At 62.3% G+C, this 55182-nt stretch carries 52 protein-coding genes, 1 tRNA gene and 6 pseudogenes (1 of these 59 only partly in view); 38 read left to right on the plus strand and 21 right to left on the minus strand.

Annotated features, from left to right (window positions below):
- The 3 genes from X726_RS162320 to X726_RS162310 all read left to right on the plus strand — a co-directional run.
- A protein-coding gene (locus X726_RS162320) for a protease modulator HflC (RefSeq protein ID WP_023668332.1) crosses the window boundary here: on the plus strand, nucleotides 1-456 show its end. 522 nt of this gene lie to the left of the window's left edge; only the last 456 of its 978 coding nucleotides appear in the window; its start codon lies off the left edge, out of view; its stop codon occupies nucleotides 454-456.
- Nucleotides 457-460: 4 nt separating this feature from the next.
- Nucleotides 461-646, plus strand: a complete 186-nt coding sequence (locus X726_RS162315) for a DUF2065 family protein (protein WP_023668333.1) — start codon at nucleotides 461-463, stop codon at nucleotides 644-646.
- A 238-nt stretch (nucleotides 647-884) separates the two neighbouring features.
- Nucleotides 885-2402: a DegQ family serine endoprotease gene (locus X726_RS162310; RefSeq protein ID WP_023668334.1), complete on the plus strand. Its 1518-nt coding sequence runs from the start codon at nucleotides 885-887 to the stop codon at nucleotides 2400-2402.
- A 46-nt stretch (nucleotides 2403-2448) separates the two neighbouring features.
- Here X726_RS162310 and X726_RS162305 read toward each other — a convergent pair whose 3' ends face one another.
- The gene (locus X726_RS162305; RefSeq protein WP_023668335.1) at nucleotides 2449-3021 is read right to left on the minus strand and encodes a GNAT family N-acetyltransferase; all 573 of its coding nucleotides are present in this window, start codon (nucleotides 3019-3021) and stop codon (nucleotides 2449-2451) included.
- The gene (serB, locus tag X726_RS162300; RefSeq protein ID WP_023668386.1) at nucleotides 3018-3905 is read right to left on the minus strand and encodes a phosphoserine phosphatase SerB; all 888 of its coding nucleotides are present in this window, start codon (nucleotides 3903-3905) and stop codon (nucleotides 3018-3020) included. Before serB ends, X726_RS162305 begins: the two co-directional genes overlap by 4 nt.
- On the opposite strand from serB, the gene miaA reads away from it, so the two are divergent.
- Entirely contained in the window at nucleotides 3895-4878 is a 984-nt protein-coding gene (miaA, locus tag X726_RS162295; protein ID WP_023668336.1) for a tRNA (adenosine(37)-N6)-dimethylallyltransferase MiaA, read from the plus strand. The two genes, serB and miaA, sit on opposite strands and share 11 nt — an antisense overlap.
- A gap of 130 nt (nucleotides 4879-5008) precedes the next feature.
- Complete coding sequence (locus X726_RS162290; RefSeq protein ID WP_023668337.1) at nucleotides 5009-5800, plus strand: GGDEF domain-containing protein; 792 nt, start codon at nucleotides 5009-5011, stop codon at nucleotides 5798-5800.
- A 288-nt stretch (nucleotides 5801-6088) separates the two neighbouring features.
- Here X726_RS162290 and X726_RS162285 read toward each other — a convergent pair whose 3' ends face one another.
- A complete protein-coding gene (locus X726_RS162285; RefSeq protein ID WP_023668338.1) occupies nucleotides 6089-7921 on the minus strand; it encodes an ATP-binding protein in 1833 nt (610 codons plus the stop codon).
- Between the two features lie 152 nt (nucleotides 7922-8073).
- Between X726_RS162285 and X726_RS162280 the strand changes: the two genes are divergently transcribed.
- The 3 genes from X726_RS162280 to X726_RS162270 are packed head-to-tail and all read left to right on the plus strand — an operon-like array spanning nucleotide 8074 to nucleotide 9490.
- A complete protein-coding gene (locus tag X726_RS162280) occupies nucleotides 8074-8640 on the plus strand; it encodes an XRE family transcriptional regulator (protein WP_023668339.1) in 567 nt (188 codons plus the stop codon).
- Nucleotides 8641-8644: 4 nt separating this feature from the next.
- Entirely contained in the window at nucleotides 8645-8953 is a 309-nt protein-coding gene (locus tag X726_RS162275; RefSeq protein ID WP_023668340.1) for a hypothetical protein, read from the plus strand.
- 15 nt (nucleotides 8954-8968) lie between these two features.
- Nucleotides 8969-9490 (plus strand): GNAT family N-acetyltransferase, encoded by a 522-nt coding sequence (locus X726_RS162270; protein ID WP_023668341.1) that lies wholly within the window; start codon nucleotides 8969-8971, stop codon nucleotides 9488-9490.
- Here the strand turns inward: X726_RS162270 and X726_RS162265 are convergent.
- Nucleotides 9487-11289: an NAD(P)/FAD-dependent oxidoreductase gene (locus X726_RS162265; RefSeq protein WP_023668342.1), complete on the minus strand. Its 1803-nt coding sequence runs from the start codon at nucleotides 11287-11289 to the stop codon at nucleotides 9487-9489. The genes X726_RS162270 and X726_RS162265 overlap by 4 nt on opposite strands.
- Before the next feature lie 138 nt (nucleotides 11290-11427).
- A complete protein-coding gene (locus X726_RS162260) occupies nucleotides 11428-12318 on the minus strand; it encodes a LysR family transcriptional regulator (protein ID WP_023668343.1) in 891 nt (296 codons plus the stop codon).
- A 121-nt stretch (nucleotides 12319-12439) separates the two neighbouring features.
- Between X726_RS162260 and X726_RS162255 the strand changes: the two genes are divergently transcribed.
- From X726_RS162255 to X726_RS162245, 3 genes are all read left to right on the plus strand, one after another.
- The gene (locus X726_RS162255) at nucleotides 12440-13591 is read left to right on the plus strand and encodes a gamma-butyrobetaine dioxygenase (RefSeq protein WP_023668344.1); all 1152 of its coding nucleotides are present in this window, start codon (nucleotides 12440-12442) and stop codon (nucleotides 13589-13591) included.
- Entirely contained in the window at nucleotides 13588-14172 is a 585-nt protein-coding gene (locus X726_RS162250) for an HD domain-containing protein (RefSeq protein WP_023668345.1), read from the plus strand. The genes X726_RS162255 and X726_RS162250 overlap by 4 nt, the downstream gene beginning before the upstream one ends.
- A gap of 393 nt (nucleotides 14173-14565) precedes the next feature.
- Nucleotides 14566-14994: a hypothetical protein gene (locus X726_RS162245; RefSeq protein WP_050485889.1), complete on the plus strand. Its 429-nt coding sequence runs from the start codon at nucleotides 14566-14568 to the stop codon at nucleotides 14992-14994.
- A 49-nt stretch (nucleotides 14995-15043) separates the two neighbouring features.
- On the opposite strand, the gene X726_RS162240 is transcribed toward X726_RS162245, so the two are convergent.
- The 3 genes from X726_RS162240 to X726_RS162230 all read right to left on the minus strand — a co-directional run bounded on the left by X726_RS162240 (nucleotide 15044) and on the right by X726_RS162230 (nucleotide 17536).
- On the minus strand, nucleotides 15044-15691 hold the full coding sequence (locus tag X726_RS162240) for a response regulator transcription factor (protein ID WP_023668347.1): 648 nt from the start codon (nucleotides 15689-15691) through the stop codon (nucleotides 15044-15046).
- Nucleotides 15688-17079 carry a sensor histidine kinase gene (locus tag X726_RS162235; protein WP_023668348.1) on the minus strand — a complete coding sequence of 464 codons (1392 nt, stop codon included), beginning with the start codon at nucleotides 17077-17079 and terminating at the stop codon, nucleotides 15688-15690. Before X726_RS162235 ends, X726_RS162240 begins: the two co-directional genes overlap by 4 nt.
- A gap of 163 nt (nucleotides 17080-17242) precedes the next feature.
- Nucleotides 17243-17536 carry a DUF1236 domain-containing protein gene (locus X726_RS162230; RefSeq protein ID WP_023668349.1) on the minus strand — a complete coding sequence of 98 codons (294 nt, stop codon included), beginning with the start codon at nucleotides 17534-17536 and terminating at the stop codon, nucleotides 17243-17245.
- Between the two features lie 601 nt (nucleotides 17537-18137).
- Here X726_RS162230 and X726_RS162225 point away from each other — a divergent pair.
- The 3 genes from X726_RS162225 to ilvN all read left to right on the plus strand — a co-directional run bounded on the left by X726_RS162225 (nucleotide 18138) and on the right by ilvN (nucleotide 21882).
- Nucleotides 18138-19100: a DUF1236 domain-containing protein gene (locus X726_RS162225; RefSeq protein ID WP_023668350.1), complete on the plus strand. Its 963-nt coding sequence runs from the start codon at nucleotides 18138-18140 to the stop codon at nucleotides 19098-19100.
- Between the two features lie 331 nt (nucleotides 19101-19431).
- Complete coding sequence (locus X726_RS162220) at nucleotides 19432-21228, plus strand: acetolactate synthase 3 large subunit (protein ID WP_023668351.1); 1797 nt, start codon at nucleotides 19432-19434, stop codon at nucleotides 21226-21228.
- Between the two features lie 81 nt (nucleotides 21229-21309).
- On the plus strand, nucleotides 21310-21882 hold the full coding sequence (gene ilvN / locus X726_RS162215) for an acetolactate synthase small subunit (protein ID WP_023668352.1): 573 nt from the start codon (nucleotides 21310-21312) through the stop codon (nucleotides 21880-21882).
- A gap of 11 nt (nucleotides 21883-21893) precedes the next feature.
- Here ilvN and X726_RS0134580 read toward each other — a convergent pair whose 3' ends face one another.
- On the minus strand, nucleotides 21894-22274 hold the full coding sequence (locus X726_RS0134580) for a metalloregulator ArsR/SmtB family transcription factor (RefSeq protein ID WP_023702997.1): 381 nt from the start codon (nucleotides 22272-22274) through the stop codon (nucleotides 21894-21896).
- Between the two features lie 156 nt (nucleotides 22275-22430).
- On the opposite strand from X726_RS0134580, the pseudogene X726_RS01000000166645 reads away from it, so the two are divergent.
- The 7 genes and pseudogenes from X726_RS01000000166645 to X726_RS162185 all read left to right on the plus strand — a co-directional run bounded on the left by X726_RS01000000166645 (nucleotide 22431) and on the right by X726_RS162185 (nucleotide 30491).
- Nucleotides 22431-23384 (plus strand): annotated as a pseudogene (locus tag X726_RS01000000166645) (acyl-CoA desaturase).
- A 123-nt stretch (nucleotides 23385-23507) separates the two neighbouring features.
- Entirely contained in the window at nucleotides 23508-24104 is a 597-nt protein-coding gene (locus tag X726_RS162210) for a LysE family translocator (RefSeq protein ID WP_023668354.1), read from the plus strand.
- A 225-nt stretch (nucleotides 24105-24329) separates the two neighbouring features.
- The gene (locus X726_RS162205; RefSeq protein WP_023668355.1) at nucleotides 24330-25625 is read left to right on the plus strand and encodes an efflux RND transporter periplasmic adaptor subunit; all 1296 of its coding nucleotides are present in this window, start codon (nucleotides 24330-24332) and stop codon (nucleotides 25623-25625) included.
- Nucleotides 25622-28783 (plus strand): efflux RND transporter permease subunit, encoded by a 3162-nt coding sequence (locus X726_RS162200; RefSeq protein ID WP_023668356.1) that lies wholly within the window; start codon nucleotides 25622-25624, stop codon nucleotides 28781-28783. Before X726_RS162205 ends, X726_RS162200 begins: the two co-directional genes overlap by 4 nt.
- A 64-nt stretch (nucleotides 28784-28847) precedes the next feature.
- The gene (nthA, locus tag X726_RS162195; RefSeq protein WP_023668357.1) at nucleotides 28848-29471 is read left to right on the plus strand and encodes a nitrile hydratase subunit alpha; all 624 of its coding nucleotides are present in this window, start codon (nucleotides 28848-28850) and stop codon (nucleotides 29469-29471) included.
- Nucleotides 29468-30127: a nitrile hydratase subunit beta gene (gene nthB, locus X726_RS162190; protein WP_023668358.1), complete on the plus strand. Its 660-nt coding sequence runs from the start codon at nucleotides 29468-29470 to the stop codon at nucleotides 30125-30127. The genes nthA and nthB overlap by 4 nt, the downstream gene beginning before the upstream one ends.
- Nucleotides 30114-30491 (plus strand): nitrile hydratase accessory protein, encoded by a 378-nt coding sequence (locus X726_RS162185; RefSeq protein ID WP_023668359.1) that lies wholly within the window; start codon nucleotides 30114-30116, stop codon nucleotides 30489-30491. The genes nthB and X726_RS162185 overlap by 14 nt, the downstream gene beginning before the upstream one ends.
- Before the next feature lie 41 nt (nucleotides 30492-30532).
- Here X726_RS162185 and X726_RS162180 read toward each other — a convergent pair whose 3' ends face one another.
- Nucleotides 30533-30835: a hypothetical protein gene (locus tag X726_RS162180; protein ID WP_023668360.1), complete on the minus strand. Its 303-nt coding sequence runs from the start codon at nucleotides 30833-30835 to the stop codon at nucleotides 30533-30535.
- A 242-nt stretch (nucleotides 30836-31077) separates the two neighbouring features.
- On the opposite strand from X726_RS162180, the gene X726_RS162175 reads away from it, so the two are divergent.
- Nucleotides 31078-32205: an ATP-dependent RecD-like DNA helicase gene (locus X726_RS162175; RefSeq protein WP_023668361.1), complete on the plus strand. Its 1128-nt coding sequence runs from the start codon at nucleotides 31078-31080 to the stop codon at nucleotides 32203-32205.
- A gap of 19 nt (nucleotides 32206-32224) precedes the next feature.
- Here X726_RS162175 and X726_RS162170 read toward each other — a convergent pair whose 3' ends face one another.
- Nucleotides 32225-32644 (minus strand): STAS/SEC14 domain-containing protein, encoded by a 420-nt coding sequence (locus X726_RS162170; protein ID WP_023668362.1) that lies wholly within the window; start codon nucleotides 32642-32644, stop codon nucleotides 32225-32227.
- 112 nt (nucleotides 32645-32756) lie between these two features.
- Between X726_RS162170 and X726_RS162165 the strand changes: the two genes are divergently transcribed.
- The 5 genes and pseudogenes from X726_RS162165 (at nucleotide 32757) to X726_RS162160 (ending at nucleotide 38725) form a co-directional block, all read left to right on the plus strand.
- A complete protein-coding gene (locus X726_RS162165) occupies nucleotides 32757-33497 on the plus strand; it encodes a pyridoxine 5'-phosphate synthase (protein WP_023668363.1) in 741 nt (246 codons plus the stop codon).
- Between the two features lie 164 nt (nucleotides 33498-33661).
- Complete coding sequence (locus tag X726_RS0134590) at nucleotides 33662-35590, plus strand: potassium transporter Kup (RefSeq protein ID WP_156940615.1); 1929 nt, start codon at nucleotides 33662-33664, stop codon at nucleotides 35588-35590.
- 141 nt (nucleotides 35591-35731) lie between these two features.
- Nucleotides 35732-37157 (plus strand): annotated as a pseudogene (locus X726_RS01000000166650) (KUP/HAK/KT family potassium transporter); the annotation flags it as partial.
- A gap of 1 nt (nucleotide 37158) precedes the next feature.
- Nucleotides 37159-37648: pseudogene (locus tag X726_RS1000000168520) on the plus strand (KUP/HAK/KT family potassium transporter); the annotation flags it as partial.
- 36 nt (nucleotides 37649-37684) lie between these two features.
- Nucleotides 37685-38725: an aldehyde reductase gene (locus X726_RS162160; RefSeq protein ID WP_023668370.1), complete on the plus strand. Its 1041-nt coding sequence runs from the start codon at nucleotides 37685-37687 to the stop codon at nucleotides 38723-38725.
- A 50-nt stretch (nucleotides 38726-38775) separates the two neighbouring features.
- On the opposite strand, the gene X726_RS162155 is transcribed toward X726_RS162160, so the two are convergent.
- Nucleotides 38776-39666 (minus strand): SDR family oxidoreductase, encoded by an 891-nt coding sequence (locus X726_RS162155; protein WP_023668371.1) that lies wholly within the window; start codon nucleotides 39664-39666, stop codon nucleotides 38776-38778.
- Nucleotides 39667-39804: 138 nt separating this feature from the next.
- Between X726_RS162155 and X726_RS162150 the strand changes: the two genes are divergently transcribed.
- Nucleotides 39805-40212 (plus strand): helix-turn-helix domain-containing protein, encoded by a 408-nt coding sequence (locus tag X726_RS162150; RefSeq protein ID WP_023668372.1) that lies wholly within the window; start codon nucleotides 39805-39807, stop codon nucleotides 40210-40212.
- A gap of 75 nt (nucleotides 40213-40287) precedes the next feature.
- Nucleotides 40288-41520, plus strand: a pseudogene (locus X726_RS162145) (NAD(P)/FAD-dependent oxidoreductase); the annotation flags it as partial.
- Here X726_RS162145 and X726_RS1000000168525 read toward each other — a convergent pair.
- Together X726_RS1000000168525 and X726_RS162140 are read right to left on the minus strand one after the other, a co-directional pair.
- Nucleotides 41486-42226: a glutathione S-transferase family protein gene (locus X726_RS1000000168525; RefSeq protein WP_084630617.1), complete on the minus strand. Its 741-nt coding sequence runs from the start codon at nucleotides 42224-42226 to the stop codon at nucleotides 41486-41488. The pseudogene X726_RS162145 and the gene X726_RS1000000168525 overlap by 35 nt on opposite strands.
- Before the next feature lies 1 nt (nucleotide 42227).
- Nucleotides 42228-42533 carry a Rieske (2Fe-2S) protein gene (locus X726_RS162140; RefSeq protein ID WP_023668375.1) on the minus strand — a complete coding sequence of 102 codons (306 nt, stop codon included), beginning with the start codon at nucleotides 42531-42533 and terminating at the stop codon, nucleotides 42228-42230.
- 95 nt (nucleotides 42534-42628) lie between these two features.
- Between X726_RS162140 and X726_RS162135 the strand changes: the two genes are divergently transcribed.
- The 3 genes and pseudogenes from X726_RS162135 to ilvC all read left to right on the plus strand — a co-directional run bounded on the left by X726_RS162135 (nucleotide 42629) and on the right by ilvC (nucleotide 44946).
- Complete coding sequence (locus X726_RS162135) at nucleotides 42629-43087, plus strand: MarR family transcriptional regulator (RefSeq protein ID WP_023668376.1); 459 nt, start codon at nucleotides 42629-42631, stop codon at nucleotides 43085-43087.
- A 143-nt stretch (nucleotides 43088-43230) separates the two neighbouring features.
- Nucleotides 43231-43903, plus strand: a pseudogene (locus tag X726_RS01000000166655) (TetR/AcrR family transcriptional regulator).
- Between the two features lie 23 nt (nucleotides 43904-43926).
- Entirely contained in the window at nucleotides 43927-44946 is a 1020-nt protein-coding gene (gene ilvC / locus X726_RS162130) for a ketol-acid reductoisomerase (RefSeq protein ID WP_013531065.1), read from the plus strand.
- Between the two features lie 64 nt (nucleotides 44947-45010).
- Here the strand turns inward: ilvC and X726_RS162125 are convergent, their stop codons facing one another.
- Nucleotides 45011-45295: a PilZ domain-containing protein gene (locus X726_RS162125; protein ID WP_023685169.1), complete on the minus strand. Its 285-nt coding sequence runs from the start codon at nucleotides 45293-45295 to the stop codon at nucleotides 45011-45013.
- A 167-nt stretch (nucleotides 45296-45462) separates the two neighbouring features.
- On the minus strand, nucleotides 45463-46056 hold the full coding sequence (locus X726_RS162120; protein ID WP_023668378.1) for a BA14K family protein: 594 nt from the start codon (nucleotides 46054-46056) through the stop codon (nucleotides 45463-45465).
- A gap of 157 nt (nucleotides 46057-46213) precedes the next feature.
- Between X726_RS162120 and X726_RS162115 the strand changes: the two genes are divergently transcribed.
- Together X726_RS162115 and X726_RS162110 are read left to right on the plus strand one after the other, a co-directional pair.
- Nucleotides 46214-47326 (plus strand): endonuclease/exonuclease/phosphatase family protein, encoded by a 1113-nt coding sequence (locus X726_RS162115; RefSeq protein ID WP_023668379.1) that lies wholly within the window; start codon nucleotides 46214-46216, stop codon nucleotides 47324-47326.
- A gap of 5 nt (nucleotides 47327-47331) precedes the next feature.
- Nucleotides 47332-48051 carry a hypothetical protein gene (locus tag X726_RS162110; RefSeq protein ID WP_023668380.1) on the plus strand — a complete coding sequence of 240 codons (720 nt, stop codon included), beginning with the start codon at nucleotides 47332-47334 and terminating at the stop codon, nucleotides 48049-48051.
- Here X726_RS162110 and X726_RS162105 read toward each other — a convergent pair.
- The 4 genes and pseudogenes from X726_RS162105 to X726_RS162095 all read right to left on the minus strand — a co-directional run bounded on the left by X726_RS162105 (nucleotide 48048) and on the right by X726_RS162095 (nucleotide 51681).
- Nucleotides 48048-48290 carry a hypothetical protein gene (locus tag X726_RS162105; protein WP_023668381.1) on the minus strand — a complete coding sequence of 81 codons (243 nt, stop codon included), beginning with the start codon at nucleotides 48288-48290 and terminating at the stop codon, nucleotides 48048-48050. The genes X726_RS162110 and X726_RS162105 overlap by 4 nt on opposite strands.
- 129 nt (nucleotides 48291-48419) lie before the next feature.
- A pseudogene (locus X726_RS01000000166660) lies at nucleotides 48420-49689 on the minus strand (ABC transporter permease).
- Nucleotides 49686-50390, minus strand: coding sequence for an ABC transporter ATP-binding protein (locus X726_RS162100; protein WP_023668382.1), 705 nt, complete (start codon nucleotides 50388-50390; stop codon nucleotides 49686-49688). Before X726_RS162100 ends, X726_RS01000000166660 begins: the two are co-directional and overlap by 4 nt.
- A gap of 4 nt (nucleotides 50391-50394) precedes the next feature.
- Nucleotides 50395-51681, minus strand: a complete 1287-nt coding sequence (locus X726_RS162095; protein ID WP_023668383.1) for an efflux RND transporter periplasmic adaptor subunit — start codon at nucleotides 51679-51681, stop codon at nucleotides 50395-50397.
- 112 nt (nucleotides 51682-51793) lie between these two features.
- On the opposite strand from X726_RS162095, the gene X726_RS162090 reads away from it, so the two are divergent.
- From X726_RS162090 to X726_RS162080, 4 genes are all read left to right on the plus strand, one after another.
- The gene (locus X726_RS162090) at nucleotides 51794-52702 is read left to right on the plus strand and encodes a PhzF family phenazine biosynthesis protein (protein WP_023668384.1); all 909 of its coding nucleotides are present in this window, start codon (nucleotides 51794-51796) and stop codon (nucleotides 52700-52702) included.
- Between the two features lie 346 nt (nucleotides 52703-53048).
- Nucleotides 53049-53124: transfer RNA gene (locus X726_RS162085), tRNA-Lys, on the plus strand.
- A gap of 161 nt (nucleotides 53125-53285) precedes the next feature.
- Nucleotides 53286-53879, plus strand: a complete 594-nt coding sequence (locus X726_RS1000000170380) for a hypothetical protein (RefSeq protein WP_198037281.1) — start codon at nucleotides 53286-53288, stop codon at nucleotides 53877-53879.
- Nucleotides 53879-54916 (plus strand): DUF262 domain-containing protein, encoded by a 1038-nt coding sequence (locus X726_RS162080; RefSeq protein WP_023668385.1) that lies wholly within the window; start codon nucleotides 53879-53881, stop codon nucleotides 54914-54916. Before X726_RS1000000170380 ends, X726_RS162080 begins: the two co-directional genes overlap by 1 nt.
- A 31-nt stretch (nucleotides 54917-54947) precedes the next feature.
- Here the strand turns inward: X726_RS162080 and X726_RS0134610 are convergent.
- On the minus strand, nucleotides 54948-55182 hold a 235-nt coding region (locus X726_RS0134610; protein WP_031214665.1), incomplete at its 5' end, for a nicotinate-nucleotide--dimethylbenzimidazole phosphoribosyltransferase.

The following is a 55182-nucleotide window of genomic DNA, read 5'->3' on the forward strand; positions in this document are numbered from 1 at the left end:
GATCTGACGGCTGAGGTTTCGCAGCAGACCTTCGACCGCATGAAGGCCGAACGTTTGGCCGAGGCCGAACGGCTGAGAGCGCGCGGCAAGGAGGCCGCGCAGCGCATCACCGCCCGCGCCGACCGCGAAGTGGTGGAAATCGTCGCCGAGGCGCGCAAGGAATCGGAAATCCTGCGTGGTGAAGGTGAAGCCCAGCGCAGTGCGACCTTTGCCGACGCCTACAAACGCGATCCGGCGTTCTTCGACTTCTACCGGTCGATGAATGCCTATGGCACGGCGCTGGACAACTCCGGGACGACGATGGTGCTTTCGCCGAACTCGGAGTTCTTCCGCTTCTTCCGCAATCCGGACGGTACGGACGCGAAGCCGGCGACACCTGCGGCTCCGGCGACGGCACCTGCCGCGCCGGCGACGGCACCTGCCGCGCCGGCTGCACAACCTGCACCCGCCCAGTAGGGCGGTGCAGGATTTCCTTGCGGCCATAGGCCTGGTCCTCGTCGTCGAGGGTCTGGTCTATGGCGGCTTTCCCGGCCTTGCCAAACGTCTTGCCGGCGAAGTGCTGTCGACGCCGGAAATTGCGCTGCGCATCGTCGGGCTAGTGGCGATCGCCATCGGCGTCGGCATCGTCTGGTTGGTGCGTGGCTGAGGACCGCTGATCTGCAATTCCAGGAAAGTGTGAGCGGTTTTCCGTCCGGAATTGCGTAAAAGCAAAGGGATCGAACGGTTCGCCGTTTCCGCGAAACGGCGAACCGTTCTAAGGTGTAACGGAGGATTTATCCTCCTGATGTGGCCATAGCCGCAAACGTGCCGTATTTCTTGCCAACATGACGCGACGCGGCGTTTTGCCGAAGCGCTTTTCTTTTCAGCAATCCGGGAGGCTTTCGATGACATCCAACACCCTTCTGCGCGCGGCGCGGCGGACGTTCATCGCAGGTGCTGCGGCACTTCTGGTCGGCGCGCTTGCCGTTCCAGCTTTCGTGACGCCGACGATGGCCGCGGACGGACCGGCTTCGGTTGCCGACCTCGCCGAAGGCCTGCTCGGTGCGGTGGTCAACATCTCGACCTCGCAGACCGTGAAGGGCACGGAAGGTCCGGGCGCGGTGCCGATGCCGCAGCTGCCCGAGGGTTCGCCGTTCCAGGATTTCTTCGACGACTTCTTCAAGAACCGTGGCGGCGACAAGGATGGCGGCGCGCAAAAGGTACAGTCGCTGGGCTCCGGCTTCGTGGTCGACGCCGAGCAAGGCATTGTCGTCACCAACAACCACGTCATCGCCGATGCAGACGACATCGAGGTGAATTTCTCCGACGGCGTGACGCTGAAGGCGACGCTGGTCGGCACCGACACCAAGACCGACGTGGCGGTGCTCAAGGTCGACCCGAAGGGCCACAAGCTGACGGCGGTGAAATTCGGCGATTCCAACAAGATGCGCGTCGGCGACTGGGTGATGGCGATCGGCAATCCGTTCGGCCTTGGCGGCACGGTGACGGTCGGCATCGTCTCGGCCCGCAACCGCGACATCAATTCCGGCCCCTATGACGACTTCATCCAGACCGACGCCGCCATCAACCGCGGCAATTCCGGCGGGCCGCTGTTCAACAGCCTGGGCGAGGTCATCGGTATCAACACGGCGATAATCTCGCCGTCGGGCGGCTCGATCGGCATCGGCTTCTCCATCCCCTCGCAGCTTGCCTCGGGCGTCGTCGACCAGCTGCGCCAGTTCGGCGAGACCCGTCGCGGCTGGCTCGGCGTGCGCATCCAGCCGGTGACCGACGACATCGCCGAGAGCCTCGGCATGGCCACCGCCAAGGGCGCGCTGGTGGCCGGCGTCATCAAGGGCGGACCGGTCGACAACGGCACAATTCTCGCCGGCGACGTCATCATCAAGTTCGACGGCAAGGACATCCATGAAATGCGCGATCTGCCGCGCGTCGTGGCGGAAAGCCCGGTTGGCAAGGCGGTCGACGTGATCATCGTGCGCAAGGGCGTCGAGCAGACGGTGAAGGTGACGCTCGGCCGGCTTGAGGACGGCGAGAAGGTTGCCGCCGGTGAGGACGGCACTACCGATGAGGACAAGGGCGGCGACAAGGCGCCCGCCGTCTCCACGGCCTCGGTGCTCGGCATGACCGTCGGCGAGCTCAATGACGACACACGGAAAAAATTCGGCATCGCCGCCGATGTCTCCGGCGTCGTCATCACCGACGTCACCAAGGATTCGGCCGCAGCCGAGCGCGGCATCCAGGCCGGCGAGGTAATCACCGAAATCGCCCAGGAATCGGTCGCGACCCCGAAAGACGTCATGGACCGGATCGGCGCGCTGAAGGAGCAGGGCCGCAAGAATGCGCTCTTGATGCTGGCGTCCAAGACAGGCGAGTTGCGCTTCGTGACGATCCGGATGGATTGAGTCCGGTCAGGCCTGCAACGATCTGATTTCGAAATGAAAAGGGCGGCTAGTTAGCCGCCCTTTTTCTTGCCTGCCAGTCCTTGCGCGACAGGGTGTAGAGGACATGCCGCTTGAGGTGCGGGTGGCTGTCAGGGATGGATGGGTGGTCGAAATCGCGAGCCGGGTCAGGGCTCATGCCAAGACGCTCCATGACGGCCGTCGAGCGGCGGTTGGCCGCGACGGCGAAGGAGACGATCTCGTCCCGGTCAAGCGTCTCGAAGCCATAAGAAAGCCATGCCTCGGCTGCCTCGGTGACGTAGCCCTTGCCCCAGAACTCGGGCGCCAACCGCCAGCCGATCTCGATCGTATCGGAAGGCAGGGACGGCACGTGATCGGTCTTTAAGAGACCGACGAAGCCGATGCATTCCCCAGTCGCGGCGATCTCGGCGGCGGCAAAACCAAAGCCGTCCTCGGCGATCCAGCCCCGAAACTCGTCCATCTTGGCATCCGTCTCGGCGCGGTCGCGGCGGAACGGAAAGAATTCCATCACCCGCTCGTCCGAATTGATGCGGTGGAAGAGTTCGCGATCGCGGTCTTCCCAGTTGCGCAGGATGAGGCGCTCGGTGCGCATCGGTTTCATTGGGCGAACTCTTCCTGGCGGTAGCCCTGGAGATAAAGCAGCGCGGTGAGATCGCCATGGTCGATGCGGACCTTGGCTTCGCCAGCAACGGCCGGCTTGGCGTGGAGCGCGACACCGGTGCCGGCCAGACGGATCATGTCGAGGTCGTTGGCGCCGTCGCCGACCGCAATCGCATCAAATGGCGTCAGGCCGAGGCGGGCCGAGATCTCGCTCAGCGCATCGGCCTTGGCGGCGCGGCCGAGGATCGGCTCGGCGACGAGGCCGGCAAAGCGCCCGTTCTCCTCGATCAGGCGGTTGGCACGGTTTTCCTGGAAGCCGAGCATGGCGGCGACACGGCTGGTGAAGACGTCGAAGCCGCCGGAGACAAGCGCCGTCCAGGCGCCATTGGCGCGCATCGTCCGCACCAGGGCGCGGCCGCCCGACGCCAGCGTCAGGCGGTTCGCGATGATGCGGCCGACGACGGCCGTATCGAGGCCTTTCAGCAACGCTACGCGTTCCCGTAAGGCGGGCTCGAAGGCGATCTCGCCGTTCATCGAGCGTGCGGTGATGGCGGCGACGCGGTCCTTGACGCCGATCTCGTCGGCGAGTTCGTCGATGCATTCCTGGTCGATCATGGTTGAATCCATATCGGCAAGCAGGATTGTCTTGCGGCGGCTTTCGGCCTGCTGAACGATCACGTCGACCGGCTCTGAACCAAGTGCTGTGCGCAAGGCCGCACTTGCCTCAGCGGCTTCTGCCCCCTCGGGCAACACCAGATCGCAGGCGACGCCTTCGCCCAGCCAGCGAACAGCGCTTGCGCCGACCGACCGTGAGGCCATATTCGCAAGCGAGGCCGACATCGCGCGGCGGACGGGGTGAGACACAAGCGTGGCAATGAGCGGCATCGAGACTTCCAAGCAGCTAGGCGAGGGCGGGCAGGCGGGCGAGGGCCGCGTGAAGAACGCGATCCTGATAGCCGGGCCGACCGCCAGCGGCAAGTCGGCGCTGGCGCTCGATCTCGCCGAGCGCAAGGGCGGCGTCATCGTCAACACCGATTCCATGCAGGGCTATTCGGTGCTCGATGTGCTGACGGCGCGGCCGAGCGCCGCCGACCTCGCCCGCGCGCCGCACTTTCTCTATGGCCACGTGCATCCCTCGACCGCCTATTCCACCGGCGCCTGGCTGCGCGACGTGATGAAGCTGATCGATGACGGCACGCTTGCACGGCGACCCGATGGCGCCGGCTTCGAACGTCCGGTGATTTTCGTCGGGGGCACCGGGCTCTATTTTCGCGCACTTGCCGAGGGCATTTCGGAAATGCCCGACATTCCGCAGCAGGTACGCGACCGCTGGCGCTACGAGTTAAAGGAGCAAGGCGCAGCCAAGCTGCACCGCATCCTGATGCATGAAGATTCGGCGGTCGCCATGCAGCTGAAGCCGACCGACGGCCAGCGCATCGTGCGGGCGCTGGAGGTGCTCGACGCATCCGGCCGCTCCATCCTAGAATGGCAGGCAGCGCGCGGCCGGCCGCTGATCGACCGCGACAGCGCTCGGTTCTTCGTTATCGAGCCGGACCGCGCCCCCCTTGTCGAGCGGATCGAAACAAGGTTCGACCGCATGCTCGATCTCGGCGCGCTCGATGAGGTCAAACGGCTTGCGGCGCTTGGCCTCGATCCCGGCCTGCCGGCGATGAAGGCGATCGGCGTTCGCGAACTTTCGGCTGCCATGGCGGGTGACATCAGCTTTCCTCAGGCCATCGAGCGCTGCAAGGCAGCGACGCGGCAATATGCCAAACGGCAAACGACGTGGTTTCGCCATCAGCTGGGACCGGAATGGCTGAGATTGCAGCCCGGCGGCCGCTTGCAAACCGCGATTTGATTTTCGTGCTGCCAATACAATTAAAGAAACAGAAGTAGGAATGAACATTCCCGCTCCGGTTGTCTGGATTAACCGTCCGTAAGGCGCCGGCATGCCATAGATCCGGCGGGTACTTTGCAACGGGAAGCAGATGCGTTTCCACAAGGCGGAATCCGCATTTTTCGTCTTTATTTTCGTGATCCTGGCCGCAGGCCTGGTGACGCTTTATGCCTATGGTCAATTGCAGTTCATCGCGGTCGGTCACGATACGACTTCCCGGGTCGAGAGGATCGCCTATCTCAACACGCTGCTGTTTGTCACCGGGGTGCTGCTGGCGACAGCGCTGTTCTTCGGCGTGTTCTTCATCTACCCGCTGATCCGTAGGCAGGCCACGGAAGAGGGCAAGCTGCGCGCCATGACGGTTTCGCTCAGCGCCCGCTCGGAAACGCTGCAGCATGCGGCATTGACCGACGGCCTTACCGGCATGCAGAACCGGCGCTACTTCGATGATGCGCTGAAGGAATATCTCGAGGAATTCCGCCGCATCGAAAAGCCCGTCGGGCTGATGATCCTCGACCTCGATCATTTCAAGCAGGTCAACGACACGCATGGCCACGATGTCGGCGACGAGGTGCTTAGGGCAGTCGCCAATTGCCTCAAAGGCATGACGCGCTACCACGATGTGGTGGCGCGGCTTGGGGGCGAGGAGTTCGCCGTCGTCACGCCCAACATGGATGCGGAGTTGTTGGGGAAGTTCGCCGAACGCATCCGCAAAGCGATTGCCAACATGTCGGTGCTGTCGGGCAATGTCCGCCTCAAGATCACCACCAGCGTCGGACTAGCCGTCTGGGATCGGAAGGAAACCGCCGAGGAATTCTACCGCCGCGCCGACCGCCAGCTCTACGAGGCGAAGAGGCAAGGCCGCAACCGCGTCTGCGCCTGAAATCCCGGCATTTAAATTCGTGAGGCTGGCCGTTTGATGCCGTCTTCTGCGCTTCCGGCCTTCGCCGGCCGAAGCACTCATGAGGTGGTGGCGGCAGCTATGGCTACGGCCGGCGTAGGCCGGTGCTCACGGACTCAATGTCCGCTCCGCTCCGGTTCTCGAAGTCGACACCGACCGACTCAGCCTGACGAATTTTCTGGCGTGATTTACCCAAGCGGCCAACGAAGCCGAGCCCTGGCGCTCCGGCGGCTTCTCAATTGGCCGGCAAAAAAGTCGCTACGCTGAAGGTCAATCGTTCTGCGGGCGCATGCCGAAGGTTGTGGGCTTGAGGCCGTAGCGCAGGTCGAAATCGTCGTCGGGCTGGACGCGCTGGGCGGTGGCCGGCTTGCGGTAATCGGGATCGCCGGCCTGGCGGCCGGAGTCCACGACCTCGGCGAAGGCCATCTGCTGCTGCGGTTTCGGGACGTTGCGCAGCCGCTCGACGATGGCGGCGAGATCGACGTCGTTGCCGTCCTGCGAGAACTCGTCCTGCTCTCGCTTGGCGGTGCCGGGGATCAGGTTCTCCGCCAGTTTCTCGAACTTCAGCCGCATGGTCGTCGCCACGCCTTCACCGAAGGCGATGGCTTCGCGCTGGCCCATGGAGGACAGGAAGGCCAGCGTCGAGGCGGAGGAATCGGCGATCGCCGAGCGGATGATCGCCTGGTCCTGCTCATTGGCCAGCCGCATGGCGAAGAAGGTCGAGCATTGCGACAGGATGGTCGGATCGAGTTCACCCGGGCGCTGGGTGACGACGCCGAGATAGCAGCCATATTTGCGGCCTTCCTTGGCGATGCGCGACAGTGCATGCCTTGTCGGGGCGAAGCCTAGGCGCGGATCGGCCGGCATATAGCGGTGCGCTTCCTCGCACAGCAACAGCAGCTTCAGCCGGCCCTCGCTCCACAGCGCAAGGTCGAAGGCCAGGCGCGCCAGCACCGAACAGACGGAGTTGACCACTTCGGACGGCATGCCGGCCATCTCGAAACAGGTCACCGGGCGGCCATGATGCGGCACACGGAAAATATTGCCGATCGTCTCGTGGATCGTGTCCTCGATCAGCCGCGAATTGAACATGAAGCGATAGCGCGGGTCGGACGCGGCGGACTCGATGCGCGTCTTCAGCGATTTCAGCGTCGGGCGGTCGTTCTTGCTTTCCAAGAGGCCCATGCGCTCGTCGATCTGCTTGATGAGATCGACCATGCGGTAGGGCACCGGCGTGTCGGCGGTCAGCGCATCGCTGCCGCGGCGCACGTAAGAGCCTGAATTGGGATTGCGATAGAGGTTCTTGGCGGCGGGGATCAGGTCGCGCAGGACATCGACTTCTTCCGGCACGACCTCTCGGCCGCGAAACAGCACTTCGGCGAATTCTTCGAGCCTGAACATCCAGAACGGCAGATCAAGCGTCTTGGAATCGACCCGGACGCAGAACTCAGGCAGGGATGCCGCGAATTCATTGTGCGGATCGAGAATGAGGATTCGCAGATCGGGCCGGGCGGCGATCGATTTGCGCAGCAGCAGCGAGATGGCGGTGGATTTGCCGACGCCGGTTGTGCCGACAACGGCAAAATGGCGCGCCAGCGTGTCGTCGATGGCGATGTTGGCGTCGATCGACTCATCCTGCGACAGCGTACCGATGGTGATCGAATGACGCCCGGCGAGATCGTAGACCGCCTGCAGATCACGGGTACGGATGCGGTGCGCTATGGCGCCGATATGAGGATAGGTGGTGATGCCGCGGTCGAACACCGGTTTGGCCCCCGGTTCGGCGCCGTCGCGCACTTCGCCGATCAGCTCGACGCTGACTTCGATGGGATTTTGTCCCTCATTGCTCCAGGCGCGATCCGACTTGCCGATTTCGTAGACCAGACCAACGGTGCGCGATGTCCCGAGATTGATGGAGATCATCTTGCCGACGGTCCACAGGCCGGTGACCGCGCCTTCGATGTCGTCGGCATAGGCGCTGATGGTGGCGCGCGCACCGTCGCACTGCACGACGTTGCCGAGAATGCGCTTGTCGCTCTGCTCTGCGCGGCGGCGCTCCTGCGAGGTCGGTTCGCCGACGGAGGCTTCGCGCTCGACAAACATACGATCCGATCCCCATTCTCGTGGAGCGTCGATCCTACACAGACGGGGTTAAGGTGGCGTGATGCGGGATGGTGTAGCAGGGGTTAACCGGTCAGCGAAAATTCAACCAGCCGGCCTCTTTTCCGAATCTAAATATTCGATATATTGGACGAATGACTGATATAGCGAATGACATGTCGGCTACGATAGGCAGACGAATCCACGCCGAAAGAGCCTTGCGGGACTGGTCGTTGGCCGACCTGGCGAATCGCTCCGGCGTCTCCAAAGCCATGCTCAGCACTATCGAGCGCGGCATGACCAGCCCGACGGCCGCGCTGCTGGTGCGCATCGCCGCTGCTTTCGGCATGACGCTGTCGACGCTGATTGCACGCGCCGAGCAGCAAGGTGGCGGCCTGCTGCGCGAGAGTGAGCAGCCGGTTTGGCGCGACCCCGGTACGGGCTATGTCCGCCGGCATCTGTCGCCGGTTTCCGACACGCCGCTCGAATTGATCCGGGTGCAACTGCCGGCTGGCGCCAGTGTGAGTTTCCCGGCGGCGTCCTATGCCTTCATCAAGCAGCAGATGTGGCTGATCTCCGGGCGACTTGAGTTCACCGAGGGTGATATGGTGCATAGTCTCGAGCCCGGCGACTGCCTGGCGCTCGGCGCGCCGTCGGACTGCACGTTCCATGCCGTCGGACCGCAGCCGGCCGACTATCTGGTTGCGCTGGTCAGGGGCTGAAATCGTGGCAAGACGTCCCAAGCGCTCCGACAATGGCGGACCGCCGCTCGATGATTACAAGGGTCCGCCATGGGGCAGGGGCGATCCCTACATCTTCCTGGCTTGGCAGGCAGCGCATGCCAAGGCGTGGAAGGCGCCAAGCCGTGACGTGATGCTGATGCGCATGGAAAAGGCCGAGCGGCTTGGCCTGACCTATGAGGAATACACGCTCGAAATCCTCGAACGCGGGCTGCATCTGCAGCCGAAAGACACCGATCGCATCGCCGCGATCAAGGCGAGACGAAAGCGGCGTCGCGTCGCGCGTCTGGATTAGCAAGGGAAAGTGCAGGTGAGTCCCATCGAAATCAGGTCGCTGACTGCGGAAACACGCGACATGCTGGCCGACCTCCTGATCGAGACGGTCGCGGCCGGCGGCTCCGTCAGCTTCATGCATCCCTTATCCAGGCAAGCGGCGGAAACCTTCTGGAGCAACTCGTTGATGGCAGCAGAGAGAGGTGAAAGAGCGGTGCTGGGTGCTTGGTATGGCGACGCGTTGATCGGCACCGTCACCTTGCTGCTCGACTTTCCGGTCAATCAGCCGCACCGGGCCGAGATCGCCAAGCTCATGACCCGCGTCGAACACCGCGGCAAGGGCATAGCGAGCCGGCTGATGCGGGCGGCCGAAACGCTCGCCGTCGAGAAAGGCCGCACGCTTCTGGTGCTGGACACCGCAACCGAGGAGGGCGCTTCCGGCCTTTACGAAAAACTCGGCTTCACGCTCACTGGCGAAATACCGGACTTTGCCCTGAAACCGCATGGCGGGCTGACCGGCACGCTCATCTACTGGAAGCGCATCGGCGGCGCTGCCTAAGCCTTGTGGTGAACCTCTTGCAGCGCGTAGACCGGCGTCGCGATGCCTTCCATGCGCGCCTTCAGCTGCAGCGCCAGGAACTGGGAGTAATGGCGCGACTGGTGCAAATTGCCGCCATGGAACCACAGCGCCTCCTGCTGCGTCGGCTTCCACATGTTGCGCAGCTCGCCTTCCCAGGGGCCTGGGTCCTTCGTGGTGTTGGAGCCGAGGCCCCAGCATTTGCCGACCTTGTCGGCGACCTCCCGTGAGATCAAATCGGCCGCCCAGCCATTCATCGAACCGTAGCCGGTGGCGTAGACGATGAGATCGGCCGGCAGTTCCGATCCATCGCTGAGCAGGACCGAATGCTCCTTGATCTCCTTCACGTCGACACCGCTTTTCAGCTTGATCGACCCGTCGATGATCAGGTCGGAGGCGCCGACATCGATGTAATAGCCCGAGCCGCGTCGCAGATATTTCATGAAAAGGCCGGAGCCGTCGTCGCCCCAGTCGAGCATGAAGCCGGCCTTCTCCAGGCCTTTGTAGAAGTTGGCGTCGCGCTTCTTCATCTCGGCATAGGCCGGAATCTGGAATTCGTGCAGGATCTTGTAGGGCAGGGAGGCGAAGACGAGGTCGGCCTTGGCTGTGGTCATGCCGCTCGCAACCGCCTTTTCCGAATAGAGCGAGCCCAGGCCGATCTCCATCAGCGTGTCCGACTTGACGATGTGCGTGGTCGAGCGCTGCACCATGGTGACGTCGGCGCCGGCCTCCCAAAGGGCTGCTGCAATGTCGTGGGCGGAGTTGTTCGAGCCGATGACGACAGCTTGTCTGCCGACATAGGCATCGGGTCCCGGATGCTTCGAGGAGTGATGCTGGTCGCCCTTGAATGTGTCCATGCCCTTGAAGTTCGGCATGTTGGCCTTGCCGGATTGCCCCGTGGCCAGCACCAATTGTTTCGGCTTCAGCGTGATGTCCTTGCCGTCGCGGCGCACCACCACCGTCCATTCCTTCTTGCTGTCGTCATAGACAGCGCTCATGGCCTCGGTCGACGACCAGTAGTTCAGCTCCATTACCTTGGCGTACATTTCCAGCCAGTCGCCGATCTTGTCCTTGGGCGCGAAGACCGGCCAGTTCCTGGGAAAGTCGATATAGGGCAGATGGTCGTACCAGACCGGATCGTGCAGGCAGAGCGATTTGTAGCGCTTGCGCCAGCTGTCGCCGGCCCGTTCGTTCTTCTCGACGATGATGGTCGGCACGCCGAGCTGCCGCAGCCGCGCGCCGAGCGCGATGCCGCCCTGGCCGCCGCCAATGATGAGCGTATAGGGCTGCGTCTTGAAGCCGAGCTCGGCGGCCTCCTTCTCGCGCTCCTCCTTCCAGGTCGGGCGGTTCTTGCCATGGCCGTGCTTGGCGCCGAGCGGGCGGTCGAAACCGGCCGGCTCCTCATGGCCCTTCAGCTCGACCATGGTGGTGAGCAACGTCCAGATCTTGCCGTCCTTCAGCCGGATGTGGCCGAAGCCGCGCGCCACAGACGTTTCGAAACTGATCCAGCCGTCGAGCAGGCCATCGTTTTCAGTGGCGTCCTCGCCCCTGGCGATCGCCCAGTTCGATGGGTTGGTTTTGGCCAGCTGGCTCACCAGCATGTCGCGCACCTGGTCACGGCCTTCCATGGTCTTGATGTTCCAGGTGAAGCTGACGAGATCGCGCCAAAAACAATCCTCCTGAAAGCAGGCGACCGCCTTGTCGATGTCACCGGCGGCGAGTGCCGCGCCGAAGCGATCGAGCAGGTCGGAAAGCTTCTTGTTGGGGGCCTTGTCGAGCATTGAATTTCCTCCGCGATTTTTCTTGGCCGCCTGTAGCGAGCGGAACCCTGCCGAAGCTTGACGTCCGGCCTGGCGCAGTATCGCGACAAATTATGCGCCGCGTCACGTCGTCCAATAGTTTGCCGCGTATTCAGGGGCTTATCGGGAAATCGGGACGCCGAAGACCGTTGCGAACCAGCGGCGGACCGCTTCTTCGGCCGGGCTCAGATGCGCGCCCGAAGGTGCGGTCAGATAGTGGCCGGCACCGCTCGACAGCGTAAAGCCGGACAGGGTAACGAGAGATCCTTCGCGCAGTGCCGCGTCGGCCAACGGTCGCGATCCCAGCACCATGCCGGCGCCGTGCTTCGCCGCCTCCAACGCGGTAACGAAACTGTCGAATTTGTGCGTGGGCCCCAGCGCCGGCTTCATCCGGGCGACGGCGAACCACTCGCCCCACATTTCCCGCGCGCCGACCACTGTAAGTCTCGGCAATCCTGTCCAATCCTTGGCCTTGGCGACATTTGGCGACGCCATCGGCGTCAAGGTTTCGCGGGTGAGGCGGTCGGCCTGCCGTCCGGCAAAGGAGCCGGAGCCAATGCCGAATCGGATGTCGAGACCCACAAAGCGCTCGCCGTAATCGGCCGGTGTGTGGATGGTCTCGATCTGCAGCTGGACGAAGGGCAGGTCCTTGGCCATTTGCGGCAGCTTCGGCGCGATCATCAGCACGGCAAACGAGATCGGCGAGCGTATCGTCACGCTCTGGACGGTCTTGGGTTCGAACAACTCGCGCGTGCTGTTGGCGATCACGGCAAAGGCCGATTGCAGATGCGGCAGGTAGGCGGCACCCTCCGGCGTCAATTCGACGCCGCGCGCCAGGCGGATGAACAGCGGCTGCTTCAACCGCTCTTCGAGAGAACGGATGTGCTGGCTGACCGCAGCCTGGGTCAGGCCAAGCTCGGCCGCGGCGGCGGTGAAATTCGACAGCCGCGCGGCGGCCTCGAAACTCCGCAGCCAGTCAAGCGGGGGCAAGGGCAGGGTTGTTTCAGTCATAAACCGTTTAGGGCCTCTGGCTGCAAAATGATAATTTGAGTTATGCCTTCGACATCATCACGATGCAACCGGAAACCCTGCGGAGTTGGCTGCGGGGCGCTGCGGACAGGAACGGATCCCCATGCTTAGCCAGGTGCTGATCGGCGACGAAGGAAGAACGATCGACCTCGGGTGGAAGGACGGCGCGCGCACTCGCTTTCACGCAGTGTGGTTGCGCGACAATGCGCTCGACGACAAGACGCGCAGCGCCGGCAACGGCCAGCGGCTGATCACCATTCTCGACATTCCCGTGCAGACATGCATCGGCGCAGCCGCGATCAAGGGCGATGCGCTTGAAGTCAGTTTCGAACCGGAGGGAAAGACGGTGCGCTTTCCTGCGGCATGGCTGAGCGCCAATGCCTATGACCGCGATGCCGCCCGACAGCCCGGCTGGACAGGCGAGGGCACCGTGCGATGGACCAGGGCCTCTATGCAGAATTCGGTGCCGCGCGCCGGCTATCTCGCTGCCAGCCGCGACCGCGCCGTCTTGCGGCAATGGCTGTCGGCGGTGAAGACCTACGGCTTCGCGGTGATGGACGATTTGCCGCCCGAATCCGGGGCGCTGTGCAAAGTGTCCGATCTGTTCGGCTATATCAGGGAGACCAATTACGGCCGATGGTTCGAGGTGCGCGCCGAGGTCAATCCAACCAATCTGGCCTACACTAATCTTGGCCTGCAGGCGCATACCGACAATCCCTATCGCGATCCGGTGCCGACCTTGCAGATCCTGTCCTGCATCGAAAACACCGTGGACGGCGGCGAATCCAGCGTCGTCGATGGTTTTGCCGTGGCGGCCGCGCTGCAGGCAGAAAACCCCGAAGGCTTCCGGCTGTTGAGTTCATACCCGGCGCGTTTCGAATATGCGGGGTCGTCGGGCGTGCGATTGCAGGCCAAACGGCCGATGATCGAGCTCGGGCCGGATGGCGAACTCATCGCCATCCGCTTCAACAACCGCTCGCTGGCGCCGACCGTCGATGTGCCGTTCGCGGAGATGGAGGCCTACTACGCCGCCTATCGCCGGTTTGCCGAACTGATCGAGGATCCGTCCTTCGAAGTCACCTTCAAGCTCGAGGCGGGCCAGGCCTTCATCGTCGACAACACCCGCGTCATGCATGCCCGCAAGGCGTTCTCCGGCACCGGCAAGCGCTGGCTGCAGGGCTGCTACGCCGACAAGGATGGCCTTTTGTCGACGCTGTCGGCGATCCAACACGAGTTCAAGGAAGCAGCGGAATGAGCAGCCAGGATTTGAACGCGGGCAACATCGTCGAATTCATCGCCGATATTTTCGAACGCCGAGGGGCGGAATCCTATCTCGGCGAACCCGTCACCATGTCGGAGCACATGTTGCAGGGCGCCTGGTTCGCCGAAAAGGACGGCGCGCCCGATGTGCTGGTGGCGGCAGCACTGCTGCACGATATCGGCCACTACACCAGCGAGTTCGGCACCTATTCGCCCGACGATGTCGAGGACAAGCATCATGACGAAGCCGGCGGCGAGGTGCTGGCGCCGTTCTTTCCACCGGTGGTCGTCGAATGCGTCAGGCTGCATGTCGCGGCCAAGCGCTACCTCTGCGCTACCGACCCGACCTATTTCGGCAGGCTGTCGCAGGCCTCGGTCCACACGCTGTCGCTGCAAGGCGGGCCGATGAACGCCGAAGAGGTGGCCGAGTTCCGCAAGAACCCGTTCCACGAGGAAGCGGTTCGGGTCCGCATCTGGGACGAGGCCGGCAAGATCGCCAACATGAAGACCCGGGCATTTCGCGACTACATGCCGCTGCTGCAACGGGTTGTCCGCGACTTCGCCAATCGCGCCTGATCATAATCCGGAGAAGGACCGGCATGTGCTACCGCTTCGACGGCGAGCATGCGCTAACCGTATGCCGGAGATCTGCCGCAAGCGTCTGCGTGCCGCAGGCGCTCGCGCCTCGCTGCCGATCCCTACCGGTGACGAGCCTTGTCACCGCGGATTTTATTGCGACATCCGTCGGCGCGGCCCAAGATCAGTAGGTCAGACTTCGGTGTATATTTGACTCAGACGAAGGTCTGAGAATCGAGCTGCAAGCACGAAAGGAGAGTTTCCTCAGCGTTTGTGAGCCGCAATTTTGGGCTGTTCATTCTTGAATACCGTGACACATCATGATGTGATGGTGGCATGAATGGAGAAAGGCAGCCCCTGTTTTCATCCGTGCGTCGCCGGGCGTACTTTAGCTTGCGCGTATTCGCGGCGGTTGCGGTGGCGATGCCGGTGCTTGGTCTGCGGTTGAGCCATGTCGACGGCTACAAGATCGAATTCGCCGCTGCCAGCGCCAAGAGCGGAAACAATGGCAATGGTAACGGTGGTGGTAACGGTAGTGGTAATGGTAATGGCTCAGGCGGCAACGCCGGGAATGGCAACGCCAACGGAAAGGGAAAAAATGGTGCCGGCGACAACGCCCCCGGTAGCCAAGCTCCGAGTAGCCAAGTCAATGCCGCTGGCGACACGGTGACGGTACAGGGCTCCAAAATCCAGGTCGTGCATCGCGATGGATTCAGCGAAAGCATCGAGGCCGGCCGCTTCACTATGAAGGATCCGCTTGGAAGGACAATTGTCGAACGCGCCGTAAGGGCCTCCGACATTGCTCGTCTGAAAGGGCTGTGACTGCTGGTTCGCCAACCAGCATCCGACCTTCAGACAAGCCCCGATCTCCCTATACAAGACCCGTTTTGGGCGCGTGCATAAGAATGGCTGCTTCGGTGCGGTTTCGCACCTTTAGCTTTTGAAATATCCGAGTCATGTGGTGTTTTACCGTTTTCTCCTGCAGGTTGAGACGTTTGGCGACTTCTTTATTGCTCAGTCCTTCGCCTACCAAGGAGATTATCCCAAGCTCGCGTCCCGAGAGATTGGCAACGAGATCGGTGGTGCGCTTTTCCGGCCGTATCAGTTCATTCAAAAGCTGCGCTGACAGGGTCGGCGAAACATATTTTTTTCCTGCGGCTATATAAGTCAGCACCTCGGCCAGCGATGCCGCCCCAATCCCTTTCAGCACATATCCGCGTACGCCCAGCCTGAGCGCCGTCGCCAAATCGGCGTTCGCCTCCGAGACGGTGAGCATGACGATCTTGCAGTCAGGCTGAGTTGCAAGAATATTTTCCGCTGCCGCCAGACCCCCTCCCGGCAAACTGATGTCGAGCAGCAATATGTCGGGATTTGCCAAGGCCGCAAGCTGTTCGGCATCCGTCGCGGTTTCGCCCGCACCAACGACTTCGAAGCCGCCGATTTCGGCGAGGCTGCGAGCCACACCCTCGCGAAACAGCGGATGATCATCAACAATGGCAATCCTTATGGGAGCGGTCATTTCTGGTCCTCGATGTTGAGCGTTATCGTCAGCCGGGTCCCCCTGGGGCTCGAAAAGGTCTCGAAGTGACCTCCGATACTCTCGATACGTTCCCTCATACCGGCGAGTCCAAGTCCTTCACACGATCCCGACTGGAATCCAGGGCCGCGATCAAGCACTTGAATGAGGAGCTTGCCCTGCGTCACTCGCGCCTTGACAGCCTGCCCCTTGCCCAGACCGTGTCGCCAGGCATTGTTCAGCCCCTCCTGCGCGAAGCGAAAGATGCTTATTTTCTCGGACGTCCCCAGGTCGGGCAGGCGAGATGGCAGTGAAAGCGATACGGAAGAGGCCGTCCGGCGTTCATGTTCCGCAACCGCAAGCCGCAATATCTCGGCGACTGTCGAAGCTTCGATCTGTGGCAGTACGAGGCCGGTGCAGATGGCGCGGATCTCCCGCATCGCCTCGTCCAACGTATGATGGATATCGGCGATCTCGGTCTTGCGGTGGCTTGGGGATGCGGCGGGATCGAGCAGCAGAGGGCTGTCCATGCGCAGCGCAGCCAGTGCGACGAGCTGAGCTGGACCGTCATGCAAATCAGACCCAATGCGACGCAAGTAACGCTCGTTGATTGCCGTTGCGCGGCGCGACGCCTGCTGGACGCGCTCCCGCAAAGCGGAATTCTGCTCCAAAAGCAACTGAAGTTCCGCCACTTGTGTCTCAAGCGCTGAACGCTGCGTTTCGATAGTGCTGCTGCCGCGAAGCACGATTCCCGAGAGCATCGCCAAGGCGACCGCGGTCGCGCCAGCCACGAGCAGCCAGCTCGACCATAGTGCCGAGTTTAAAGTGCCCTGAAGATCGTCGGCTATCTCGTAGAACTCGGAAACGGCCACAACATCGCCCGACCACGGCTCTCGAACCGGATTGTAGATCTCGAGCAGCGAGGCGGTGGGGCTCTTGCGTTCCTTCCTTTCATTTTCGTCCAGATCATTGAATTGCGCCACCACGTTTCCACCGAACGCATGCAGCAAGTTCGCATTTGGCTCGAAGGTCTGGCCGATAAGAGCCGCGTCTTTGGCGTACAGGACCTTGCCATCACGCCGCCAAAGCACGAACGACGCCAGTTTTTTTCCGAGAGCACCCTGGTCCAGGGTTTCATCGAGTGCCCGTTTAACGGTGTCGCTGAGCTGCTGGCTTTTGCGCATATCCGGCAGGATTGGCGCGATGACACTGTCGACGTAAAGCGCGGTCGTGCTTGCAGAGTTGCGGATCACTCCATCTCGTATTTGCGAGGTGACCCATAGGCCGACGACCAGCATCAGCGACAGCAGCCCAATGCTTCCGACTATGATGAACTGCCAAGCCAACGATAGCCTGTTCCAGTTTTGATAGAGACTATCAATGTAGCGCACGTCTCAACCGACCCCGCGACTTTGGCCGTGCCAAAATGCCTAAGCCATCCTACATCTAGAACGGTCGATGGTGCGAGCAAGCGCTAGGTTGAATTGCCGGGGAAACCGCAATTTCAGGGCATGATCCCACCGCCACCCGCGGGGAACGGCGGTGGGATCAGCGTTACTGTATGATCTTGACGATCTTCCGCGTGCCGGGGTCGACCAGCACGGTTCGCCCGTCGACCACAACGTAGCGATACTTGACGCTCGGCACTTCATGCAGTTCCACCGTGTCGGGAATGGCGGTCCCCACGTTCAATTCGACACCTGGAATCTTCACCGACGCAAGGGGCTGCTTTTTCACGTATTCGCGCACAACCGTTTCCTGCTCCGGCGCGATGATGACGTCTTGAGCAGCAACTACGCCCGCGCTTGCGAGCAGCAAGAATCCGGCAATTGCGGTCGACTGGTACATGGTCGTCATGATTCTCTCCTTCATGCGAGCAACGCTCATGCATCTTGCGCGAGCTCGATTCCGATACGGGTGGTGTTGGTGAGGTTGATGCACACCGGAAGCCGAACGGGCTTTTCGCGGCTGCGTTCCCGTGTGGGGCTTCGGTCCGGGCGTCATCGGGCTAATGGACGATAGAGGGAGGGACCAAAGTCTGGTGCCAGGCTGTAGAGGTCCTAGAGCCTCCTCAGGGCGGAACACAGGGTTCTCGGCATCGTTGAGATCAGCACTTGTGGGAGGCGTTNAGGCGTTAATGGACAACAGCGTCCATCAGGCACGATGGTTGCTCTTGCCTGTTTTCGGGGTAGCCATCCTGGTCATGACGACGGGAGTACTTCTAAGCTTGTGAGGCTGGTGTCATCGCTATGGGATCACAAGCTCAGAAAAAAGCAAAAATCTTGCGTTGCATTAATTTTTTGATGCAATTTGTAGCTGATTGTTGGCGAAACTACTGCCTACATTTATTGGTCTTCTTAGAAGCCCGATTTTATTCGCAAAATGCGGAACAAAGTATTTTTGACAGAGTTGGCTAGGCTGAGGGACCGACTCTTTAAGGAGAAAGCAGATGAAACATGTGTTGATCACGAGCATGATTGCGCTTGGCGTCGGGTGCGGCGCCGCGATCGCCCAGACCCAGGCTGTGCAGCCGAGCGGCGGCGACAACTGCGCCGCTGGCGCGGCCGATTGCCAGAAGGGCGGCAAGGCCGGCGAACAGGCGCAAGGCAAGATGAAGTCACAGACCGATCAGAATGCACAGGGCCAGGCTGGCGCCACGACCGATCAGCAGGCTCAGGGCAAAGCCAAGCTCAAGACGGATGAACAGGCACAGGGCAAGGCCGGGACCAGTACCGAGCAGAATGCTCAGGGTCAGGCCGGCGCCACGACCGATCAGCAGGCTCAGGGCAAGGCCAAGCTCAAGACGGATGAACAGGCCCAGGGCAAGGCCGGGACCAGCACCGAGCAGAATGCTCAGGGCCAGACCGGCACCAGCACCGAGAAGCAGGCTCAGGGCAAGGCCAAGCTCAAGACGGATGAACAGGCCCAAGGCAAGGCCGGGACCAGCACCGAGCAGAACGCTCAGGGCCAGACCGGCACCAGCACCGAGAAGCAGGCTCAGGGCAAAGCCGGGACCAGCACCGAGCAGAACGCTCAGGGCCAGACCGGCACCAGCACGGACCAGCAGGCCCAGGGCAAGGCCGGGACCACCACCGAGCAGAACGCTCAGGGCAACACAAACGTCCAGACCGACCAGGGCAATACGGCCTCGATCAACAACGTGACAGTCGAGCAGAAGACGCAGGTCACGCAGATCATCCACGAGACCAGGGTTGAGCCGGTGAAGAACGTCGACTTCGACATTTCGGTCGGCATCGAGGTGCCGCGGCACAAAGTGCGCCTGCACCGTCTGCCGGCGCGCATTGTCAAGATCGTCCCGGCTTACGAATCCTATGAGTACTTCGTGCTGGCCGACGGGCGCATCGTCATCGTCGACCCGGATACGTACAAGATCGTGCTGATCCTGACGTGACACGGCAGTGGCTCTTGTTCCCGGCGCGGTGCGATTGAGGGGTATCGTATGCGCCGCGGTGGCCCGCCGACCAGAGGCGGCGGGCCACTTGCTTTGTCTTTCGCATCGCGCGTTTTTCCCGTTGACACCTTGCCTTTCACCCTCGTAGTGTCCGCCACGATGAAAAAGGCACTCATTCTCGTAGGAAAGCGCGTGGGCAAGGCGGTGTAACCGCCGGGCGAAAACCTCCCATGCGCAACACACAGGCTCCCATCGGGGGCCTTTTTTATTGCCCGAAACACGACTAAACGACCAGCAATCGCCTCATGGCTAGAAGTACGGGACCAGACCGATGAGCAACGGACAGAACGAACGGCGCGAAATGCCAAACAGGGAAATGACTGGCGCCGAAATGGTGGTGCAGGCGCTGAAGGACAATGGCGTCAAGCATGTCTTCGGCTATCCCGGCGGCGCGGTGCTTCCGATCTATGACGAAATCTTCCAGCAGGACGAGGTCGAGCACATCCTCGTCCGCCACGAGCAAGGCGCAGGGCATGCGGCCGAAGGCTATGCCCGCTCGACCGGCAAGGCCGGCGTCATGCTGGTGACCTCCGGCCCGGGCGCCACCAATGCGGTGACGCCGCTGCAGGATGCGCTGATGGATTCGATCCCGCTGGTCTGCCTGACCGGGCAGGTGCCGACTTCGCTGATCGGCTCCGACGCGTTCCAGGAGTGCGACACGGTCGGCATCACGCGCCCCTGCACCAAGCACAACTGGCTGGTGAAGGACGTCAACGAATTGGCCGCCACCATCCATGAGGCCTTCCATGTCGCGACGACCGGCCGCCCCGGCCCGGTGGTGGTCGACATTCCGAAGGATGTGCAGTTCGCCAAAGGCATCTATGTGCCGCCGCAGGCGGCGCCGCGCACCAGCTACCAGCCGAAGGTCCAGGGCGACCTGGAAAAGATCAAGGCCGCCGTCGAACTGATGGCCAGCGCCAAGAAGCCGATCATCTATTCGGGCGGCGGCGTCATCAACTCCGGTCCGGAGGCCAGCCATCTTCTGCGCGAACTGGTCGACCTCACCGGCTTCCCGATCACCTCGACGCTGATGGGCCTCGGCGCGTATCCGGCATCGGGCAAGAACTGGATGGGCATGCTGGGCATGCACGGCACTTATGAAGCCAATATGGCGATGCATGATTGCGACGTGATGATCTGCATCGGCGCGCGCTTCGACGACCGCATCACCGGACGGCTGACCGCCTTCTCGCCCAACTCGAAGAAGATCCACATCGACATCGATCCATCGTCGATCAACAAGAACGTGCACACGGAAGTGCCCATCATCGGCGATGTCGGCCGGGTGCTGGAGGACATGGTGCGGCTGTGGCGGGCGAGCGCCAAGGCCGACAAGAAGGCGCTCCATCCCTGGTGGGAGCAGATCGCCAAATGGCGCGCGCGTGACTCGCTCGCGTTCAAGATGAACCACGATGTGATCATGCCGCAATATGCCATCCAGCGGCTCTACGAACTGACCAAGGACATGGACACCTACATCACCACCGAGGTCGGCCAGCACCAGATGTGGGCGGCGCAGCACTATCATTTCGAGAAGCCGAACCGCTGGATGACGTCGGGCGGGTTGGGCACGATGGGCTACGGTCTGCCGGCTGCGCTCGGCGTGCAGATCGCGCACCCGGATGCGCTGGTCATCGACATCGCAGGCGATGCCTCGGTGCAGATGACGATGCAGGAGATGAGCGCGGCGGTGCAGCACAATGCGCCGATCAAGATCTTCATCCTCAACAACCAGTATATGGGCATGGTGCGCCAGTGGCAGCAGCTGCTGCACGGCAACCGTCTGTCGCATTCCTACACCGAAGCGATGCCCGACTTCGTCAAGCTGGCCGACGCATATGGCGGCCATGGCATTCGCTGCGAGAAGCCGGACGAGCTGGACGATGCGATCAAGGAGATGATCGCGGTGAAGAAGCCGGTGCTGTTCGATTGCCGGGTGGCGACGCTCGCCAACTGCTTCCCGATGATCCCGTCGGGCAAGGCGCATAATGAAATGCTCCTGCCCGACGAGGCGACCGACGAAGCCGTGGCCAACGCCATCGACGCCAAGGGCAGGGAACTGGTCTAGGTCCAAGCCGGGGCAGGGCTGTCGCGAGAAGCCGTGCGCAAACAGAGAATTAGCTCAAAGTCTGAAATCGAGATTCATGTCATGAACGCACAGCTTCAACCGACCGGCTCCGCCTATTTCATCGCCAAGGAAACGGAAAAGCCGGAGAACCACACGCTCTCCGTGCTGGTCGACAATGAGCCCGGTGTGCTTGCCCGGGTCATCGGCCTCTTTTCCGGCCGCGGTTATAACATCGAGAGCCTCACCGTCTCCGAGACCGAACACGAGAAGCACCTGTCGCGCATCACCATCGTGACGCGCGGCACGCCGCATGTGCTGGAGCAGATCAAGCACCAGCTCGAACGCATCGTACCGGTGCATCGCGTCGTCGATCTCACCGTGCGCTCGCACGAGTTCGGCCAGGAGCGGCCGCTGGAACGCGAGTTGGCGCTGGTCAAGGTCGCCGGCACCGGCGAAGCCCGCGTCGAGGCGCTGCGTCTGGCGGACGCTTTTCGCGCTTCGGTCATCGACGCCAACACCGAGCACTTCATCTTCGAGATTACCGGCAAGGGTTCGAAGCTCGACCAGTTCATCGCCATCATGAAGCCGCTCGGCCTGGTCGAGATCTGCCGCACCGGCGTGGCGGCGATGAACCGCGGCCCGCAAGGGATGTAGTCTCAGTCCAACTATTTTACCGGCTTGGGATCGACCTTGCCGCTCGCCAGATTCTTACTCTCCCTTTTGATCGGGCGCGATACCGGACAGACGTCCTGGACGAAGCCGTTCAGCGTGTTAACCAGATTGTTCTGGACCAGCGAGTAGCGGATGAATTGTCCCTGCCGCTCCCTGGCGATGAGGCCGGCCGTCTCCAGGATGCTCAGATGCTGCGAGATCGACGGCTTCGACATGTCGAAGCGCGCCGCGATCTCGCCCGCGGTCAGCGAGGAGTGGGCGAGATAGGCGAGGATCTTGCGCCTCGGCTGCGATGACAGCGCCTCGAACACGCGCTGTATGGCGCTGCTTGCCCCGATAGCCGTGTCGCCATCCGCTGCATTGTCTTCGATCACCGCCTGCCTCTGTCGTTTCGCTTCCGGTATTTAGTCTATTGCCTAAATACCTAAATCGGAATAGTAGATAGTTAGCTTATTGCCTAAATAAGCGCCGGCGCGCCGGAAGGCAAGGCTCTTTGGTCCGGAAATGTTTCCTGCAGAGGAGGGGTGCCGATGAAGACCATATCCACAGGCAGAATGATCTCGCAGCCTTGAGCGATGCCGAAGATGGCGAGGTCGTCTGGATGCCGGCCAAGTCGATCTGGGTCGGCGCGATGACGCTGATTGCGCTGGTGTTCGGGCCGCTGACCTTCAGCTGGAGCGCTTTCGCCCTGTTCGTAGCGACTACGGCGGTGACGATCTGCGCCGGACACTCGGTCGGCATGCATCGTCTGCTCATCCATCGCTCGTTCAGGGTTCACATGGCTCGAACACGCGCTGGTCTATCTCGGCACGCTCGTCGGCATGGCCGGTCCGTTCGGCATGATCTATGCGCATGACATACGAGACTGGGCGCAGCGCCAGACGGCCTGCCACGAGCTGCACGCCCACCGCCGGCCTTTCTTCACCGACGCTTTCTGGCAAATGCATTGCGCCGTGGCGTTGCGCAATCCGCCTGACTTCGTCATCGAGCCGTCGATCCGCAACGACCGCTTCTACAGATTTGTCGAGCGGACCTGGATGCTGCAGCAACTGCCGTGGACGATCCTTTTCTTTCTGCTCGGCGGGTGGAGCTGGGTGGTCTGGGGCATTGCGGTGCGGATCTCGGTGTCGCTGACCGGGCATTGGCTGGTCGGGCATTTCGCACATCGCAGCGGGCAGCAGGGCTGGCGCGTCGATGGCGTTGCCGTGCAGGGCTACAACCTGCCGCGTTTCGGCCTGGTGACCTTTGGCGAGAGTTTCCACGGCAATCACCATGCGTTTCCCGAATCCGCAAAGCTCGGCCTGGAACGCGGGCAGATCGATCTCGGCTGGCTCTTCATCCGCATCCTGGCTGCCCTCGGCCTCGCGCATGGCGTGAAGCTTCCCGGGAACACGCCGAGGCGCAAAGGCCTGCGGCGTGTGGCTGGCCATCAGGAGGCGGCCGCCGCTCCCAGCCTGTTGTCGGCGCGGGCCCACGGCAGGTAGACTGTGCCGGCCTGGCTGGCTCGGGATAGACGGATCACGGCGGGGCGCTTTGGACCAATGGAATGAGGTTGCGTCCAGCGCCCTGTCGATTTAAGTCAGCATTGCTGACCTTTGTGAGCCGTCATGACCCTCGACGCTTTCCTTGCCCTTTTGGTCTACGCCTTCGTGACCTCGATCACGCCGGGGCCGAACAACCTCATGCTCTTGGCGTCGGGCGTGAATTTCGGCCTCGTCAGAACCATTCCGCATATGCTGGGCATCAGCATGGGTTTCCTGGTGCTGTTGCTTGCCGTCGGCTTCGGCCTGGGCGCGGTGCTGACGGCGTTTCCGGCCTTGCACACCGGATTGACGATCGCCGGCGCTGCCTATCTGCTCTATCTCGCCTGGAAGATCGCCATGTCGCGCTCGCTGTCCAGCAAGGGTGAGACGGAGGCACGGCCGATGCGCTTCATCGAGGCAGCCGCATTCCAGTGGGTCAATGCGAAAGCCTGGGTGATGGCGATCACCGCCATGGCCGTCTACTCCAATCCGGACCACCCGTTCCTGTCGGTGGCGCTGATCGCGATCGCCTTCACCGTCGTCAACCTGCCGAGCGTCTCGGTGTGGGCCGGTTTCGGCACGGCGCTGCGCGGATTCCTGTCGGATCCGGTGCGGCTGAAATGGTTCAACATCGCCATGGGCGTGCTCTTGGCGGCGACGCTCTGGCCGATGCTGAAATAGACGCATCCGGCCTGAAATCTCAACCGCATCCTGGCTGGTTTTCCGACTGCTGAGCCGGCTGCATAGTCATTGTGCAGTGCACATTAAATCTTCGTAATGCCGTGTTTTGGCCCTTTTCCGACAAATGTGCGTCCTATCTACTTCGGCGAGATCGCGGCAAGACGCCGTGATTGGGTAGAATGAGACCACCGGGTTGGGCGTGTCGGATCATAGGGCTTTCAGTCGATGCGCGGAAAAGTCGTTCTGGCGGTGGTGGTGGCAGCGGCCTGTGTCGCCGCGGCATGGGTCTATTTTTCGCCGGCGGCAATGAGCAGTCTGCGGCAGATGCTGCCGGGCGCCAGGCAGGCGGCAGCAACGGACAAGCCGGCTGGATCGGACAAGGCTTCGGCCGACAAGGCTGGGGGCAAATCCGGCGCCGGCGGTAATGCCGCCCGTTCGGCCTCGATCGTCTCGGCCACCGCGACAATGGCCGATTTTCCGATCCGCCGTTACGCCATCGGCTTCGTGTCTTCGCCGGCCGTGGTCAACATCAACGCCCGCGTGTCCAGCCAGATCGTATCGATCGACGTCAAGGACGGCCAGATGGTGAAGGCCGGCGACCTGCTGTTCTCGCTCGACGACAGGGCGCTCAAGGCGCAGCTTGCCAAGGATCAGGCGACGCTCGCCAAGGACCAGGCCCTGCTAACCAGTTCGGGCTCCGACCTCCAGCGCGCCAAGGATCTCGTCGCCAAGCAGGCCGGCACGCAGCAGACCTACGACCAGGCGGTGGCGGCGCAAAAGGCTGCCGCGGCGACGGTCGATGCCGACAAGGCGACGATCGACGCCGACAATGTCCAGCTCGGCTTTGCCAGCATCAAGGCGCCGATTGCCGGCCGGCTGGGCGCGGTCAACGTTTCGGTCGGTGACCTGGTTACCTTGAGCAACGGCAACTCGAGCACGGCCACGCCGCTGGTGACGATCACCGAGATGGATCCGCTGCAAGTCAACTTCAACCTGCCGGAGAGCAACCTGGCGCTGCTGCACAAGGCGCTGGCCAACCCGCAGCAAGGCGCGGTGACGCTGACCAAGGATGGCGATCCGATGCCGATCGGCAAGGGCACTCTCGACTTCGTCGATTCCAGCGTCGACACCGCGTCCGGTACGATCGCGACACGGGCGAGCATTCCCAATGCCGATCTTTCACTGTGGCCCGGCCAGTATGTGAATGTCGTGCTCGACGCCGGCATCATGCCGCAGATGACATCCATCCCGACGGTCGCGATCCAGCCCAGCCAGAAGGGGCCGTTCGTCTATGTCGTCAAGCCGGACAACACGGTCGAGATGCGGCCGGTGCAGGTGGCGCTGACCGAAGGCGAAAACAGCGCCATCAGCGAGGGCGTCAAGTCGGGCGAGAAGGTTGTCGTCGAGGGCCAAACCAGGCTGAAGGACGGCGCCAGCGTGCATGAAGGCAAGGCAACTGCCGGCCGTCAGGCAGCGCCTAAGGTGGCGGAAGCCGACAAAGCCGGCGGAGCTGCCCAATGATCTCAGAATTCTGCATAAGAAGGCCTGTCGCGACGCTGCTGATGTCGTTCGCCCTCGTGCTGGGCGGGCTGTTTGCCTACAAGTTCCTGCCGGTGGCGGCGCTGCCGAGCGCCGAATTCCCGGTCGTCAATGTCTCGGCCAACCTGGCCGGCGCGTCACCCGAAACCATGGCCACTTCGGTGGCGACGCCGCTGATCAAGCAGTTCGCCACCATTGCCGGCATCGATTCCATCTCGACCAGCAATTCGCTGGGACGCACGTCCATTGCCATCCAGTTCGTGCTCAACCGGGATATCGACGCGGCGGCCGCCGACGTGCAGGCGGCGATCGCACGCACGCAGCGGCAACTGCCGCCCGAGATGACAGCGCCGCCGAGCTATCGCAAGGTCAATCCGGCCGACGCGCCGATCCTTCTGATGTCGCTGGTCAGCGACACGGTTCCGCTCACCGACCTCGACGCCTTCGCCGAAAACGTCATCTCGCCCTCGCTGTCGACCATCGACGGCGTGGCGCAGGTGTCGATCTTCGGCCAGCAGAAATATGCGGTGCGCGTGCAGATCGACCCGACGGCGCTGGCGGCGCGCGGCATTTCGATCGACCAGCTGCAGACGGCAATCGCGTCGGCCAACTCCAACACGCCGCTCGGCGTCTTGCAGAACGACAAGCAGCAGCTGACCATCACGGCCAATACGCAGCTCACCGATGCTGCCGGGTTCTCCAACCTCATCATCGCCACCAAGAACGGCCATCCGGTGCGGCTGGGCGAGGTGACGCGCGTCATCGACTCGGTCGAGACCACGACGACTGCAAGCTGGTATGACGGCACGCGCGCCATCATCCTGGCGGTGCAGCGCCAGCCCGACGCCAACACGGTCGACGTCGTCGACAAGGTCAAGGCGATGCTGCCGTCGTTCAAGGACCAAATGCCGGCCGCCGCCGACATCAAGCTGCTCAACGACCGTTCGACCTCGATCCGCCAGGCCGTCGACGACGTCCAGTTCACGCTGCTTCTGACCATCGCTTTGGTGGTGATGGTGATCTTCGTCTTCCTGCGCCGGGTGACTGCAACCATCATCCCGGCCGTGGCGGTGCCGATCTCGTTGATCGCGACGCTCGGCGCCATGTTCCTGTTCGGCTTTTCCATCGACAACATCTCGCTGATGGGCCTGACGCTCGCAGTCGGCCTCGTCGTCGACGACGCCATCGTCATGCTGGAAAACATCTTTCGCCACATGGAGGAGGACGGTCTCTCGGCCTTCGATGCCTCGCTGAAAGGCGCGCGCGAGATCGGCTTCACCATCATCTCGATCTCGATCTCGCTGGTGGCGGTGTTCATCCCCGTGCTTTTGATGGGCGGCGTCATCGGCCGCATCTTCAACGAATTCGCCGTCGTGGTAACGGTCGCCATCCTGGCTTCGATGTTCGTGTCGCTGACACTGACGCCGATGCTGTGTTCGCGCTTGCTGTCGGTGACCAAGGCCGATCGCGACAAGCATGCCCCCGGCCACAAGCACGATATCGTCACCCGCGGCTATGACCGGCTTTTGACCTTCTGCCTACGCCACACTTTTCTGGTGTTCCTCGTCTTCGCCGGCACGGCGTCAGGGTCGGTCTGGCTGATCGAGGTCTCGCCGAAAGGCTTCTTCCCGCAAGAGGATATCGGCCAGATCTCGGCGACGACGATCGCCAGGCAGGACATCTCCTACGACGCCATGGTCAAGCTGCAGAACCAGGCGGCAAGTGTCTTCTCGCGTTCGCCCTATGTCTCGCATGTGGCCTGGTCAGCCGGCGGCGGCAACAATGCGCTGAACCAGGGCCAGCTCTATGTGCAGCTGAAGGACAAGAGCCAGCGCCCCGACATCGATAAGGTGCTGTCGGATCTGCGGCGGCAACTGGCCACTGTGCCGGGGATCGATGCCTATATGCAGCCGGTGCAGAACCTGCGACTTGGCGCGCGTTCTTCCGCCAGCGCCTACCAGCTCGTCGTTCAGGGCCTCGATACCGGCCTGACCGACACATGGGCGCAAAAGCTCAACGATGCGATGGCGGCCGATCATGCGAATTTCACCGACGTCACCAGCGATTTGCAGAACAATTCATTGCAGGCGACGCTGGTGGTCGATCGCGACAAGGCGGCGTCGCTCGGCATCGACACCGACACGCTGCGCTCCAGCCTCTATGGCGGCTTCGGCACGGAGCAGGTCTCGACGATCTTCGGCTCGGCCGACAGTTACGAAGTCATCATGGAGCTCGATCCCAACATCGAATGGTCGCCCGAGCGCATGCTGGCCATCCAGGTCAGGACGGCAAGCGGCAGCCTGGTGCCGCTCGGCGCCTTTGCCCGCGTCGACCGCACCGCCGGCGCGCTGACGGTCAACCAGCTCGGCCAACTGCCGGCGGTGACCATCTCCTACAACCTGCCGCAAGGCGTGGCGCTGGGCGACAGCACGGCCCGCATCGCCGCGCTGAAGGAGCAGATCGGCATGCCGCCGGCGATTTCGACCAGCTTTGCCGGCACCGCCAAGACCTTCCAGGATTCGCTGGCCAATCAGGGCCTGCTGATCGGCGGCGCCATCCTGACCATCTATATCGTGCTCGGCATTCTCTATGAGAGCTTCATCCATCCGCTCACCATCCTGACCGGCCTGCCCTCGGCTGTGCTGGGCGCCGTGGTGGCGCTGCGCTTTGCCGGCATGGACCTGTCGGTGATCGCGGTGATCGGCATCCTGATGTTGATCGGCATCGTCAAGAAGAACGGCATCATGATGGTCGACGTCGCGCTGGAGCTGCGACGAGAAGGCATGTCGGCCAAGGAGTCCATACACAAGGCGTGCCTGATGCGTTTCAGGCCGATCATGATGACGACGTTGGCGGCGCTGATGGGCACGTTCCCGATCGCGCTCGGCACCGGCGCCAGTGCTGAGCTGCGCCAGCCGCTCGGTGTCGCGGTCGTCGGCGGGCTGCTCGCTTCCCAGGCGCTGACGCTGTTCGTCACCCCTGTCATCTATGTCTATTTCGAGAATTTCTCCGGCTGGCTGGTGAGCTTCTTCTCTTCGAAAAAGAACAGGCCGGAGCTGCATGCGGTCGAGAGCGGCGAGCAGGCCTCGCTGTTCGGTCCCGAGGATCGGCTCGAGCCGCAAAAGGCCGCCGCCGAATAGGCGATAGCCCGTGGCCCAAGCTGTCATACTTGCGGCCGCGTGCCGCCGATCCTAATCTGAGGTCATGTCCCATGATCATGACCACGACAATGAGCTCGACCCGTTTGCGGCGCGCGTGCGCGCGCTGGAGACCATCCTCACCGAAAAAGGCCTGATCGATCCGGCCGCAATCGACGTCATCGTCGACACCTATGAGACCAAGATCGGGCCGCGCAACGGCGCCAGGGTGGTGGCGAAAGCCTGGAGCGATCCGGCCTATGCCGAGTGGCTGAAGCGCGATGCGACGGGAGCGATCGCTTCGCTGAGCTATAGCGGCCGCCAGGGCGAGCACATGCAGGCGGTGTTCAACAGCGACGAGACGCACAACCTCGTCGTCTGCACGCTGTGCTCCTGCTATCCGTGGTCGGTGCTCGGGCTGCCGCCGGTCTGGTACAAGGCGCCGCCCTATCGCTCGCGGGCGGTTATCGATCCGCGCGGCGTGCTGGAGGAGTTCGGGCTGACCTTGCCGGCGGAGAAAAAGATCCGCGTCTGGGATTCCACCGCCGAACTGCGCTATCTCGTGGTGCCGATGCGGCCTGACGGTACCGAAGGCTGGAGCGAGGACCAACTCGCCGAACTGGTCAGCCGCGATGCCATGATCGGCACGGCGGTGGCCAAAGAACCCGGGACAAAGAAGGTACCGGCATGAACGGGCCGCAGGATCTCGGTGGGCAGATGGGTTTCGGGCCGGTCGCGCCCGAAAAGGACGAACCGTATTTTCATGCGGATTGGGAGAGGCGGGCGCTCGGCGTCACGCTGACTGCCGGCGCCATGGGCGCGTGGAACATCGACGAGAGCCGACACGCCAGGGAATCGCTGCATCCGGCCGTGTATTATTCGTCGAGCTACTACCAGATCTGGATCAAAGCGCTCGAGGTGCTGCTGAAGCGCCATGGCTTCGTCAGCGAGCGCGATCTGACGGAGGGTCGGGCGGTCGATCCGGCGGCGACGCCCAAAAGGGTGTTGAAGGCCGAAAACGTGCCGGCGGTACTGGCCAAGGGAGGACCTTGCGACCGGCCGGTCGAGACGGCGCCGCGCTTCAAGGCCGGCGACCCGGTGCAGACAAGGAATTTCAATCCCACCGCCCACACGAGGCTGCCGCGTTATGCGCGCGGCAAGCACGGAGTTATCGAGGCCGTGCGTGACGGTTTTGTGTTCCCCGACAGCAACGCGCATGGCAACGGTGAAAACCCGCAATGGGTCTATACCGTGGTCTTCGACGGCTCGGAAATCTGGGGCGAGGGCGCCGACCCGACGCTGACCGTCTCCATCGACGCCTGGGAGAGCTATCTTGAGCCGGCCTGAAGGTGCACTGCCGCCGGCGGGTCTGGACGAACCGGTATTCGCCGAACCCTGGCAGGCCGAAGCCTTCGCCATGACGGTGGCGCTGCATGACAAGGGCCTGTTTTCGTGGAGCGAATGGGCCGATGCGCTGTCGGCGCAAGTGAAGAAGCCGGGCGCCGCAAGCGATGGCCACGATTATTACGAGCATTGGCTGGCGGCGCTGGAAACGCTGCTGGCGGCCAAGGGCGTCGCCGGCAAAAACGATGTCGACACGCTCGCCGCCGCCTGGGAACGCGCCGCGCATGCAACTCCGCACGGCAAGCCGATTTTGTTGGAGAACGATCCCGGGCCGACCAGAGGTAGCGGCGGCGGCGCGAACATATAGTCCGCCTGTGGTTGGTGTTTGAAATCTGGCGGCCGATACAACTAATTTTCGACGACCATGCCTTCGTCGTCCCCATAGACAAACGCCTCAACGACGGCGAAGCGGCCACGGTTTTTGGAAATGGCGACGAAGTCGTTGTCACCCAAGTGGAGGATCACTTGCTCGTCGCTGATGGTAACACGTTCTATGGTTCTGGCATTTTCGTCACTCAGACAGGCCGTGACCTCGGTATATATCGCGAACCCTGCGTCATCCGACAAGGAGACAACGATGCCATAACCAGGTTCGCCGATTTCGATCTTCTTTATCGACTTTCCGATCAGCCTGTCTGCGAACGACCTCATCAATATCCTCGCTTATAGGTGTCTGCGCCGATCTGCATCTCGATCATGTCCGTGATAGTGGCATTGCCCGATCTAGGTTCAAATGCCTGAATTCAAATCGTTCGTTATCCGCTTGCATGTTCACTTTACGTTCGCATTTGCGCCTGCTAGTTTGTCCCGTTGAAGGTGAGGCAATCCCATCGTTTTAAACGGTGGTTGGCACCAAGCTTGTCTTTCTCTCGCGAATCCGGTCTGTCGAATCGATGGAATTCTCTCCCCAACAGGATGAGGCGTTGAAGGCGGTGGCGCGCTGGCTGAAAGAGGGCCGGCCGCAGGTCTTCCGGCTGTTCGGCTATGCCGGCACCGGCAAGACCACGCTGGCGCGCTATTTTGCCGAGCATGTCGACGGGCAGGTGCAGTTCGCCGCCTTCACCGGCAAGGCGGCGCAGGTGCTGCGTTCCAAGGGCGCGGTCAATGCCCGCACCATCCATTCGTTGATCTACCGGCCGAAGGGCGAGGAATCGGTGTCGGACGAGGTGACCGGCAAGACCTCGATGTCGCCGACCTTCTCGCTCAATCGCCAAAGCCCTATTTCACGGGCGAAGCTGGTGGTCATCGACGAATGCTCGATGGTCGACGAGCAGCTTGGCCGCGACCTTCTGAGTTTTGGCACGCCGATCCTGGTGCTTGGCGATCCGGCGCAGCTACCGCCGATCTCGGGCGGCGGCTTTTTCACCGAGCATGAGCCGGATGTGCTCTTGACCGAAATCCACCGCCAGGCGCGCGACAATCCGATCATCCAGCTGGCGCTCGACGTGCGCGAGGGCCGCGAGTTCATGCGTGGCGACTACGGCACCGCGCAGGTCATCGGCAAGGAGGACGTCACCCAGGAGCTGGTGCTGAAGGCGGACCAGGTGTTGGTCGGCACCAACCGCACACGCCGCCGCTACAATCAGCGCCTGCGCGAACTGAAGGGTTTCAATGCCGATTATCCGCAGGCCGGCGACAAGCTGGTCTGCCTGCGCAACGACCCCGCCAAGGGCCTGCTCAACGGTTCGCTGTGGAAGGTGATGACCTCGTCGCGCGAGACGGTGAAGCCGGGCATCAACCTTCTGGTCTCGCCCGAGGAGGACGATCCCGACCGCGGCGTCGCCAAGATCAAGCTGCTCAAGTCGGCTTTCGAGGATCCGGACGCCGATATCCCCTGGCAGCAGAAGAAGCGCTTTGACGATTTCGACTATGGCTACGCGCTGACCGTGCACAAGGCTCAGGGTTCGCAGTGGAACGACGTCGTTCTATTCGACGAGAGCTGGGCATTCAAGGAAACCCGCCAGCGCTGGCTTTATACCGCCATCACGCGGGCGGCAGAGCGGCTGACGATTGTTAGATAGCTGGCGTTAGATAGCGGCGTCAGGTAGCAGCCGGCGCAGCAGGGCTGAGTGGCGTCGCGCCCAGCCATGCCCAGGCGTCTGCTTCGTCCTCGGCATTGAAATGCCTGAACTCGATCGGTGGCGAAGCCGGAAGGAAGTTCCGCGCATCCGCTATCCAGTCGGGCTCACCGATCGTCGCGCACCGGGCGATATGCTCTAGCGCATGCACCGTGCCCTGTTTCAGCGTCTCGTCGTCCATATCGATCCAGTCGACGCCCTCATGATCGACCAGCCGCACCAAGACGTCGATCCTCGGGTGCAGCGCGTAGGCAGCCTCCAGCAATCCGAACAGATTTTCGCCGTCGGCGGCAGAGACATGGCCGACGACGTCGATGGCGAAAAGGTCCTCACGGTCGGTTTCGAGGCGGCGGATCGCGGGCACGGACTGGAGAAAATTCATTGGCTGGGTTCCCCCTTGCGAGCAGATGTCATCACTGGAACACCCGAAAGCCCCTGTCTGTTCCCATCAAAGGCAGTATAGATGCGCTGCACAAACAGCCGGACCTCACGCCATGCCCGCGAAACTCTCGGTCAATCTCAACGCCATCGCCATGCTGCGCAACCGCCGCAACCTGCCGTGGCCCAGCGTCACCGGGCTCGGCCGCCTGGCGTTGGCGGCCGGCGCGCACGGGCTGACTGTTCATCCGCGGCCCGACGAGCGCCACACCAGGCATTCCGACCTGCCCGAGATCCGGGCGCTTATCGACGACGAGTTTCCCAAGGCGGAATTCAACATCGAGGGCTACCCGACCGAGGATTTTCTGGCGCTTGTGGAAAGGCACCAGCCGGAGCAGGTGACGCTGGTGCCCGACGATCCGGCGCAGGCGACATCAGACCATGGCTGGAACTTTGCCGCCGAGGCGGCGTTCCTTAACCCGATCGTCAAGCGTCTGAAAAAAGGGGGCTTCCGCGTGTCGCTGTTTTCCGATCCGGATCCCACCGGCGTCAATGCCGCGCGCGACACCGGCGCCGACCGCATCGAGCTCTATACCGGGCCCTACGGCAGCTACCATTCCGATTCCGCCAAGGCGCGGAAGGAACTGGAAAGATTGGGAAAAACCGCGGATGCCGCACTCGCCGCCGGACTCCAGGTCAATGCCGGGCACGATCTGGTGGTGAACAACCTTCCGGCATTGGCAAAGCGCATTCCGGCATTGGCCGAAGTGTCTATCGGACACGGGTTGACAGCCGATGCGTTGGAGTATGGCATGGCCGGCACGGTGGGGCGGTTTCTGAAGGCTTGCGGTTGGTAGCGGTGGAAGGCTCGTGTCGAAGGTGATATCGCATGACAGCAAGCAAGGCGCACCGCGCGGTGATCGGGGAGTAGTCGATGGCTCTTTCCAGCATCGGTAGCGAGGCTGAACCCGTCGAACAACCGAACCACTCCCACACTGAACAGCACAGCACCAAAGTTCTGATGCTGGGCGCGCTTGGCGTCGTCTATGGCGATATCGGCACCAGCCCGATCTATGCCTTCCGCGAGGCGCTTCACGCTTCGCCTGGTACCGACACGCGTATAGATGTCCTGGGCGTGCTGTCGCTGATCGTCTGGGCGCTGACGATTATCGTCACCATAAAATACGTCGCTTTCGTGCTTCGCGCCGACAACAAGGGCGAGGGCGGCACGCTGTCCCTGATGGCGCTGGCGCGCAGCGCCTATCCAAAAGGCGCCAAGCTCATCCTCGGCATCGGACTTTGCGGGGCGTCGCTTTTTTTCGGAGACGCTATCATAACTCCGGCCATTTCCGTGCTGTCGGCAGTTGAGGGCCTGGAAGTGGTGACACCGACGCTGGAGGCCTATGTCGTTCCGATCACCTTGGTCATCCTGGCATTTCTGTTCTCCGTGCAGCGCTTCGGCACGGGGAAGGTGGCGGCAGTATTCGGGCCGGTGACGGCGCTATGGTTCCTGGCCATCGGCGTTTCCGGGCTCTACCACCTGATGGATGATCCTTCGGTGCTGTTGGCGATCAACCCGTATTATGCGATCGCCTACTTAGCCGGCACGCCGACCGCCGCTTTCGTGACCGTTGGTGCAGTGTTCCTGGCGGTAACGGGGGCCGAGGCGCTTTATGTCGACCTTGGACATTTCGGGCGCAAGCCGATCGTGCTCGCGTGGTTTTCCGTGGTGTTTCCTTGCCTGCTGCTCAACTACTTCGGCCAGGGCGCCTTTGTATTGGCGAATGGCGGCAGGCCGACCAATCCATTCTTCGAGATGTTGCCGGATTGGGCGCTGATGCCAATGGTCGGCTTGGCAACGGCCGCCACCGTGATCGCCAGTCAGGCGGTGATCTCGGGTGCTTTTTCGCTGGCACGCCAGGCAGTGCAACTCAACCTGCTGCCCCGCATCGAGGTGCAGCACACGTCCGAAATGCAGAGCGGCCAGATTTATATGCCGCGCGTCAACCTGCTCATCGCCCTGGGAGTGATGCTGCTGGTTGTCGGCTTCGGCAGCTCGAGTTCGCTGGCTTCCGCTTACGGAATTTCGGTGACCGGCGAGATGCTGATGACAACCATTCTGCTGTTCGTTGTCATGCGCAATTTGTGGAAATGGCAGCTTGGGCTCGCCCTGGCATTGGCGCTGCTGTTCGGCACCATCGACATGGGTTTCTTCCTGGCGAATGTCGTCAAGATCGTGGAAGGCGGATGGGTGTCAATATCCGTTGCCTGCCTCATGGGGCTGATCATGACCACCTGGATACGCGGCAGCCGCTATCTCTTCGACAAGACCCGGCGCAACGAAATCCCGCTCGATTTCCTCGCCGGCAATCTGTTGAAGAAGAAGCCGCAGCTGNCCTGGCTGCGCGGCAGCCGCTATCTGTTCGACAAGACCCGGCGCAACGAAATCCCGCTCGATTTCCTCGCCGGCAATCTGTTGAAGAAGAAGCCGCAGCTGGTGTCCGGCACCGCCGTGTTCCTGACCAGCGATCCGCAAAGCGCGCCGACAGCGCTGATGCACAGCCTGAAGCACTACAAGGTGCTGCACGAGCAGAACGTCATTCTGTCGGTGGTCACCGCACCGCAGCCGCTGGTGCCCGACAGCGAACGGGTCAAGATGGAGACAGTCAACGAGTTGTTCATGCGGGTGACGCTGACCTTCGGCTATATGGAGCAGCCCAACATTCCGCGCGCGCTGGCGATCTGCCGCAAGCAGGGCTGGAAGTTCGACATCATGACGACNTCGTTCTTCCTGTCGCGGCGCTCGCTCAAAGCATCGCCCAATTCCGGCATGCCGGTGTGGCAGGACAAGCTGTTCATCGGGCTCGCCCGCTCGGCGGCCGATGCGACGGAGTATTTCCAGATCCCGACCGGACGTGTGGTCGAGATCGGCACGCAGGTGGCGATCTGAGGTTTCCGGCAGCCTTTGACGCCACGCACCGGTCATTGCGGGGCAAGCCCTGCGCTGGGAACATGGTAGCCCTACCGTCACGGCACTTGATATTGCATCGCAGCAAGCGTAGAGCACCGCGCGCTTATCGGAGTGTCGTCCATGGCCCTTACCAATGCTGGTATTGAGGCAGAACCCGTCGAACAATCGAGCCATCCCGAAATCGAACAGCACAGCACCAAAGTTCTGATGCTGGGCGCGCTCGGTGTGGTCTATGGCGACATCGGCACCAGCCCGATCTACGCCTTCCGGGAAGCGCTTGTTGCGTCCTCCGGCGGCGAAATCGCCGAGCGCGGCGATATTCTGGGCGTGCTGTCGCTGATCATCTGGTCGTTGACGATTATCGTCACCATCAAATACATCATGTTCGTGCTCAGAGCCGACAACCGAGGCGAGGGCGGCGTGCTGTCGCTGATGGCGCTGGCGCGCGGCAGTTTCCCGACCCGCTCGGCGATCATCCTGGCCATCGGTATTGTCGGCGCGTCATTGTTCTTCGGTGACGCCGTCATCACGCCGGCAATNCTCGGCGATCATCCTGGCCATCGGTATTGTCGGCGCGTCATTGTTCTTCGGTGACGCCGTCATCACGCCGGCAATCTCGGTGCTTTCGGCGGTTGAAGGCATGAATGTCGTTACCCCGACCTTCCAGCCCTACGTCGTGCCGCTGACGCTGGTCATCCTGGCGATCCTGTTTTCGGTGCAGCGCTTCGGGACCGGCGGTGTGGCGCTGATCTTTGGCCCGATCACGGCGGTCTGGTTCCTGGCTATCGGTCTTTCGGGCTTGAACCACATCATCGCCGATCCCGAAATCCTGTGGGCGGTCAGCCCGCACTACATCGTCGCCTTCCTGATCAATTCGCCCGATGTCGCCTTCGTCACCATCGGCGCCATCTTCCTCGCCGTCACCGGCGCCGAAGCGCTTTATGCCGATCTCGGCCATTTCGGCCGCAAGCCCATCGTGCTCGCCTGGCTGGCCATCGTGTTTCCCTGCCTACTGCTAAACTATGCCGGGCAGGGCGCTTTCGTGCTGGCGAAGAACGGTCACGTCGGCCATCCATTCTTCGAGATGAACGAAGGCTGGACGCTGATCCCGATGGTGGTATTGGCAACCGCGGCGACGGTTATCGCCAGCCAGGCGGTCATCTCCGGCGCCTTCTCGCTGACCCGGCAGGCGGTGCAGCTCAATATGCTGCCGCGCCTCGAAATCCTGCACACGTCGGAACGGCAGTCGGGCCAGATCTACATGCCNGTGATGTTGCTGGTCGTCGGTTTCGGCGAATCGAGCAAGCTGGCCTCCGCCTATGGCATCTCGGTGACCGGCAACATGCTGGTGACGACGGTGCTGCTGTTCGTCGTCATGACGCGCATCTGGAAATGGCGGCTGTGGGTGGCGGTCGCCATGACGGCGGTGTTCGGCTTCATCGACATCGGCTTCTTCGCCTCCAACATCGTGAAGGTGTTCGAGGGCGGCTGGGCGTCGCTTGCGGTGGCCTTCACCATCGTTCTGGCGATGTGGACCTGGGTGCGCNGTGATGTTGCTGGTCGTCGGTTTCGGCGAATCGAGCAAGCTGGCCTCCGCCTATGGCATCTCGGTGACCGGCAACATGCTGGTGACGACGGTGCTGCTGTTCGTCGTCATGACGCGCATTTGGAAATGGCGCCTGTGGGTGGCGGTGGCGATGACGGCGGTGTTCGCGTTCATCGACATCGGCTTCTTTGCCTCCAACATCGTCAAGGTGTTCGAGGGCGGCTGGGCGTCGCTTGCGGTGGCCTTCACCATCGTTCTGGCGATGTGGACCTGGGTGCGCGGCAGCCGCTATCTGTTCGACAAGACCCGGCGCAACGAAATCCCGCTCGATTTCCTCGCCGGCAATCTGCTGAAGAAGAAGCCGCAGCTGGTGTCCGGCACCGCCGTGTTCCTGACCAGCGATCCGCAAAGCGCGCCGACAGCGCNCGACGGAGTATTTCCAGATCCCGACCGGACGTGTGGTCGAGATCGGCACGCAGGTGGCGATCTGAGGGGTCTCGAAGGGACAAATCGTCGAGGAGGCTAATATGAGCGGCGAATTGGTGCTGGTCACCGGCGGGTCCGGCTTCCTCGGCGCTCACTGCATCCTCGAACTGTTGAAGGCCGGCTACCGCGTCCGCACCTCCGTGCGATCGGCCAGGCGCGAAGCCGATGTGCTCGCCATGCTCAAGGCAGGTGGCACGGAGCCCGGTGACGCCCTTTCATTCGCCCATGCCGATCTGATGGCCGACGCAGGCTGGCCGGCGGCGGTGGCCGGCTGCGATTACGTGCTGCATGTCGCATCGCCTTTTCCGCCCGGCGTGCCCACGCATGAGGATGACCTGATCCTTCCGGCGCGCGAGGGCGCGTTGCGCGTGCTGCGGGCGGCGCGGGATGCCGGGGTCAGGCGCGTCGTGCTCACCTCATCCTTCGCGGCCGTCGGCTATGGCAAGATGCGCGCGGATGGGCAGCCTTTCAACGAGGAAAACTGGACCGATCCGGCAGGCAAGGTCAGCGCCTATGTGAAGTCCAAGACGCTCGCCGAGCGCGCGGCCTGGGATTTCATCGCCGAGCAGGGCGGCGCGCTGGAGCTTGCGGTCGTCAATCCCGTTGGCATCTTTGGACCGGTGCTCGGCGCGGACCATTCGACCTCGACCGAATTTGTCCAGCGCATGCTGAACGGCGCCGTGCCTGGGCTGCCGCGCCTGTCCTTCGGCGTCGTCGACGCGCGCGACGTGGCGGATCTGCATGTTCGCGCCATGACCCACCCCGCCGCCAAGGGCGAACGGTTCCTCGCTGTCGCCGGCGATTTCATGACGGTGCGCGAGATCGCGCAGACCCTGAAGACGCGGCTCGGGCCGGCGGCGTCGCGCGTCTCGACGCGGGAGTTTCCCGATTGGCTGGTGCGCATCATCGGGCTGTTCAATCCGGAAGCGGCACAACTCGCAACGGAACTGGGCAAGATCAAGAACGCCACCAACGCCAAGGCGGTGCGCGTGCTCGGCTGGGCGCCACGCTCGCGCGAAGATGCGTTGACTGCCACGGGCGAAAGCCTGATCCGGCTGGGACTGGTCAAGCGACGTAAGTAATTGTGCGGGAGGCCGAACCTTAAGGGCTCGGCGTCCCGCAACGGCAGCTTTCAGCCGGCCAGTGCAGCCTTGTTCGTCTCCAGAAACTGCTTCAGCGGCACCGACTTTCGGCCGGAGAGTTTTTCGACCGCGTCGGTCACCATGCCGAGGTCACCGGCGCGGGCGGCGGCGTCGAATGAAACCAGCACCTTGGCGAAGGGTTCAGGCAGGCCGGCCGACTTCATTCCCTCGGTCAGGGCTTCGTCGGAAAGCTGGATGACCTTGATCGGCTTGCTGGTGACCTCGGTGACCAACGCCGCCACTTCGGCAGCCGTATACGCACTGGGGCCGGTGAGCGTGTAAGTCGCGCTTTCGCTGCTGTCCGAGGCGAGCCCCGCTGCGATCGCCGCCGCGAAATCGTCGCGCGTGCCGTAGGAAATGGCGCCGTCGCCGGCGGAGGTGTACCACTGACCCGACGCCAGAACCTGCGGCAACGCCATGAACAGGTTCTCGTTATACCAGCCGTTGCGGAATATCGTGTAGGGGATCCCGCTCGCCTTGATCGCCTGTTCGGTGTCGTAGTGGTCGGGCGCGAAAACAACCGGCGAACCAGGCTCGGGGTTGGGCATCGAGGTGTACAGCAGGTGGCCGACGCCAGCCTGTTTGGCCGCCGTCACCGCCGCAAGCTGCTGCTCGCGCCGCTTCCCCTGTACCTCAAGTTCGTTGGTCGAGATGACGAGTGCCCGGTCGGCTCCCGCGAAGGCCTCGGCAAGCGATTGCGGGTCGTTGAAGTCAGCGGCTCTGACGACGACGCCGCGCACCGCCAGATCGGCAAGGTTGGCGGGTGTACGGGTGGTGGCGATGATGCGGTTTGCGGGGACCTTTAATGTGTCCAGCAGGTGGTTGATGACGCCGCGGCCAAGCTGGCCGGAAGCGCCGGTGACGAGAAGGGTTGCGGTCATGGGGGATCCTGAAATTGCGCCGGGTGGCGGGTGCTTCTGACAGTCTCAAAAAGAGACCAGCACTAAAATAAGAATTGACCGGCCACCGTAAAGAAGGCAGTTTTTAGGGAGGTAGGCACCGCCAGGGAACCAGCAGCCATGGACGGCAAGGTCGTCAATCTGAGAACCAAGCTCAATATATTCAAAGCCACCAGCGATGGCGCAAACATTGCCGATTGCCCGGTTCGCGACGTGATGCAGGGCGTGAACGGCAAATGGAGTTCGCTGCTGATGGCGGCGCTCGCAGAGCAGCCCTATCGTTTCGGCGAGTTGCGGCGCCTGGTGCCCGACATCTCGCAGCGCATGCTCACCCAGACGCTCCACGATCTGCAGCGCGACGGCTTTGTTCATCGCGAAGTGTTCCCGACCAAGCCGCCAAGCGTCGAATACAGCCTGACCGATCTCGGCCGTTCGATGTTCGGCGCCTTGCATCAATTGATCCTGTGGGCCGAACTCAACCATGGTGCGGTGCGCACGGCGCGCGCTTCCTTCGACGCCGGTGGCTGATATTTTGGTCCATGCAGCAAAGGCTTGATTTGACAATGGCGCTGAAGGATTGTCCGGCCAGTGGTTGGGCGGGCAATGGAAAAATCTCTCGACATCGCGATTGCGGGCGCCGGCCCGGCGGGGCTCGCCACCGCGCTCTATCTCAAGCGCGCGGGCCACAACGTCACCATCTTCGAACGTTTCGAGGAACCCAAGCCCGTCGGTTCCGGACTGATCCTGCAGCCGACCGGGCTGAGCGTGCTCGCCGATCTCGGCCTGCTCGACGACATTCTGGCGCTGGGGAGCCGCATCGAGCGTCTGCATGGCGCCGATGCCTCGACCGGCCGCACCGTGCTCGCCGTGCGCTACGATGCGCAGCCTGGCGGCCGCTTCGGGCTGGCGGTACACCGGGCGGCATTGTTCAACGTGTTGTTTCGCGCCGCGCAGCGCCAAGGTATCGCCATCGAAACCAGTGTCGAGATCGAGGCGCTGGACGTCGGTGAGCGGGCGATCCTGATCTTCGACAAGAGCCGAACGGTGGGGGGCCGCAGGGCAGGGCCGTTCGACCTCGTGGTCGACGCCAGCGGCTCGCGTTCGAAGCTGCGCCGGTGCCTCAACGATCCGGCCCAGCCGCGGCAGCTCACTTACGGCGCGTTCTGGGCCTCGCTCGGCTGGCGCGAAGGCTTCGACGAAAATGCGCTGCTGCAGCGCTACGACAAGGCCAGCGTGATGATCGGCGTCCTGCCGATCGGCCGACCGGAGCCGGGCGGGGAAAAGATGGCGGCGTTCTTCTGGAGCCTGAAGCCGGCGGATGCCGAAAACGTGCGCGCGGCAGGGCTCGACGCCTGGAAGGCGAGACTGGTCTCGCTGTGGCCACAGTGCGAGGCGTTCACCAGCCAGATCGACAGCTTCGACCAGCTGTCGCTGGCGCGCTACGGCCACCACACGATGAAGCTGCCGGCCGGCCGCAGGCTGGCCGTCATCGGCGATGCCGCGCATTCGACCAGCCCGCAGCTCGGGCAAGGCGCCAACATGGCGCTGCTCGACGCGGCAGCACTCAGCCATGCCTTGGCACAAACGGGCAACGTCGAGGCAGCGCTGGAAAGCTACGCCCGGGCGCGGCGATGGCATGTCCGAATCTTCCAGCTGCTGTCGCTGGCGCTGACGCCGTTCTACCAGTCGGACGGCACGATGCTGCCCTTCTTCCGCGACAGGCTGGTGGCAACCATCGCAAAGGTGCCGCCACTGCCAAGCGTGCTCGCCTCGATGGTGGCCGGCACTTTGATCGATCCGTTCAGGCGGATCGGGCTAGAGGAGGTGCACTGGCCAGATCATCCGGCGAGATCAGGGTCGAGAGAAACGAATTTCTCGCACGCAGGAATAGACGCAGCCGCTGCGGATAGTCCGGCGCCACGGCACCCTTGATCGAGGCGCGTTCGCTCAACGCCTTGCGCCAGGCCTGGACCAATGGCTTGCCGTCCAGAATGCCGAAATTGCCGATCCGGTAGAAGGCGTCGAGATAGCGGAAGACCGGGCCGTAGACGGCATCGACGAGGCAAAAGCGCTGGCCGCTGAACCACGGTCCGGCCTGGTCGGCCAGTTCGTCCTCCAGACGATCGAACATGGCCGAAAGTGCCGTGGACTCTGCCAGGAAGGCGGCCTCCGTCGAAGCCGAGTAGAACCGGCCGATGGTGTTCAATGTCGCCGAGCCGAACTCGATCCAGGCGCGATGCCGGGCACGGGCGTAGGCGTCGGCCGGATGCAGAGGATTGGCTTGCGTCTCCTCGAGGAATTCGAGAATGACGGCGGATTCGAAGATCACCGTCTCCTCGCCATTTGCCTGGACGATCAGCAGCGGCACCTTGCCCAGCGGCGAGATCGCCTTGAACCAGTCCGGCTTGTTGGCGAGGTCGATGGTGACGCGTTCGAACGGCACGCCCTTCTCAGTCAGCGAGATCGCGGCGCGCTGGACATAGGGGCACAGATGATGGCTGACCAGAATGAGCTTGCCAGTCATTTCATTCTTCTCAGGCATGTCACTCTCCCCAGACATAGTTCAACGCGCCGTCCTCTACGCGCGTCGACAGGAACATCAGTCGCGACGCTTTTGGCGCCGGACCTTCAAGCCGATCGCCGCTTTCCATATCGAAGGCGGCACCGTGCCATTGGCAGACCAGCTTGCCGTCCTTGCAGTCGAGCGGCCCGCCGAAATGCAGGCAGACATTGGCGGCGGCACGGACACGCTCGCCGCTGCGCCAGACATGGACCTCGCGGCCGAAGAACGGTGCGATCAGGCTGCCCGTCTGTGGGACGTCGGCGACTTTGCAAATTTCGTGTTTCATGGATCTTTCCCGGATCGATGCAGTTGCATGCATATAGATGCAAGTGCATTGACCGTCAAGCTTGATGCAACTGCATCTACCGCCTAGGATGGGTCATGACCAAAACAACCACGCCTTCGCCCGAAGCCGTCAAGGCCTGGGCCCGCCTGATGCGGGTTTCGCGCCAGCTCATCGAAAAGGCGGAAGAGGCTTTGAAGACTAGCGGCTTGCCGCCGCTCGACTGGTATGACGTGCTGCATGAACTCGCCGAGGCGGGTGAGGGCGGGCTGCGGCCATTCCAGCTGACTGAGCGCACACTGTTTGCGCAGTATAACATCTCGCGGCTTCTGGCGCGCCTCGAGGCAGACGGACTGGTCGAGAAGCTCAGGGCTGCCGATGACGGCCGCGGCCAGACCATCCGCATCTCGGCCAAGGGCCGTCAGACGCGGCGACGGATGTGGGCTGTCTATGGACGGTCGATTGCGGAATTGGTCGGCGCAAAACTCTCCGCGGAGGAGCTGAAGATACTGGCGAGCCTGCTTGGAGAGCTGCGCCATCCACCTGCCGATGATTGATCCGTCAGAACCTCGCCGTTTGCTCGGCGGCTCTCAAGTCAACGATTTTTCTACCTAGCCCCTTGCGTCGAGCATAGGATTGCGCAATATGCCGAACCGTAACGTACGGTACGCCGTTTGAGGCGACCCGGCGACCTCATCGAATGGGCAGGAAATTGTTGCAGGCAAGGGCCGAGATCGATACCAGCGAAGTGCTGACAGAGCGGCAAAAGGCCGTCCTGGACGCGGCCTTGCGGCTGCTGGTCGAGGAGGGCGACAATCTGACCATGACGGCGGTGGCGCGCCGCGCCAGCTGCTCGAAGGAAACGCTCTACAAATGGTTCGGCGACCGCGACGGACTGCTGACGGCGACCGTGCAGTGGCAGGCATCGAAAGTGCGCGTGGTGCCGGTCGACGGTGAGCGGCTCGATCTTGCCTCGCTGACGGCAAGCCTGGAAGGCTTCGCCTCGGACTGGCTGAAGGTGATTTCGAGCGATACCTCGATCGCGCTGAACCAGATCGGAAGAGCACACGTCTGNTGCCGGATCCGGAAAGGACGATCTCGGCGCCATCGTGCTGGAGAATGGCCGTTTCGCGCTGGCCAGACGGCTGAAGCCGGTGCTGCTTGCCGGCAAGCAGGCCGGGCTGCTCGACTTTACGGATGCCGAAATCGCGTTCCGGACCTTTTTCGGGCTGGTCGCCCGCGACGTGCAGATCCGTCTCCTGCTCGGCGACAGGCTGGAATTGACTGAAGCGGCGATCGGCGGCGATGCCGCCCGGGCGACGCAGCAGTTTCTCGCTCTTTATGGAGCAAAAACCGGGCCGCAAGGCCTCTAATCTCTACGGGAAGGAAGCAAAAGATGCGTGTCTACTACGATCGCGACGCCGATCTCAATCTGATCAAGGGCAAGAAGGTCGCCATTATCGGCTATGGCAGCCAGGGCCGGGCGCACGCGCTCAACCTCAAGGATTCCGGCGCCAAGGAAATCGCCATCGGCCTCAAGGCGGGATCGGCGACCGCCAAGAAGGTCGAGGCTGATGGGCTGAAAGTGATGAGCGTGGCGGACGCTGCCAAATGGGCCGATTTGATGATGATGGCGACGCCTGACGAATTGCAGGCCGACATCTACAAAAACGAAATTGCGCCAAACATTCGTGACGGCGCCGCGATTGCCTTCGCGCACGGCCTCAACGTGCATTTCGGCCTCATCGAGCCGAAGTCGACCGTCGATGTCGTCATGATCGCGCCGAAAGGCCCCGGCCACACGGTGCGCGGCGAATACCAGAAGGGCGGCGGCGTGCCGTGCCTGGTCGCCGTCAACCAGGATGCTTCCGGCAACGCGCTCGATCTCGCTCTGTCCTACGCCTGCGGCGTCGGCGGCGGCCGTTCGGGCATCATCGAGACCAATTTCCGCGAGGAATGCGAGACCGATCTGTTCGGCGAGCAGGTCGTGCTCTGCGGCGGCCTGGTCGAACTGATCCGCGCCGGTTTTGAGACGCTGGTGGAAGCCGGCTATGCGCCCGAAATGGCCTATTTCGAGTGCCTGCACGAGGTCAAGCTGATCGTCGACCTGATCTATGAAGGGGGCATCGCCAACATGAACTACTCGATCTCGAACACGGCCGAATGGGGCGAATATGTCTCTGGCCCGCGCATTATCACCGCCGAGACCAAGGCCGAGATGAAGCGCGTGCTGAAGGACATCCAGACCGGAAAATTCACCTCGGAGTGGATGCAGGAATACCGCGCCGGCATGTCGCGCTTCAAGGGCATCCGCCGCAACAATGACAGCCACCAGATCGAGGAAGTCGGCGCCAAGCTGCGCGCCATGATGCCCTGGATTTCCAAGAACAAGCTGGTCGACAAGGCCAAGAACTAACCCGAGCAAAGAGCCGGCGGAGCGATCCGCCGGCTCTTTCATGCCGGTTTATCGATCAGGACGCTCAGCCATAGTGCCAATGCGGCTTCGGCTCGGTGCCGGTGAACTCGACGCCGATGCGGTCGTCGCGGCGCCAGCGCACGATGGCCTTGTAGCCGATGCCGTCGACCGGCACATAGAGCAGGAACTCGTCCGGCACGCGCGCGTCTATAGACACTTTCAGCTCGGCGCCGCCGGCATGCATGTTGCGGACCGTGCACTTGACCTCGGAATTGGTGAGGCCAGTCAGAATCGTCGCGCCTTTCAGCACGCGCTGCCGGTGTTTGTTTCGCAATTCGTTGTCGGCCATGACGGCGTCCTTCGCAACCGGATCGGCGCGATCGTCAGATGGGGCACCGTATCATGGATAGGCTGAGCCGATAAACATATGGTTAGCGGTGACCGAATCCAGCCGTCTTTCCCAAATGAAAACGGCGCCGCGATGGGGCGGCGCCGTCGTGTATTGTCGTTTATAGTTCAGCTGTAGGGCGACCAGCATTGCTGGCGCGGGCCACCATAGGGCTGGAACGTGTTGTCCCAGGCCCGATAGGACCGATAGCGGTCGTAGCACCACTGGACATGGGCGCTGGACAGACGCTGCGTGCGGTAATAGCGCCGGGGCGCCGGCTGCACGTAGTAGCCGTCATTGTAATAGCCGTTATTGTAGTAGCCGTTGTTGTAGATGCTGCCGAGGCCGAGACCCAGGCCGAGGCCGAGAACTGCTGCGGCGCCGCTGTCAAAATCACGGCCGCGATGGTGGCGGTGATGGCGCCAGCGCCAGTTGTCGCCGCCGTTCCAGTTGCCGCCATTCCAGTTGCCGTTGTTCCAGTTGCCTGACCGGGCAAAGCGACGGCCGTCGTGGCGGCGCCACTGCCAATCGTTGAAGGAGCGGCGGTCATTGCCGCCCGCCCAGCTGTCGCGAACCGGTGTGATGTCAGACAATTCGGTGCTTGTCGGCACCGCCAGGTTTGGCTGCAGGATCGGGCCCGCGGCGGATGGCGCCGTGAGACCCGAGAAAAGACCGAGCGCTAACAGCCCGGATTTGACTGTGGACGAAAAGAGCGAGCTCATTGCACTCTCCAAGTGATACAGGCCCCACGCCCGGATACCCCAGGGAAGTGGCCTATTGATGGACCTTGGCGTCTGAACGGAGGATGAACAGAAAGGTTCCATCAGCCATGACGAGCAGCCCTTGTTTTCATTGGCCCTTGCAGGCAAAGGTCAGTCCATGTCGCTGCGCCTCGCCACTTTCAATGTCGAAAACCTGATGAACAGGTTCGATTACTCGGGCTTCCGCAACCAGCTCAACGAAGACCGCACGCTGGCGCTTTTCGACATCCAGAGCGAAGCCGAATACCGGATGCTGGAGCAGGCGCGCGCCATCGCGCAATCCGACGATACGCGCCAGTTGACCGCGCTCGCCATTGCCGCCACCCGTGCGGACATCATCTGCATGCAGGAGGTCGACAACATCGAGGCGCTGAAGGCCTTCGAGTACGGCTATCTCTTCAAGATGGTGGGGGAGGGTTACCGGCAGAAATACACCACCGCCGGCAATGATTCGCGCGGCATCGACGTTGCCGTGATGATGCGCAACGAGACCGCGCAAGGTCAGCCGATCGAGTTCGTGCGCATGACCAGCCATGCCTATGTCACGTTCGAGCAGTTCGGATTGCACACGCCTGAACTCGAGGCGCTCGGCAACCTGGCCAATGAACGCATCTTCCGGCGCGATTGCCTGGAGGTCGACATCAAGGTCGGCGGCGTGCCGCTGACGCTTTACCTCGTCCATTTCAAATCGATGGGCTCGCCGCGCAACGGGCTCGACGGACGCGAGGCGACGATGCCGGTGCGCATCGCCGAGGCGCAAGCCGTGCGCCGCATCATCGAGGAGCGCTTCGGCAAAGAGCACGCAGCCGATAAAAACTGGGCGATCTGCGGCGACATGAACGACTACCGCCAGCGGGTGAAGATCGAGGGCGACGCCGTCGACGGCTACCGCTTCCAGGTGATCGACGAGAGCCAGTCCTGTATCGATGTGCTCACCGTCGGCGGCTTTTGCGAAAACGTCGTCGAACGCCGGCCGGAGATGGACCGCTGGAGTTTCTACCACACGCGCGGGCCGAAGGAGCGGCATCTGTGCCAGCTCGACTACATCCTGCTGTCGAAAGGGCTGGCGGCGAAGAATGCGACGGCGGTTCCCGACATCATCCGCAACGGCCAGCCCTGGCGCACCATCTTTCCGGCGGGACAGGCGGTGGAGCGCTTTCCGCGCGCCGGCTGGGACCGGCCGAAGGCGTCGGACCATTGTCCCGTCGCAATTACCCTGGACATGGCTTGAGCACGGTGAGCTTCGACCTGCCGCGCAACGTCATCCTGCCCGTCGACGAAATCGACGTCCGGCTCGACCCTGGCCCGCATCCGTTCGAGCGCGACAACGCGCAGGCGATCACTGACAACTGGCGGCGCGAGGTCACGGCCAATCCGGCGCTGTTCGACGGCACGGTGGTGCTGCTCTCGGCGCTCGCCTGGCGCGACAACCGGATCGTCGGGCGTTGTCACGCGGTGAAGTACTCGACCTTCCTGCTGTGGCGAAAGAACCGGCAGGGGACGGGCGCCGAGCATGCCTATGGCCACGCCATGCTGGTCGCCGGCGACAACGCCCTGGTGGCGATCCGCATGGGCGCGCACACGGTCCCGGCCGGCAGTGTCTACTTCGCTGCCGGCTCGTTCGAGCCGATCGATTTTCGCGATGGCCGCGTCGATGTCGATTTCAACATGATCCGTGAAGTGCGCGAGGAGACCGGGCTTGACCTGACAGGCGCTGCGCGCGGCAAGCGCTACCATGCGCTGTCGACTTCGACCGGCACGGTCCTCTTCCGCCGCTACCACGTCGATGCGCCGGCCGACGAGATTGCGCGGCGCATCGGCGCCTTCGTCGCGACCGAGACCGAGCCGGAGATCGAGGGGCCGGTGATCATCCGCCACGCCGCCGACCTGCCGGAAGGGCTGGCACCGCATATGAAGCCGCTGGTCGAGTGGCATTTTGGCGGTGGCGGGGGCTAACGGCGCGGATTGTTCAGCGCCGCCTTGCGGTCGTTGCGGGCGGCGACGAGGAACAGGATAACGCCGATGCCCAGCAATCCACCCATGACCATGCCCATCGTCTGGCCGACGACTGCCTGAAAATCGGCGGTGACACGATCGGGATTGGCCATGCCGTAGCGGGCGAGATACCACCAAAGTCCCGCAAGGGCGCCTTCGATGATCACCATCGTCAGAATCAGCCGCGCCTTCTTGCTCATTGCCACTCCTTGACCAGATGCTTTGCTCTAAAATTAGCATCGCAGACCGGACGACAACAAGTATTGCCGATGTCGACAAGCACCCATCCTTGTGGATAGCGGTTGGTTGCGGTGGAGCTGATCTGGCGCTTATTCGTGGCGCAGCGCGTCGATCGGGTCGAGCCTGGCGCCACGGAGCGCCGGGAAGAAGCCGAACACCATGCCGATCAGCGCCGAAAAACCGACGGCGAGCAGGATGACCGCCGGGCTCGGCGCAAACGGTATGGCCAGCGTTGCCGAGGCGAGGCCGGCCAGCGCCAGGCCGATCAGGATGCCGATAATGCCGCCGAGCAGCGACAGCACCGTCGCCTCGACCAGGAACTGGATGAGGATGTGCTTTTCATGCGCGCCGATGGCGAGCCTGATGCCGATCTCGCGGGTGCGCTCAGTGACCGAGNGCGCCAACCGCAAGCCGAAGTCCGATCTCACGGACCCGCTCCGTCACCGTCACCAGCATGATGTTCATGATGCCGATGCCGCCGACCAGCAGGCTGACGCCCGCGACGGCGCCCAGCATGCCGGTCATGGTGGTGGTGGCGCTGGCCATGGCGTCGGCGATCTGGGTCATGTCGCGGATCGAGAAATCGTCTTCGCGGTCCGGCGTGATGCGGCGGGTGTCGCGCAAAACGTCCTCGACTCGCGGCTGCAATTCGGTGGTCGGGGTGCGGTCGTCGGCGGCGACGTAGATGTTGTCGATGTCGCGGTTGCCGGCGATGCGGCGCTGATAGGCGGCAAGCGGCATCAAGACGACATTGTCCTGGTCCTGGCCGAAGCCGGTATAGCCCTTGGGTTCGAGCAGGCCGATGATCTTGCACGAGGTGCGGTTGACGCGGATGATCTCGCCCTCGGGTTCGCCGGCGCCGAAGAATTGCTGGCGCACCGTTTCGCCGATCAGGCAGACGCCGGTGCCCGAGCGTGTCTCCGAGTCGCTGAATGGGCGGCCCGACACCAGCTTCCAGTCGCGGGCGTCGAGATAGGCGCTGTCGGTGCCGGTGACGCCCGAGGTCAGGCTCTCGGTGCCGAAAATGACGCGGACTTGTTTCTGCGACGCCGGCGCAATGGCGCGCGCTCCGGTCAGGTGGGCTACGAGGGCGGCTACATCCTTGTCGGCCAGAGGCCGTACCGCCTGGTCGAGCCCGCCTGGTCCGCCGGTGCCTGCCGGGCGGCCGGAACGGACGACGAGCAGGTTCGAGCCGAGCTTGGCGATGTCCGACTTGACCTTGGCCGTGGTGCCCGAACCGATGGTCAGCATGGCGATGACGGCGGCGACACCGATGACGATGCCGAGCAGCGTCAGGAACGAGCGCAGCACATTGCGGCGGATGGAGCGCAGAGAGAGGCGGACGGTTTCCCAGATCATGACGCCAACTCCGACTTGGCCGTGTCGGACGCGACGTGGCCGTCGAGGAAGCGGATGGTGCGCTCGGCATAATCGGCGACATCGGCCTCGTGGGTGACCATGGCGATGGTCAAGCCGAGCTCCCGGTTCAGCCGCGTCAACAACTCCATGATCTCATGCGTGCGGGCGGTGTCGAGATTGCCGGTCGGCTCGTCGGCGACGAGCAGCGTAGGCCTGGTGACGATGGCGCGCGCGATCGCCACGCGCTGCTGCTGGCCGCCGGAGAGTTCGGCCGGCGTGTGGTGTTCGCGCCCGACCAGGCCGACCTCCGCCAGCGCCTGCATGGCAAGATCGCGGCGCTCGCGGGCCGGCGCGCCGCGATAGATCAGCGGCAGCTCGACATTTTCCGCCGCCGTGTTGCGCGGCAACAGATTGTAACCCTGGAAGACGAAGCCGATATAGAGATTGCGCAGAAGCGCCCGGCGGTTGCGGTCGAGCCGCCCGGCGTCGATGCCCATGAAGGAGTAGGTTCCGGCCGTCGGCGTGTCGAGGCAGCCGATGATGTTCATCGCGGTCGATTTGCCCGAACCGGACGGGCCCATGATGGCGACGAATTCGCCACGCTGGATGGCGAGGTCGACGCCGGCCAGCGCATGGACCTTGGCTTCGCCTTGGCCATAGCTCTTCCAGACCGTGTCGAAACCGATGAGGCCCGCGGCCATGGCGTCAGCTCCGCAGCTGCGAGGTCGTGATAACCTCTGCACCTTCGTCCAGTCCGGAGGTGATCTCGGTCAGTTCGCCGTCGGCGGAGCCGATCTTGACGTTGACCGGGTGCGGCCGGCCGTTCTCCAGCACATAGAGCGTGCGTGAGCCGTCGGTCGGCGCCTTCACCGGCTGGCGGCGGTTGCCGCCACGGCCCATGCGGCCGGTGAACAGATCGCTGAGGCTCCACGCGCGGGCAGCAGGTGCCGATGGCCGATAGCGGAAAGCGGTGGACGGCACGGTGAGCACGCTCTTGGCCTGCCTGGTGACGACCGAAACCGTGGCGGTCATGCCGGGCCGCAGCAAAAGCTCGTTATTGTCGACTTCCAACCGTGCATTGTAGGTGACGACGCCGTCGGTGGTGACCGAGGCGTAGGAGATGTCGCGGATCTCGGCGTCGAACGGCCGCTCCGGAAAGGCATCGACGGTGAAGCGTGCATGCTGGCCTGGTTTGACCGCGCCGATATCGGCCTCGTCGACCGCCGCCACCAATTCCATGTTCCTCAAATCGGCGGCGATGATGAACAGAACCGGCGCCTGCAGCGAGGAGGCGACCGTCTGGCCGGGGTCGACGGAACGCGTCAAGACGATGCCGTCAATCGGCGCATAGATGGTGCTCTTGGCAAGGTCGGTCTGCTGCGCCTTGAGATCGGCCTGGGCGATGGCGAGATTGGCCTGCGCACTATCGAGCGCCGCCTTGGAGCGGTCGCGCGTGGCAGTCGCCGCCTCGAGCGACTGATCGGTCGCCATGCCACGCCTGGTCAGTTCGGCCGCGCGGGTGAGGGCGCTTTCGTTCTCCTTCAGGGTTACCGTGGCGTCCTCGACATTGGCGGCAGCGGCCTTGGCCGAGGCTTCGGCGCGTTCGATCTGGACCTCAAGTTTCACCGTGTCGAGCGTCGCCAGCACATCGCCCTTCTTGACCTGCTGGTTCTCTTCGGCCGACACCGAGCGGATGATGCCGGACAGTTCGCTTGAAATGTCGACCTGGGTGAGGGGCTGCAGCGTGCCGGTCGCCGATACCGCGACGGTGAGGTCGGCAATGGTGGCCGGCGTTGTGGTGTAGTCGATCTTGGCCGGGGAGCCGGCATACCATTGGTAGCCGGCGAGGCCGCCGGCAACGGCGATCAGCGCCAGCAGCGCGTAAAGCCAGCCACGACGGCGCGTCTTGCGCACACCACTCTGGTCAAGCCCAAGCGCCGCCTCGATGGCGGAATCCGATTCCGTCTTTGGCAGATTGACAAGCTGGTCCACGCCGGACCCCTATGAAGCGTAATGTCCCTATATGTGCACAGATCAGGCTTGGTGGTTCGAATATCAAATTAAATTTCGGCCATGTTCGGATTGAGGCGGAAGGTTTTTCAAGATGCAGACCCGCAATTACTTGCTCTACGATGTGTTTACGACGGAGCGGCTGGCCGGCAATCCGCTGGCTGTCGTGCTCGACAGCCAAGGGCTGGATACAGCCGCCATGCAGGCCATTGCGCGCGAGTTCAACCTGTCCGAATCGGTCTTCGTGCTGCCGCCGGACAATCCAAAACATCGCAACCGCATCCGCATTTTCACGCCCGACTATGAGATGCCGTTCGCCGGACATCCGACAGTTGGCGCCGCGATCGCGCTGGCCGAACTGACAGGCGAGGGCGAAGCCGGCATCTTCGTGCTGGAGGAGAATATCGGCCCGGTGCGCTGCGCCGTCAGCCGGCACGATGGCGCCACCTTTGCCGAGTTCGACCTGGCGAAGCTGCCGGAGCCGCTGAAGCTCGATGCCGACCCGGAGGCGATCGGCGCCGCCCTCGGGCTGGCGCCGCACGAGATCGGCTTCGAGAATCACCTGGTGTCGTTCTGGTCGGCAGGCGTGCCTTACGTCACCATTCCGGTTGCCAATCTGGAGGCTGCCGGCCGGATCAAGCTCGACAACCAGGTCTGGTCGGAACTGGCGCCGCGCAAGAGCGAATGGGCCTTCGCCAGCCCGTACGTCTATTGCCGCCAGACGGTGAACCATGACAGCGCCTTCCATGTCCGCATGATCGTGCCGGGTACTCCCTCCTATGAGGACCCGGCGACCGGGTCGGCGGCGGCGGCCTTTGCCGGCGCCATCATGCAGTTCGATGGCCCGACCGACGGCATTTCGCAGCTGTGGATCGAGCAGGGGCTGGAGATGGGCCGGCCATCGCGTATCCGGCTCGAACTCACTGTCGAGGGCGGAAAACTGGCCTCGGCGCGCATCGGCGGCCATGCGGTAAAGGTGGCGGAAGGCAAGCTGTTCGTTTGAGTGGCCCGTGGCTGAGATCGTCGCTGTCGGCGATCCTTCACGCCCCCCTCTGTCCTGCCGGACATCTCCCCCACGAGGGGGGAGATCGGATGTCGCATTGGCTTTCGCCAATCTCCAACGCCGAAAGACAGGCGAAACGGCAAGGCTGCCAATCTCCCCCCAAGTGGGGGAGATGCCCGGCAGGGCAGAGGGGGGCGCTGTCCCGCCGACGACTCTGGTTTTTGCTTCGCTGCAACACTCGAAACCGAAGCCCGGAGCGATTTGTCGGGAAATGATTCCGGCAGGGCTGGACAGGACCGGTATCGGCGGCTATATGCCCGCCAACGCCGGTTTTTGCCGGCCGAGTGGGTGCGTAGCTCAGTTGGTAGAGCAGCTGACTCTTAATCAGCGGGTCCACAGTTCAATCCTGTGCGCACCCACCATTTTTCCGCTGATATTTTGGTTTCCGAGAACGAAGGGATGCCGTTCCTAACGGCTACTCGGTCCCCGCGGCCGCCAAGAGTTCTGCACTTACCAAGCAACAAGCCGTAGCTTGCTCCTTTCGATCTCTGGTACTAATCTGGAGATGGCAGGGGAGGTTTTATTGAGCAAAAAGGATGCTAAAATAATTGAGTTTAAGACCTCGATCGTGAAACACGGAATTGAGGCGGCCACAACTACATATCTTATGGATAGAGTTCCATTTGTTTTTAACAAAGATAGAGAACTATACCGTGAGTGGAAGCGAAAGCTTGGCAAGCTTATAGACATAGACCCTCTAAATATAACTATCATTGGAAGTGGGGGAATTGGCTTCAGCCTTAATCCACATAAGAAATTTAAGTTATTTTCTGCTGATTCTGACATCGATGTAGCAGTTGTCTCTGAGCACCATTTCTCTGTGGCGTGGAGATCTCTCAGGGCAACAAAACTTCCTGATGTTAGATCTTCAAAGGATCGAGAGGCAATAAAAGAGCACAGAAATAACTACATATATTGGGGCTGTATAGCGACCGATAGGGTTTTAAGTTATTTGCCGTTCGTAAGGCAATGGACTGAAGCAACCTCAGCGATGGCTGGCGATAACCCTACCGAAGAACGAGACGTAAAGATACGGCTCTACCGAGATTATGAATCTCTGAGAGCTTATCACATGAGTGGCATGGAAAATCTATTATCAACGTTGATGGCGAGTTGATGGAAAAGAACTTACTGACATCTACGACACACAATATTGCTTGGCTAAGCAAGCGCTATCAGAACGAGGAGCTTCAACTGAGGCCGCCCTTTCAGAGAAACCCTGTTTGGACAGAGCGCCAGAAGTCATATTTGATAGACACTATTCTGAGCGGCTATCCTATTCCTGAATTGTACATTCAGGAATACACCGACGCTCAGGGCAATGACGCGTATGTTGTGGTAGATGGACAGCAAAGAGTGCGCGCCTGCCTCGAATTCATTCGTGGCGAATTTGCCATGTATGGCAAAGATAGCCCGGATTGGGCGGATATGATTTTTGATGATCTGAGTGAAGAAGAGAGAAAGCGAATCTATAACTATAATTTCATCGTGAGGGTCCTGCCTGACATTCCCGATGTTGAACTCAGGGCTATTTTCAGCCGACTGAACCGAAATGTCGTCGCTCTTAACAAGCAGGAGTTGAGACATGCGACTTATTGGGGAGAATTTATCGAGTCGGTGGAAAAGATTTCGGACAACGAGGGTTGGTCGGATGTTGGGTTGTTCACGCCCAATGACGTTCGGAGAATGCTTGATATTGAGTATGTCAGCGAGCTAGCAGTCGGCTTTTTACACGGGCTACAAAACAAGAAAGAGAGCTTGGATAAATGGTATGAGGCGTACGAGAACGAATTCCCTGACAGGCGTCGCATGGAAAAGGTATTCTTGTCGACTCTTCTCGAAATAATAAAGGTTCTTCCGAATATAAGTAAAACTCGCTGGAGAAAGAAGTCTGATTTCTACACACTTTTTCTTCTTTTATCTGAGTCGGCGAGTGATTTTCCTCTGGCTAGTGATGTCAGAATTCAGCTTGGGAAGTCGCTCACGAAATTTGCAGACGACGTTGACGCGTATCTAAGGGACCCCGACGGTAAAGTGGAGTTTCCAAAGTCGATTAGGGATTACAGCGCAGCGGTCGAACGCGCCGCCTCTGATTTGGCGCGTCGGCGGGTTCGTAGGGCAGAGCTGGTGAAGGCGGTCGAGCAAATTATCTAGCAGTCGTCGGACGGACTGTTGGCAACCGCGTTTACTTCTCTGACACGCCAGCCTCGGCAAAACTCGCCATCCTCGCATGGCATTCCAGTGCCGAGCGGACGATGTTGACGGCGAGGCAGGCGCCGGAGCCTTCGCCGAGCCGCATGCCGAGGTCGAGCAGCGGCGGCAGGCCGAGCGCTTCGAGCAGGCGGCGGTGGCCGGATTCGGCTGAGACATGGGCGGCGATGGTGTGGGCAAGGCCGTTGGGGTGCAGCCGCGCCAGGGGT

Origin of the sequence: Mesorhizobium sp. LSJC285A00, from assembly GCF_000503155.1 — a bacterium.
Classification (GTDB): domain Bacteria; phylum Pseudomonadota; class Alphaproteobacteria; order Rhizobiales; family Rhizobiaceae; genus Mesorhizobium.

Excerpts from the sequence above, each read along its gene's own strand:
- X726_RS162310 (WP_023668334.1), top strand. The coding sequence starts at position 885 with ATGACATCCAACACCCTTCTGCGCGCGGCGCGGCGGACGTTCATCGCA.
- X726_RS162305 (WP_023668335.1), bottom strand. The coding sequence starts at position 3,021 with ATGAAACCGATGCGCACCGAGCGCCTCATCCTGCGCAACTGGGAAGAC.
- miaA (WP_023668336.1), top strand. The coding sequence starts at position 3,895 with ATGAGCGGCATCGAGACTTCCAAGCAGCTAGGCGAGGGCGGGCAGGCG.
- serB (WP_023668386.1), bottom strand. The coding sequence starts at position 3,905 with ATGCCGCTCATTGCCACGCTTGTGTCTCACCCCGTCCGCCGCGCGATG.
- X726_RS162290 (WP_023668337.1), top strand. The coding sequence starts at position 5,009 with ATGCGTTTCCACAAGGCGGAATCCGCATTTTTCGTCTTTATTTTCGTG.
- X726_RS162285 (WP_023668338.1), bottom strand. The coding sequence starts at position 7,921 with ATGTTTGTCGAGCGCGAAGCCTCCGTCGGCGAACCGACCTCGCAGGAG.
- X726_RS162280 (WP_023668339.1), top strand. The coding sequence starts at position 8,074 with ATGACTGATATAGCGAATGACATGTCGGCTACGATAGGCAGACGAATC.
- X726_RS162265 (WP_023668342.1), bottom strand. The coding sequence starts at position 11,289 with ATGCTCGACAAGGCCCCCAACAAGAAGCTTTCCGACCTGCTCGATCGC.
- X726_RS162260 (WP_023668343.1), bottom strand. The coding sequence starts at position 12,318 with ATGACTGAAACAACCCTGCCCTTGCCCCCGCTTGACTGGCTGCGGAGT.
- X726_RS162255 (WP_023668344.1), top strand. The coding sequence starts at position 12,440 with ATGCTTAGCCAGGTGCTGATCGGCGACGAAGGAAGAACGATCGACCTC.
- X726_RS162250 (WP_023668345.1), top strand. The coding sequence starts at position 13,588 with ATGAGCAGCCAGGATTTGAACGCGGGCAACATCGTCGAATTCATCGCC.
- X726_RS162240 (WP_023668347.1), bottom strand. The coding sequence starts at position 15,691 with ATGACCGCTCCCATAAGGATTGCCATTGTTGATGATCATCCGCTGTTT.
- X726_RS162230 (WP_023668349.1), bottom strand. The coding sequence starts at position 17,536 with ATGTACCAGTCGACCGCAATTGCCGGATTCTTGCTGCTCGCAAGCGCG.
- X726_RS162225 (WP_023668350.1), top strand. The coding sequence starts at position 18,138 with ATGAAACATGTGTTGATCACGAGCATGATTGCGCTTGGCGTCGGGTGC.
- X726_RS162220 (WP_023668351.1), top strand. The coding sequence starts at position 19,432 with ATGAGCAACGGACAGAACGAACGGCGCGAAATGCCAAACAGGGAAATG.
- ilvN (WP_023668352.1), top strand. The coding sequence starts at position 21,310 with ATGAACGCACAGCTTCAACCGACCGGCTCCGCCTATTTCATCGCCAAG.
- X726_RS162210 (WP_023668354.1), top strand. The coding sequence starts at position 23,508 with ATGACCCTCGACGCTTTCCTTGCCCTTTTGGTCTACGCCTTCGTGACC.
- X726_RS162205 (WP_023668355.1), top strand. The coding sequence starts at position 24,330 with ATGCGCGGAAAAGTCGTTCTGGCGGTGGTGGTGGCAGCGGCCTGTGTC.
- X726_RS162200 (WP_023668356.1), top strand. The coding sequence starts at position 25,622 with ATGATCTCAGAATTCTGCATAAGAAGGCCTGTCGCGACGCTGCTGATG.
- nthA (WP_023668357.1), top strand. The coding sequence starts at position 28,848 with ATGTCCCATGATCATGACCACGACAATGAGCTCGACCCGTTTGCGGCG.
- nthB (WP_023668358.1), top strand. The coding sequence starts at position 29,468 with ATGAACGGGCCGCAGGATCTCGGTGGGCAGATGGGTTTCGGGCCGGTC.
- X726_RS162180 (WP_023668360.1), bottom strand. The coding sequence starts at position 30,835 with ATGAGGTCGTTCGCAGACAGGCTGATCGGAAAGTCGATAAAGAAGATC.
- X726_RS162175 (WP_023668361.1), top strand. The coding sequence starts at position 31,078 with ATGGAATTCTCTCCCCAACAGGATGAGGCGTTGAAGGCGGTGGCGCGC.
- X726_RS162170 (WP_023668362.1), bottom strand. The coding sequence starts at position 32,644 with ATGAATTTTCTCCAGTCCGTGCCCGCGATCCGCCGCCTCGAAACCGAC.
- X726_RS162165 (WP_023668363.1), top strand. The coding sequence starts at position 32,757 with ATGCCCGCGAAACTCTCGGTCAATCTCAACGCCATCGCCATGCTGCGC.
- X726_RS162160 (WP_023668370.1), top strand. The coding sequence starts at position 37,685 with ATGAGCGGCGAATTGGTGCTGGTCACCGGCGGGTCCGGCTTCCTCGGC.
- X726_RS162155 (WP_023668371.1), bottom strand. The coding sequence starts at position 39,666 with ATGACCGCAACCCTTCTCGTCACCGGCGCTTCCGGCCAGCTTGGCCGC.
- X726_RS162150 (WP_023668372.1), top strand. The coding sequence starts at position 39,805 with ATGGACGGCAAGGTCGTCAATCTGAGAACCAAGCTCAATATATTCAAA.
- X726_RS1000000168525 (WP_084630617.1), bottom strand. The coding sequence starts at position 42,226 with ATGCCTGAGAAGAATGAAATGACTGGCAAGCTCATTCTGGTCAGCCAT.
- X726_RS162140 (WP_023668375.1), bottom strand. The coding sequence starts at position 42,533 with ATGAAACACGAAATTTGCAAAGTCGCCGACGTCCCACAGACGGGCAGC.
- X726_RS162135 (WP_023668376.1), top strand. The coding sequence starts at position 42,629 with ATGACCAAAACAACCACGCCTTCGCCCGAAGCCGTCAAGGCCTGGGCC.
- ilvC (WP_013531065.1), top strand. The coding sequence starts at position 43,927 with ATGCGTGTCTACTACGATCGCGACGCCGATCTCAATCTGATCAAGGGC.
- X726_RS162125 (WP_023685169.1), bottom strand. The coding sequence starts at position 45,295 with ATGGCCGACAACGAATTGCGAAACAAACACCGGCAGCGCGTGCTGAAA.
- X726_RS162120 (WP_023668378.1), bottom strand. The coding sequence starts at position 46,056 with ATGAGCTCGCTCTTTTCGTCCACAGTCAAATCCGGGCTGTTAGCGCTC.
- X726_RS162115 (WP_023668379.1), top strand. The coding sequence starts at position 46,214 with ATGTCGCTGCGCCTCGCCACTTTCAATGTCGAAAACCTGATGAACAGG.
- X726_RS162105 (WP_023668381.1), bottom strand. The coding sequence starts at position 48,290 with ATGAGCAAGAAGGCGCGGCTGATTCTGACGATGGTGATCATCGAAGGC.
- X726_RS162100 (WP_023668382.1), bottom strand. The coding sequence starts at position 50,390 with ATGGCCGCGGGCCTCATCGGTTTCGACACGGTCTGGAAGAGCTATGGC.
- X726_RS162090 (WP_023668384.1), top strand. The coding sequence starts at position 51,794 with ATGCAGACCCGCAATTACTTGCTCTACGATGTGTTTACGACGGAGCGG.
- X726_RS162080 (WP_023668385.1), top strand. The coding sequence starts at position 53,879 with ATGGAAAAGAACTTACTGACATCTACGACACACAATATTGCTTGGCTA.